The 55084-nt window shown below is 57.4% G+C and carries 61 protein-coding genes, 1 tRNA gene, 2 rRNA genes and 4 pseudogenes (2 of these 68 running past the window's edge); 36 read left to right on the forward strand and 32 right to left on the reverse strand.

Annotated elements, in window-relative coordinates; genetic code table 11:
- The 5 genes in view from KHQ09_RS16310 to KHQ09_RS16330 are tightly spaced (each overlapping or abutting the next) and all read right to left on the reverse strand, a layout consistent with a single transcriptional unit that may run on beyond the window.
- Positions 1-450, reverse strand: partial view of a S26 family signal peptidase gene (locus tag KHQ09_RS16310; protein ID WP_213599330.1) — the 5' portion only. It extends 96 nt beyond the left edge of the window; 450 of the gene's 546 nt are visible here — the first part of the coding sequence; its start codon is at positions 448-450; its stop codon lies off the left edge, out of view.
- Positions 447-965: a DUF2840 domain-containing protein gene (locus tag KHQ09_RS16315; protein WP_213599332.1), complete on the reverse strand. Its 519-nt coding sequence runs from the start codon at positions 963-965 to the stop codon at positions 447-449. Before KHQ09_RS16315 ends, KHQ09_RS16310 begins: the two co-directional genes overlap by 4 nt.
- Positions 962-1282: a nucleotide-binding protein gene (locus KHQ09_RS18455; RefSeq protein ID WP_238481668.1), complete on the reverse strand. Its 321-nt coding sequence runs from the start codon at positions 1280-1282 to the stop codon at positions 962-964. The genes KHQ09_RS16315 and KHQ09_RS18455 overlap by 4 nt, the downstream gene beginning before the upstream one ends.
- Positions 1279-2370: a replication initiator protein A gene (locus KHQ09_RS16325; RefSeq protein ID WP_213599334.1), complete on the reverse strand. Its 1092-nt coding sequence runs from the start codon at positions 2368-2370 to the stop codon at positions 1279-1281. Before KHQ09_RS16325 ends, KHQ09_RS18455 begins: the two co-directional genes overlap by 4 nt.
- Entirely contained in the window at positions 2371-2643 is a 273-nt protein-coding gene (locus KHQ09_RS16330) for a helix-turn-helix transcriptional regulator (RefSeq protein ID WP_213599336.1), read from the reverse strand.
- 467 nt (positions 2644-3110) lie between these two features.
- On the opposite strand from KHQ09_RS16330, the gene KHQ09_RS16335 reads away from it, so the two are divergent.
- The gene (locus KHQ09_RS16335; protein ID WP_213599338.1) at positions 3111-3401 is read left to right on the forward strand and encodes a DNA -binding domain-containing protein; all 291 of its coding nucleotides are present in this window, start codon (positions 3111-3113) and stop codon (positions 3399-3401) included.
- Between the two features lie 7 nt (positions 3402-3408).
- Here KHQ09_RS16335 and KHQ09_RS16340 read toward each other — a convergent pair whose 3' ends face one another.
- The 3 genes from KHQ09_RS16340 to KHQ09_RS16345 form a co-directional block, all read right to left on the reverse strand.
- Positions 3409-3987: a DUF2285 domain-containing protein gene (locus tag KHQ09_RS16340; protein WP_338019240.1), complete on the reverse strand. Its 579-nt coding sequence runs from the start codon at positions 3985-3987 to the stop codon at positions 3409-3411.
- A 1-nt stretch (position 3988) separates the two neighbouring features.
- The gene (locus tag KHQ09_RS18460) at positions 3989-4204 is read right to left on the reverse strand and encodes a transcriptional regulator domain-containing protein (protein ID WP_238481669.1); all 216 of its coding nucleotides are present in this window, start codon (positions 4202-4204) and stop codon (positions 3989-3991) included.
- A 168-nt stretch (positions 4205-4372) separates the two neighbouring features.
- Positions 4373-4900: an antirestriction protein ArdA gene (locus KHQ09_RS16345; RefSeq protein ID WP_213599342.1), complete on the reverse strand. Its 528-nt coding sequence runs from the start codon at positions 4898-4900 to the stop codon at positions 4373-4375.
- Between the two features lie 596 nt (positions 4901-5496).
- Between KHQ09_RS16345 and KHQ09_RS16350 the strand changes: the two genes are divergently transcribed.
- From KHQ09_RS16350 to KHQ09_RS16375, 6 genes and pseudogenes are all read left to right on the forward strand, one after another.
- Complete coding sequence (locus tag KHQ09_RS16350) at positions 5497-6735, forward strand: SIR2 family protein (RefSeq protein WP_213599344.1); 1239 nt, start codon at positions 5497-5499, stop codon at positions 6733-6735.
- Positions 6735-7265 (forward strand): hypothetical protein, encoded by a 531-nt coding sequence (locus tag KHQ09_RS16355; RefSeq protein ID WP_213599346.1) that lies wholly within the window; start codon positions 6735-6737, stop codon positions 7263-7265. Before KHQ09_RS16350 ends, KHQ09_RS16355 begins: the two co-directional genes overlap by 1 nt.
- Positions 7262-9319 (forward strand): ATP-binding protein, encoded by a 2058-nt coding sequence (locus KHQ09_RS16360; protein WP_213599348.1) that lies wholly within the window; start codon positions 7262-7264, stop codon positions 9317-9319. The genes KHQ09_RS16355 and KHQ09_RS16360 overlap by 4 nt, the downstream gene beginning before the upstream one ends.
- Positions 9320-9493: 174 nt before the next feature.
- Complete coding sequence (locus tag KHQ09_RS16365) at positions 9494-10240, forward strand: hypothetical protein (RefSeq protein WP_238481670.1); 747 nt, start codon at positions 9494-9496, stop codon at positions 10238-10240.
- Between the two features lie 74 nt (positions 10241-10314).
- Complete coding sequence (locus tag KHQ09_RS16370) at positions 10315-11337, forward strand: IS110 family RNA-guided transposase (RefSeq protein WP_213599350.1); 1023 nt, start codon at positions 10315-10317, stop codon at positions 11335-11337.
- Between the two features lie 336 nt (positions 11338-11673).
- Positions 11674-11814 (forward strand): annotated as a pseudogene (locus KHQ09_RS16375) (transposase); the annotation flags it as partial.
- 43 nt (positions 11815-11857) lie between these two features.
- On the opposite strand, the gene tnpC (KHQ09_RS16380) reads toward KHQ09_RS16375, so the two are convergent.
- From tnpC (KHQ09_RS16380) to tnpA (KHQ09_RS16390), 3 genes are all read right to left on the reverse strand, one after another.
- Positions 11858-13357 (reverse strand): IS66 family transposase, encoded by a 1500-nt coding sequence (gene tnpC, locus KHQ09_RS16380; protein WP_213600063.1) that lies wholly within the window; start codon positions 13355-13357, stop codon positions 11858-11860.
- A gap of 117 nt (positions 13358-13474) precedes the next feature.
- Positions 13475-13828: an IS66 family insertion sequence element accessory protein TnpB gene (tnpB, locus tag KHQ09_RS16385; RefSeq protein ID WP_213599352.1), complete on the reverse strand. Its 354-nt coding sequence runs from the start codon at positions 13826-13828 to the stop codon at positions 13475-13477.
- Positions 13825-14256, reverse strand: a complete 432-nt coding sequence (tnpA, locus tag KHQ09_RS16390) for an IS66-like element accessory protein TnpA (RefSeq protein ID WP_213599354.1) — start codon at positions 14254-14256, stop codon at positions 13825-13827. The genes tnpB (KHQ09_RS16385) and tnpA (KHQ09_RS16390) overlap by 4 nt, the downstream gene beginning before the upstream one ends.
- A gap of 85 nt (positions 14257-14341) precedes the next feature.
- On the opposite strand from tnpA (KHQ09_RS16390), the pseudogene KHQ09_RS16395 reads away from it, so the two are divergent.
- From KHQ09_RS16395 to KHQ09_RS16405, 3 genes and pseudogenes are all read left to right on the forward strand, one after another.
- Positions 14342-15321 (forward strand): annotated as a pseudogene (locus KHQ09_RS16395) (IS3-like element IS1133 family transposase); the annotation flags it as partial.
- Positions 15322-15507: 186 nt separating this feature from the next.
- On the forward strand, positions 15508-15825 hold the full coding sequence (locus KHQ09_RS16400) for a DUF736 family protein (RefSeq protein WP_151653988.1): 318 nt from the start codon (positions 15508-15510) through the stop codon (positions 15823-15825).
- Between the two features lie 113 nt (positions 15826-15938).
- A complete protein-coding gene (locus KHQ09_RS16405) occupies positions 15939-16373 on the forward strand; it encodes a thermonuclease family protein (RefSeq protein ID WP_213599356.1) in 435 nt (144 codons plus the stop codon).
- Here the strand turns inward: KHQ09_RS16405 and nadS are convergent, their stop codons facing one another.
- The 12 genes from nadS to KHQ09_RS16465 form a co-directional block, all read right to left on the reverse strand.
- Positions 16374-16658 carry a NadS family protein gene (gene nadS / locus KHQ09_RS16410; RefSeq protein WP_151653992.1) on the reverse strand — a complete coding sequence of 95 codons (285 nt, stop codon included), beginning with the start codon at positions 16656-16658 and terminating at the stop codon, positions 16374-16376.
- A complete protein-coding gene (locus KHQ09_RS16415) occupies positions 16655-17005 on the reverse strand; it encodes a type II toxin-antitoxin system RelE/ParE family toxin (RefSeq protein WP_213599359.1) in 351 nt (116 codons plus the stop codon). The genes nadS and KHQ09_RS16415 overlap by 4 nt, the downstream gene beginning before the upstream one ends.
- Positions 17006-17159: 154 nt before the next feature.
- A complete protein-coding gene (locus tag KHQ09_RS16420; protein WP_213600064.1) occupies positions 17160-17861 on the reverse strand; it encodes an IS6 family transposase in 702 nt (233 codons plus the stop codon).
- A 129-nt stretch (positions 17862-17990) separates the two neighbouring features.
- Positions 17991-19721, reverse strand: a complete 1731-nt coding sequence (locus KHQ09_RS16425; RefSeq protein WP_213599361.1) for a SulP family inorganic anion transporter — start codon at positions 19719-19721, stop codon at positions 17991-17993.
- An 84-nt stretch (positions 19722-19805) separates the two neighbouring features.
- Entirely contained in the window at positions 19806-20612 is an 807-nt protein-coding gene (locus KHQ09_RS18550; protein WP_213599363.1) for a DUF6691 family protein, read from the reverse strand.
- Positions 20612-21040 carry a YeeE/YedE family protein gene (locus tag KHQ09_RS16435; RefSeq protein ID WP_213630863.1) on the reverse strand — a complete coding sequence of 143 codons (429 nt, stop codon included), beginning with the start codon at positions 21038-21040 and terminating at the stop codon, positions 20612-20614. The genes KHQ09_RS18550 and KHQ09_RS16435 overlap by 1 nt, the downstream gene beginning before the upstream one ends.
- Entirely contained in the window at positions 21037-21258 is a 222-nt protein-coding gene (locus KHQ09_RS16440; RefSeq protein WP_213599365.1) for a YgaP family membrane protein, read from the reverse strand. Before KHQ09_RS16440 ends, KHQ09_RS16435 begins: the two co-directional genes overlap by 4 nt.
- Positions 21259-21373: 115 nt before the next feature.
- A complete protein-coding gene (locus KHQ09_RS16445) occupies positions 21374-21688 on the reverse strand; it encodes an ArsR/SmtB family transcription factor (protein ID WP_374708325.1) in 315 nt (104 codons plus the stop codon).
- Positions 21688-22572, reverse strand: coding sequence for an MBL fold metallo-hydrolase (locus KHQ09_RS16450; protein ID WP_213599367.1), 885 nt, complete (start codon positions 22570-22572; stop codon positions 21688-21690). Before KHQ09_RS16450 ends, KHQ09_RS16445 begins: the two co-directional genes overlap by 1 nt.
- Before the next feature lie 115 nt (positions 22573-22687).
- Positions 22688-23959 carry an MFS transporter gene (locus KHQ09_RS16455; RefSeq protein WP_213599369.1) on the reverse strand — a complete coding sequence of 424 codons (1272 nt, stop codon included), beginning with the start codon at positions 23957-23959 and terminating at the stop codon, positions 22688-22690.
- A 210-nt stretch (positions 23960-24169) separates the two neighbouring features.
- The gene (locus KHQ09_RS16460) at positions 24170-25192 is read right to left on the reverse strand and encodes an IS110 family RNA-guided transposase (protein WP_213599350.1); all 1023 of its coding nucleotides are present in this window, start codon (positions 25190-25192) and stop codon (positions 24170-24172) included.
- 134 nt (positions 25193-25326) lie between these two features.
- Positions 25327-25647, reverse strand: coding sequence for an ArsR/SmtB family transcription factor (locus KHQ09_RS16465; protein WP_238481671.1), 321 nt, complete (start codon positions 25645-25647; stop codon positions 25327-25329).
- A 90-nt stretch (positions 25648-25737) separates the two neighbouring features.
- On the opposite strand from KHQ09_RS16465, the gene trxC reads away from it, so the two are divergent.
- From trxC to KHQ09_RS16505, 8 genes are all read left to right on the forward strand, one after another.
- On the forward strand, positions 25738-26202 hold the full coding sequence (gene trxC / locus KHQ09_RS16470) for a thioredoxin TrxC (protein ID WP_213599371.1): 465 nt from the start codon (positions 25738-25740) through the stop codon (positions 26200-26202).
- Between the two features lie 17 nt (positions 26203-26219).
- Positions 26220-27512 (forward strand): NAD(P)/FAD-dependent oxidoreductase, encoded by a 1293-nt coding sequence (locus KHQ09_RS16475; protein WP_213599373.1) that lies wholly within the window; start codon positions 26220-26222, stop codon positions 27510-27512.
- A 12-nt stretch (positions 27513-27524) separates the two neighbouring features.
- Positions 27525-27893 carry a DUF5368 family protein gene (locus KHQ09_RS16480; protein ID WP_213599375.1) on the forward strand — a complete coding sequence of 123 codons (369 nt, stop codon included), beginning with the start codon at positions 27525-27527 and terminating at the stop codon, positions 27891-27893.
- Positions 27894-27916: 23 nt separating this feature from the next.
- Entirely contained in the window at positions 27917-28381 is a 465-nt protein-coding gene (locus KHQ09_RS16485; protein ID WP_238481672.1) for an MAPEG family protein, read from the forward strand.
- Positions 28382-28414: 33 nt separating this feature from the next.
- Entirely contained in the window at positions 28415-28759 is a 345-nt protein-coding gene (locus KHQ09_RS16490; RefSeq protein WP_213599377.1) for a cytochrome b/b6 domain-containing protein, read from the forward strand.
- Between the two features lie 193 nt (positions 28760-28952).
- Positions 28953-29654 (forward strand): thiol:disulfide interchange protein DsbG, encoded by a 702-nt coding sequence (dsbG, locus tag KHQ09_RS16495; protein WP_213599379.1) that lies wholly within the window; start codon positions 28953-28955, stop codon positions 29652-29654.
- 105 nt (positions 29655-29759) lie between these two features.
- On the forward strand, positions 29760-30089 hold the full coding sequence (locus tag KHQ09_RS16500) for a thioredoxin family protein (RefSeq protein WP_213599381.1): 330 nt from the start codon (positions 29760-29762) through the stop codon (positions 30087-30089).
- Positions 30090-30100: 11 nt separating this feature from the next.
- Positions 30101-30664 carry an SAM-dependent methyltransferase gene (locus tag KHQ09_RS16505; RefSeq protein ID WP_238481673.1) on the forward strand — a complete coding sequence of 188 codons (564 nt, stop codon included), beginning with the start codon at positions 30101-30103 and terminating at the stop codon, positions 30662-30664.
- Between the two features lie 326 nt (positions 30665-30990).
- Here KHQ09_RS16505 and KHQ09_RS16510 read toward each other — a convergent pair whose 3' ends face one another.
- A complete protein-coding gene (locus tag KHQ09_RS16510) occupies positions 30991-31692 on the reverse strand; it encodes an IS6 family transposase (protein ID WP_213600068.1) in 702 nt (233 codons plus the stop codon).
- Between the two features lie 84 nt (positions 31693-31776).
- Here KHQ09_RS16510 and KHQ09_RS16515 point away from each other — a divergent pair, with 84 nt between their 5' ends.
- From KHQ09_RS16515 to KHQ09_RS16535, 5 genes are all read left to right on the forward strand, one after another.
- Positions 31777-32079 carry a hypothetical protein gene (locus KHQ09_RS16515; RefSeq protein WP_238481674.1) on the forward strand — a complete coding sequence of 101 codons (303 nt, stop codon included), beginning with the start codon at positions 31777-31779 and terminating at the stop codon, positions 32077-32079.
- Between the two features lie 431 nt (positions 32080-32510).
- Entirely contained in the window at positions 32511-32780 is a 270-nt protein-coding gene (locus KHQ09_RS18510; RefSeq protein ID WP_272491712.1) for a DUF924 family protein, read from the forward strand.
- Positions 32672-32926, forward strand: a complete 255-nt coding sequence (locus KHQ09_RS18620) for a DUF924 family protein (protein WP_213599383.1) — start codon at positions 32672-32674, stop codon at positions 32924-32926. The genes KHQ09_RS18510 and KHQ09_RS18620 overlap by 109 nt, the downstream gene beginning before the upstream one ends.
- A gap of 97 nt (positions 32927-33023) precedes the next feature.
- Positions 33024-33254, forward strand: coding sequence for a hexameric tyrosine-coordinated heme protein (locus KHQ09_RS16530; protein ID WP_213599385.1), 231 nt, complete (start codon positions 33024-33026; stop codon positions 33252-33254).
- Between the two features lie 85 nt (positions 33255-33339).
- Positions 33340-33477, forward strand: a complete 138-nt coding sequence (locus KHQ09_RS16535) for a hypothetical protein (RefSeq protein ID WP_213599387.1) — start codon at positions 33340-33342, stop codon at positions 33475-33477.
- A gap of 55 nt (positions 33478-33532) precedes the next feature.
- Here the strand turns inward: KHQ09_RS16535 and KHQ09_RS16540 are convergent, their stop codons facing one another.
- Together KHQ09_RS16540 and KHQ09_RS16545 are read right to left on the reverse strand one after the other, a co-directional pair.
- Positions 33533-35482: a heavy metal translocating P-type ATPase gene (locus tag KHQ09_RS16540; RefSeq protein WP_213599389.1), complete on the reverse strand. Its 1950-nt coding sequence runs from the start codon at positions 35480-35482 to the stop codon at positions 33533-33535.
- Between the two features lie 170 nt (positions 35483-35652).
- A complete protein-coding gene (locus KHQ09_RS16545; RefSeq protein ID WP_238481675.1) occupies positions 35653-36264 on the reverse strand; it encodes a LysR substrate-binding domain-containing protein in 612 nt (203 codons plus the stop codon).
- A gap of 314 nt (positions 36265-36578) precedes the next feature.
- Between KHQ09_RS16545 and KHQ09_RS16550 the strand changes: the two genes are divergently transcribed.
- The 6 genes from KHQ09_RS16550 to KHQ09_RS16575 all read left to right on the forward strand — a co-directional run bounded on the left by KHQ09_RS16550 (position 36579) and on the right by KHQ09_RS16575 (position 41314).
- Entirely contained in the window at positions 36579-37175 is a 597-nt protein-coding gene (locus tag KHQ09_RS16550; protein ID WP_213599391.1) for a TetR/AcrR family transcriptional regulator, read from the forward strand.
- 18 nt (positions 37176-37193) lie between these two features.
- The gene (locus tag KHQ09_RS16555) at positions 37194-38327 is read left to right on the forward strand and encodes an efflux RND transporter periplasmic adaptor subunit (protein WP_213599393.1); all 1134 of its coding nucleotides are present in this window, start codon (positions 37194-37196) and stop codon (positions 38325-38327) included.
- Positions 38324-39457 (forward strand): ABC transporter permease, encoded by a 1134-nt coding sequence (locus tag KHQ09_RS16560; protein ID WP_213599395.1) that lies wholly within the window; start codon positions 38324-38326, stop codon positions 39455-39457. Before KHQ09_RS16555 ends, KHQ09_RS16560 begins: the two co-directional genes overlap by 4 nt.
- 1 nt (position 39458) lies before the next feature.
- The gene (locus KHQ09_RS16565; protein WP_213599397.1) at positions 39459-40151 is read left to right on the forward strand and encodes an ABC transporter ATP-binding protein; all 693 of its coding nucleotides are present in this window, start codon (positions 39459-39461) and stop codon (positions 40149-40151) included.
- A 135-nt stretch (positions 40152-40286) separates the two neighbouring features.
- Complete coding sequence (locus KHQ09_RS16570) at positions 40287-40769, forward strand: cytochrome b (protein ID WP_213599399.1); 483 nt, start codon at positions 40287-40289, stop codon at positions 40767-40769.
- A gap of 167 nt (positions 40770-40936) precedes the next feature.
- Positions 40937-41314, forward strand: coding sequence for a hypothetical protein (locus KHQ09_RS16575; protein ID WP_213599401.1), 378 nt, complete (start codon positions 40937-40939; stop codon positions 41312-41314).
- 211 nt (positions 41315-41525) lie between these two features.
- Here KHQ09_RS16575 and KHQ09_RS16580 read toward each other — a convergent pair.
- Positions 41526-42059 (reverse strand): annotated as a pseudogene (locus tag KHQ09_RS16580) (IS6 family transposase); the annotation flags it as partial.
- A gap of 135 nt (positions 42060-42194) precedes the next feature.
- Between KHQ09_RS16580 and KHQ09_RS16585 the strand changes: the two are divergent.
- From KHQ09_RS16585 to tnpC (KHQ09_RS16600), 4 genes are all read left to right on the forward strand, one after another.
- A protein-coding gene (locus tag KHQ09_RS16585; protein ID WP_213599403.1) for an IS3-like element IS1133 family transposase occupies positions 42195-43324 on the forward strand; the annotation gives its coding sequence in 2 pieces (ribosomal slippage) (positions 42195-42441 and positions 42441-43324; 1131 coding nt in all).
- A 99-nt stretch (positions 43325-43423) separates the two neighbouring features.
- Positions 43424-43810, forward strand: coding sequence for an IS66-like element accessory protein TnpA (gene tnpA / locus KHQ09_RS16590; RefSeq protein ID WP_213599405.1), 387 nt, complete (start codon positions 43424-43426; stop codon positions 43808-43810).
- Complete coding sequence (gene tnpB / locus KHQ09_RS16595) at positions 43807-44157, forward strand: IS66 family insertion sequence element accessory protein TnpB (protein WP_213599408.1); 351 nt, start codon at positions 43807-43809, stop codon at positions 44155-44157. The genes tnpA (KHQ09_RS16590) and tnpB (KHQ09_RS16595) overlap by 4 nt, the downstream gene beginning before the upstream one ends.
- Before the next feature lie 94 nt (positions 44158-44251).
- Positions 44252-45802 (forward strand): IS66 family transposase, encoded by a 1551-nt coding sequence (gene tnpC, locus KHQ09_RS16600; RefSeq protein ID WP_213599410.1) that lies wholly within the window; start codon positions 44252-44254, stop codon positions 45800-45802.
- A 594-nt stretch (positions 45803-46396) separates the two neighbouring features.
- Here the strand turns inward: tnpC (KHQ09_RS16600) and KHQ09_RS16605 are convergent.
- The gene (locus KHQ09_RS16605) at positions 46397-49978 is read right to left on the reverse strand and encodes an SIR2 family protein (protein ID WP_213599418.1); all 3582 of its coding nucleotides are present in this window, start codon (positions 49976-49978) and stop codon (positions 46397-46399) included.
- Positions 49979-50655: 677 nt separating this feature from the next.
- Here KHQ09_RS16605 and KHQ09_RS16610 point away from each other — a divergent pair.
- The 3 genes and pseudogenes from KHQ09_RS16610 to KHQ09_RS18555 form a co-directional block, all read left to right on the forward strand.
- The gene (locus KHQ09_RS16610; RefSeq protein ID WP_213599420.1) at positions 50656-50847 is read left to right on the forward strand and encodes a hypothetical protein; all 192 of its coding nucleotides are present in this window, start codon (positions 50656-50658) and stop codon (positions 50845-50847) included.
- A 75-nt stretch (positions 50848-50922) separates the two neighbouring features.
- Positions 50923-51123 carry a type II toxin-antitoxin system prevent-host-death family antitoxin gene (locus KHQ09_RS16615; RefSeq protein WP_213599422.1) on the forward strand — a complete coding sequence of 67 codons (201 nt, stop codon included), beginning with the start codon at positions 50923-50925 and terminating at the stop codon, positions 51121-51123.
- 39 nt (positions 51124-51162) lie between these two features.
- Positions 51163-52218: pseudogene (locus KHQ09_RS18555) on the forward strand (recombinase family protein); the annotation flags it as partial.
- 51 nt (positions 52219-52269) lie between these two features.
- On the opposite strand, the gene KHQ09_RS18560 reads toward KHQ09_RS18555, so the two are convergent.
- The 4 genes from KHQ09_RS18560 to KHQ09_RS16635 all read right to left on the reverse strand — a co-directional run.
- On the reverse strand, positions 52270-52752 hold the full coding sequence (locus tag KHQ09_RS18560; RefSeq protein ID WP_338019241.1) for a hypothetical protein: 483 nt from the start codon (positions 52750-52752) through the stop codon (positions 52270-52272).
- A 64-nt stretch (positions 52753-52816) separates the two neighbouring features.
- Positions 52817-52893: transfer RNA gene (locus tag KHQ09_RS16625), tRNA-Met, on the reverse strand.
- 244 nt (positions 52894-53137) lie between these two features.
- Positions 53138-53252, reverse strand: a 5S ribosomal RNA gene (rrf, locus tag KHQ09_RS16630).
- Positions 53253-53475: 223 nt separating this feature from the next.
- Positions 53476-55084, reverse strand: a 23S ribosomal RNA gene (locus KHQ09_RS16635); it runs 1199 nt beyond the window's last position.

Raw genomic sequence — 55084 nt, forward strand, 5'->3', positions numbered from 1 at the left:
TCCGAAGTAACGACCATCGAGGCTGTCCTGAACATCCCAATTCATGAGGAAGAGTTCACCGTCGCCGATGATGCGGCAGCCCTGCCAGACCGGCAGATCGCGGCCCATGCTGTCGCGCTCCAGCGCGTCCCCCATCTCGACATTATCGACGGTAATGGTCGCACCGTTACGGCAGACGCGCTGTCCCGGCAGGCCGAGGACACGCTTCAGCAGCGGCACGCCGCGTCCGATATAGCCACGCTGGACCATGAACCTCTCCAGCGGCTCAGACGGCATGAAGGCGACCAGTTCGGGAACTTCGAGCGCATCGGCAGGAGCAACTGTGTAGAAGCCGATGGGGGCGCTGGCAGTCGCATTCCAGATCAGCCGGGTTGGCAGATCGGCAACCGCCGTGGCGACAAGCGTGCCAACGGCCAGCATGGGCGCCGCGAGGATATGACGGCGGCTCATGGCGCAATCCTCCGGCGGCTGACCCATGCGGCATGGCGCTCCGGGGTGTAGGGATTGGGCTCCTGACCGGCGCTCAAACGGTTGTGGACGTGCCGCCAATAGTCCGGCGCAACATCCGCCGGATCGACGCCAAGCGCGTCCACGGCATCAATTAGGACCAGCACCCGCTGGACTTGTCGCCAGCCGTCGATACGCAGCAGGATCTCGCCGCCAGGACGAACGAAGGGCACGGTCTGGTACGGTTCGCCGCGACCAACGGCGCGCAGGATGTCGAGCCGCGAGACAATGGTGCCGTAATCGTTGGAGGCCCAGCGGACGAAGGCGAAGATGCTTTCTGGCGCAAAACCGATCAGACTGCGGCGACGGTCGATGATCTGCTCAAAGCTATTGCGGCCGAAGCGTATCCAGCGCTCGACCTTCTTCTTCTGGAAGGTCAGTTCGACCAATGTGGTGAACGGAGCTGGCGCGTCCGCACACGGATGTTCATGCGCAGCGCGCCCGGTTTTGCCGGTCATGGCTGATCTCCTTCGATGGGTGGAAATTCGCGGACCAGCAGCTCACGCAGCATAACGGCGACGGTGACACCGCGCCAGAAAGCGGCAACCTTGATGCGTCCGCGCAGCTCGAGCGTGATGTCTATGGTCAGACGGGCGGTGAACAGCCTCCGCAGTCCTTCATGGTTGCGCCGCTCCGACCAGTCGGGTGCGGAGCCTTGTGGATTGGCATCGATCAGGATGACTCGCTTGCCTGCCGCAGCCCAGGCTTCGGCAAGATGCAGCGCCAGCGTGGTCTTGCCCCCGCCGCCTTTCTGATTGAGGAGCGCGCCGATCATGGCGTACCCCGCCCAGGTCGGCGGGAAGTGGCACTGGCACCGTGCCTTTCATGCGCGCGCGTCAAAGAAGAAAAGTTAGATTCTATGTTAGATTCTAAGTTAACATTCGGATTCTGCTTTTTGTTCCAGAGGCTTAGCTGGGGTTCGTGCGCCTGATGTGCCGATAGTGCTGCGCCTGATGTACCGATACCCTTTGCGCCTGATGTACCGACGGCATCCACATGGTTATCCACAGGCACTGTGGATAGATTTTCGGGACGGATTTGCAGCAGTTCTCGACGATCTTCGCGCAGGATCTTGAGCCTGTAGCCGGGCAACGGCTGGCGAGCAGCAATGCGGCGCAGATCCAGCGCAAAGTCCGATGGCCGGGCCATGCTGCCGGATTTCTGGTGGAGGTGCGCAACCTCGAACAGCCAGCCATGCGGCTGATGTCCGGCATGTTTGCGGGCGACACGGTAGAGCCAGCGCTCGATACCGCCTGTCAGCCGGAAATAGTCCGGGTCGATGGTCAGGACCAGCGAACGGTCGAGGACGCTGTTGTAGAACCACTCGGGCAGGACAAACTCCATGCCCTCGACGCGACCGTCGCGGGTGGTCATCTCTTCCCATTCGTTGATCCAGGAGAACTGGCGGCGGCGCCAATGCTTGCCGTTACGGATCGTCGTGGTGACGACTGTGGATTGCAGCCGGGCAAATGCTGCCTTCAGCAGCATATATTGCCGGTTTCCTGTGTCGCGCCCGATGGCGCGCAGCAGATGATAGGGCGTGAAGCGGAAGAAGCGGGATGTCTTGATGCCGTTGTTTTCGGCGGCGACGATCTGGCTTGCAGCCCAGATCAGCACATCAGCATCCCAGATCGTCGCCATTCCATGTTCGGGCATCCCGAACACCTGCACCTCGACATCGGCAGTCTTGTAGAGGATGGGCTTCGTGCGCGGCGTCTTCGCCAGCGAGAAGAAAGGCCGTTCCATCAGATCGCGCTGGTCGCGCGGACTGGCATCGCCGGTTGCGACCACGAAGGGATCAAGGTGGCTGCGCTCGCTACCGCCTTCTCTCCGCAAGGCGTCAGAGTGATCGACGCGCCGCATTCAGAGCTTGCTCCGCTCTTCAGGCGTCAAGGGGCGCGCCGGAAAGACCGTGCCGGCGCCCTCGTCACTGGTGGATTTGCGCGTGCCTATGTCAGCCCAGGACTGAAGATCTTCGACCGTGTAGAGAACCCGGCCACCGATTTTGCGATAGGTCGGGCCGGTCCCGTAGGTCCGGTGCTTTTCCAATGTGCGAAGAGAAATGCCGAGGAAACGGGCAGCTTCCTGAGTGCGCAGCATGCGCGGTGGCATTTCCGTGTTGCGGCGCTCAATCATGAGATCACCTCCGGTTCGTCAGGTTGATGCGGCTGCCGGAGACGGCGGCGCGCTATGGCGAACCATGGGGAGAGATCGGCGGCTTGTAGCGTGCCGCATTTGCGCCTATGCGCAGACGGCACCCCTAAAAGAGGCTGTGTCAGCGCGAAAAGACCTGAGATTTCAGCAACTCAGAAAGAGGTATGCGGAATTTCTCAAGACATCGGCGTGTAATTCGTTTAAGAATGTCGTTGGAGCAGACGCACTGCTCCGGGGCTTAGTAACCCCTGTTGGCGGTTGGTGTCGGCCGTGACGATGCCACACTCCTTGACCCTATGGTCGGGGAGCCCTTGGCGTATGTCCAGGGCTTCTCGCCTAAAGGCCATGGGGCCGTCCAACACGGTTACTAACTCCCCGATCACCAGGAGTCAGAGAGTTTTATTGCGGGGGCGAACCGCAGAAACTCTTCTGAAAGAAGGGGAATAACCGTGAAAACACCCGTAGAGCTTGATCCCGCTGTGGATGATCTGGCTCCGTCAGGCCATATCATCACCGCCTATGACGAGCAGCACTTTGTGACCTATCTGCGTATTCTGGACGCCAAGTCCGAGGAAGCCGACTGGAAGGAAGTGGCGCGAATTGTTCTGCACCGCGATCCGGCATCAGATGAGATGCGAACCCGGCGATGCTGGCAGAGCCATCTGGAACGCGCTCAATGGCTATCGCGGGAAGGTTACAAGCAGATACTGGAACAGGCTGCGACAAACAGGAATCGTTGAGATTGCCTCATTTGCCTTTTGATCGTGCAATCGGCTTGACCGGATAATGCAAAAGCAGCCGATAGCCGCCGCGCATCATCCTGATGCCGTGGGCAACAAGACGACGTGCCTTATTCTTGCGCGGATCAGTCTCGAAATCCTCCTTATTGCCACGGAAGCCAAGTAGGACTTCGGCTACGGCGCGATAGCTTTCGCCATGCAGCCGTGCGTCCAGTGCCCGCAGCGACAGAAGGTGCCATTGCCGAAGCTGCGCTGGCATGGCGCGAATATCCGGTCCCGGAGAGCGGCCTGTCAGACATCTCCAGAGGCGGCGGGCCGCCTGGGCACGTAATTCCATGAATTCGTCCATAGGCAGGATTGCAGCATAGAAAGCTGCAGCATCGATCGCGCCCTGCGGCAGCCAGAATTGGTGCTCCATCCCACCGATACGCCAAATTGCATGCGAGCCATCCGGCGCGCAGCGCAGATCGAGGTCCTCCAAACCGGCGAGAGCGATAAGCCTTTCAGTCGCAAGGCATACATTCTCGACAGGTGACAGGATAATAGCCTGAGGATTAGAGTAAGGCGACCAGAAAGGCGGGTTCAAGTCAGGCCGCGCGTTTGGGTCGTGCGGGAAATCGCACACCCCAGCGGCAAGCAAAGGCGTCCACCTCAGAAACACTCGGCTCTGCCTTCTGTGCAAGGCACGTGACGTCGTCGCGGTAATCTTCATTGCGGCGAAGATATTCCCAAGCGAAACCAGCAGCTGAAAGATCTTTGACGTGTTTATATGCCGCCGGAATACGCCAATCTATGCTTTGCATGGCGCGTCCTCCCATAATCAGACAACGCGAGACATCGCCCGATCCGGATAGGCTGCCGCAACTTCAGCGCCTCGTGTAGCCAGACTAAGAAGATAAGTGGATCGCCTAAACCGATAAGTCTGTTCAGCATTTCTCTCCAGTGCCCCAGAAACCAATCCACCCGTTTTTTCATCTGTTGGAAAACACATGAACCTCGCCATATGCGGTCTCGATGGTGAAGAACTCGCCGGCCATCTCAGCGTCACGTGCCATCGCATCCCAGTCGATATAGTAGCGCAGAGCGTCGGGGATCGTGACGCTCTCGGTGGTCAGTTCTTCCATGTACTCAGTAAGCTTCGTGAACTGACCGTGATAGCAGTCCTGCAAAGTGAATTCGGCTTGGTCTATGTCACCACCGAACTGCTCCAGCAGGCCAGCGCCTAGTGCGCCATGCTCTTCTATGAAAGCGGCCATTCGCGCCACGGTGTCGATCTCAGCATACTCGCTGATGTTGACTCCTTCGAAGCCCTCATAGTCGTGAATGGCGTATTCCTCCGCCTTCTTTATCGGGGAGCGCGCCAGCATGGCCGCAATCTCGTTCCTGATTTCGTCTGCGTCCTGATCCGCGTCGATCCAAGCCCCATGCAGATAGCCGTTATTGTAAGCGGCAAGGCAGGCAACATAGATACGAGGATTGTTGTTGGATACGTTGGTCATGTCCATTATCCTTTGGGTTTGGGTTCATAGCAGCGAAGCGCCGCTCTTGAACCCTTGCCCGTCGGCGAGACTGGGGTAGCAAACAGCAAGAGCGGCCAGGGTGGAGGGGGATCACCCGACCTGCACAAGCCTATTTAGGTGCGGAAGGATGGGGATACCGCCCTGAACGATTCACTTACCTTGCTGGCGCGAGGGCAATGCCCTTAGTGCCTAGGCACCATACTGCAGCACTCCTGCACCGCATGAGGTGATGATGAGAACTACGTTTACGCCATAGCCCCCTAAATGAACTTGCAGGTAGGACCAGCAGCCAGATTAAGCACAAAACACTCCATAAGTAAGTTTCCCGATGAACGGCCGATATGGGACCGGTTGCAGGCTGGCAGCTCTTGACTAATAGCATTCAAAAACGGATATTCTGAACGGGCGCAAACATTGCTTGTGTCGTGAAGAGAAATCCACCGGTAGGTTCGGATCCGGTGGCGATAGCTGTTTGCAGTTGGGGGAATTGCAGTTTGAGCCCGGAGATCCTAGCACGACTTCTCGCATCTATGAATGCCGGACGCCTTCTGGTGGTCTGTGGGGCGGGCCTCTCGATGGCGCCGCCCAGCAGCCTTCCTTCGGCCAAGGCCGTGGCGGAACGCTGCTTCGACAAGTACCGGCTCGAGGTCAATCCCGGGTGCGATATCGGACTACGCGATGATCTTGAAGCGCTGGCCGAGCATTTTGCGGCCAATAGCACTCTCCAGTCCGTTTTTATCGACCATCTGGTACCCTGGCCTGCGTTCGTGCGACCGTACAATCCCGGTCACGCCGCCATCGCGGATTTTCTGCTCACGCGGGCAGCCGTGGCAGGCATTTCCAGCAACTACGACATACTCATTGAACGCCGTGCCTGGGACTACGGAGCTGCCTTCCGGGGCTCACTCGACGGCGATGAGGCTAACGTCGATGCGGTGCGCCAAGCACCACTCCTCAAATTTCATGGTTGTGCGCACCGCGATCCCGCTTCGACAGTCTGGGCTCCGTCCCAGCTCGAAGACCCGGTTATTTCCGCCCGCATCGAGCGAAGCAAGACCTGGATGGCGGCCAACTTGAGGCAAAAGGACCTGCTAGTCGTTGGCTTCTGGTCTGACTGGGAATACCTCAACGCCGTGATCGGCGGCGCGCTAGCGGATGTCCAACCGCTGTCCGTGACTGTCGTTGATCTCTCACCAACCGAAGTACTGGAAGAAAAGGCGCCTCAACTCTGGCAGATAGCACACGCGGATAATGTTCATTTTGAGCATGTTCGCGAATCGGGAGCCGATGTCCTCGATGAGCTGCGACGGGCCTTCTCAATGAATTACCTGCGCCAGGTGTTAGCTGCGGGCAGAACCGTCTTCGAAGAGGCAACAGGCGTTCAGTGTAACCCTGACTGGCTCCAGGTTGCCGAATATGACAGTGAGACCCTGTATGGGCTGCGCAGAGATGCCGAGGGTATCCCGGCCGTTCAGCCGGCCACGCGCGTCCGACCCGGCAACGTTGAGGCACTGGGATACTTCCATCTGCTGTTGCGTCAGGCCGGGGCGACGCAGCGGGAGGATGGCTACGATCTGAATGGTCGCAGCATCCGGGTGATCAATGGGGCCGAAGCCATTCTGGGCTCTCTCAGAACGAAATTTATCGAACCTCCCGCTGCTATCGCCTCGGACGTCGTCGTCGCGGTGGGGGCCACTGATCTCGGTCTTCCGAGCAATGTCGTCCGGGGTGGCCGAACCGGCGACCTCATACGCCCAGACGCTGCCGGCGATTGGTTCGACGTGCACGGAGCAAGAGCGGAGCTGAACATCTGATGGACATCTCAACTCAAGCAGAAATCGCATTGCGCAACGCACAGTACAAGACATGGTCCTGGTCTGGTCCGGACGGCCCGGTCACATGTTTTGAAAGCACCGCAGTCATGGGCTTCGTACATGTATTCGAAAGCGCAGAGGTTCTCATGGCCGGGTGGCAGACCTGTCAGAAAACAGCTTTGGCGCGTCACGCCGCTTCCCTTCGGGGGGCAGGCGCCAAGGCTTGGAACGTCTATTCCGTGTTTCTCACGTCGGATCGCGCGCCGTCGCTTGCGCGTGCCATTGAGCGGATCGAAGAGAACTTTACGCTCACCCGGAAGATCGCCCGGGCGTCCGTAACGACCCCCGAGGACGTAGAAAGGTCGCTCCTTCCGTTGATGGCGATCCGATCGCAACCTCTGCTGGGCGCATCAAATTTCGAAGATCGCCTCCGAGCGCGTTTGAAGGACCTGCCCAACGACGCCGTAACAGCGTTCCTAAACGAAACCGCCGCGGCAGACGTTGCAAGTATTCTGGGAGCCAAGTCATGAGGCTCGACTATGTGGAAATATGCGGTTTCCGAGGATTCCGCGACAAGGTGCGGATAAACTTCGGCAGTGGCTTCACAGTCATTACCGGTCGCAACGGTGTCGGCAAGAGCACGCTTTGCGATGCCGTCGAATTCGCCATCACCGGGCTCATTGAAAAATACGCCGTCGAGAAAGCGGCCAAGGAAAGCCTCAGCGACTATCTCTGGTGGCGTGGCGCAGGAATTCCGAAAGCGCACTATGTCACCGCGGCGTTCATTCGTGATAGTGGCGAGCCATTCACTATCACGAGGACGCGCGAAAGCGGTGCCGACCGGTCACCGGAGGAGATCCAGGCGGCCTTATGCAGCGGCCCTGCTCCCGACGACGCACTGCGCCAATTGACGCGCACGTCCATCATTCGTGATGAATGGATCGCCGCGCTAAGTTTGGATCTATCCGAAACAGAGCGCTTCGACCTAGTCCGTTCTGCGCTCGGCGCAGTTGAAGGATCAGAAGCGGCCGTAAAAGCCAAAGAGGTCGTATCTGCGGCTGACGCTGCTCACAATCGCAACGAAGTTGCTTATGAAACCGCGCGCACGAGGCTGGGTGAACGCTTGACCCAGCAGTCCGAAATCCAAGCCACGCTTAGCCGCTCGGGCGACGTCACGGCAGCGCTTGAAACGATGGGTGCCGCCGTTCCGAACGCTCCATCGGACATGATTGCTCGCATTGAGGCTGCTCGCGGCGCCCTTGCCGACGGTCGTGCTCGAATTGCTCGGATCACCGAAGCCGTCGAGGCCGGGCGCAAACTCCTTGCACTCCAACGGACATTCAATGCCCCGAACGCAGTGAAGGTACGCGAAAGCGCAATGGCAGAGTTAGAAATTGCGAGGCAGGCAAAGGATATCGCCAACGCGGCGGTCACCGCCGCCGAAGAGCGACTGGCGCGAGAAGAGGATGCAGATGCGGTGGCCGCCTCGCTCGCGATTCTTGTGGAGCATGGTGAGAGACTTGGCATTCATGGCGATCAATGCCCTCTCTGCGCGGCCCATCGAACCTCTCAGGAATTTGCAGCCGGTGTTGCAGCAGCACGGCGGCGCATATCGAGCCTTGCCTCCGGCGTTCAGGAGGCGCGAACGGCACTGGCTTCGGCCAGCGACGAGGCGCGCGAACACTCCGCGACCTTTGCTATGGCGGAGGCTGACGTCGCGGTTCATCAAAGCGAGGAGCTTATCTTGCGCGAGGCAGAGCAAGCGCATGGCGCCTTCTTTGAGCGCTGGAATATAGACCGGCGCTTCCTAAATGACCCTGATGGCCTCGACGGCTATCTCGAAGCCGAACGCGACAGAATGATCAACCTCGAAAGAGCGTTGCTCGTACTCGAGGCGTCCCAGTCGGTCTCTCGCATGGCGTCGATCGAAAAAAACATCGAAGGGTTGCGAGAAGAGCTCGACAAACTCGCCGATACCGTAAGTCAGTCGCAAACTGCCTTATCCCACGCCCGCGACATCGAGCGATCGGTTAAGCGCGTCAGCGCTGAGATCATCGACGAGCGGCTCGCACAGATCAGCCCTTTGCTCAATGAACTCTATCAGCGCCTGCGGCCCCACGTAGATTGGAGGACAATCGACTACAGCATCCGTGGTGATGTGCGCCGGTTCCTGAGCTTGCGGGTCGGAGACGGTCTGAACCCCCAGTTCGTGTTCAGCAGCGGCCAGCGGCGTGCCGCGGGATTGGCATTCTTGCTGTCTGTCCATTTGGCCCGCGCCTGGACGCCGCTACGCTCCCTCCTGCTTGATGATCCCGTCCAGCACATCGACGACTTCCGAGCCCTCCATCTCGTCGAAGTCCTTGCCGCACTTCGTCTCGATCGCCGTCAAATCATCTGCGCGGTGGAGGATCCCGCCTTGGCGGATCTCCTTTGCCGGCGGCTGGTCAGCACGAGCGACGAGCCCGGTCGCAGATACGATATTGATCTAGGGCCCGAGGGCGCGACGAGCGTCCTGACGGCCGCAGATATCCCGCCCATGCCTGCCGGCGTCCTGCGGAGCGGCCTCCAAGTCGTTGGAGCTTGAGGCGACGCGAATGGTGAAACGGTCCGAAACGCGGTGCGCCAACGACACCGTTCTCGCGATTTGGCCGGAGTATAAGTCCTTTCACGGGCGCTGGTTCATGCAGGAGATCGTCGGCAACGACACCGGTGAACCATTTGTTCGCCGAACCTGTGTTATCATTAAGAGCGGTCTGTCATGCCTTCAGTACTTTCCCTTGATTTACCCAAGCCGAAAAACTGGCAAGATTTCGAGTCGATTGTTCTCGATGCGCAGCGACTGCGCTGGAAGGCACCTTCCCTTCAGAAAAATGGTCGCCCGGGCCAGGCGCAGCAAGGAGTCGACGTCTTCGGTCCTGACGACATTGGCCGGCGGGTGGGTATCCAGTGCAAGCGCTACGCTATAGCTCTGACCTTAGCGACCGTCGAGGAGGAGGCTGTGAACGCTGAAGCGTTCCAGCCAACCTTGAATACGCTGTTCATAGCGACAACGAACGATCATGATTCCAAGTTGCAACAGCAGGTCCGACTGTACTCGGATACCAGGGTGGCCGCTGGCAAATTCGCCGTGTCCCTCTTATTTTGGGAGGATATCGTCGGCGGTCTTGCACTCAATCCGGCCGTTTTCAAACTGCACTACCCCGCGTTTCAATTACCCACCGCCATCGCGACAGATCGGGATCATCTCTTGGCGGCGCTAGAGCTAGGCTACTATGGGCCCTACCTATGGGAATACGTCGAACTAACGTTTGCCGAGTTTGGATGGATGGCAAACGCGGATCCTGAAAACGTCCCCATCATCATCCGGCTTCTCGAGCAGCGTTCGCAGCAACTGCTCCCACCGGCTGACGCGAACGCTATTTTGTCAAGCCTGGCTCAGGTTTCGGAAATTGTCGTCGAGCCGTCAAAGCACTCTGAAGAGGGCTGGGCAGCAGTCTGGACTTGATGTGGTGGACGGCCTCCTGATCCGCTTTTGTGCGATAGTGTGGTTGTTTTTAAAAGCCACCAAGGAGAACGGTTATGTCAGAACTTGCGACGGTAGGAATTGATTTAGCTAAAAACGTTTTTCAAATTCATGGAGTTGATAGTCAGGAGCGTGTCATTCTACGTCGAAAACTGTCACGAAGCGATGTTTTGCCATTCTTCAGTCGCATCCCACGATGTCTAATTGGAATGGAGGCTTGCGCCAGTGCTCATCATTGGGCGCGCTCGCTGCAGGAATTAGGGCATGATGTGCGATTAATGCCAGCAGTTTACGTCAAGCCTTATGTAAAGCGGCAGAAAAATGATGCGGCAGATGCCGAAGCTATATGCGAAGCTGTTAGTCGCCCTACAATGCGTTTCGTACCTATAAAGAGCGAACAACAACAGGCCGTGATCATGCTCCACCGTGCTCGGGAACACCTTATTCGACAACGTACTATGATCGTTAATGCCATTCGTGCTCATGCAGCAGAACTTGGTCTTGTTAGCCGCCAAGGCGTTGTTGGCTCAATGCAACTTGTTGAGGTAATCGAATGTGAAGAAGATGCGAGCTTACCAACAGTTGCCCGCATGGCTTTATTGCCGTTAGTGCGCCAAATGAAAGCAGTTCACAACGAAATAATAGGCTTGGAGAAATCAATTCATGCTTGGCATAAACAAAATGAATTGAGCAAACGCTTGGAAAGCGTGCCAGGCATTGGGCCGATAATAGCAAGCGCGCTGAGCGCTACGATCACTGATCCTAGAGTGTTCAAGTCGGGCCGGGAGCTTGCGGCATGGATAGGTTTGGTTCCTCGCCAGAATTCGTCGGGAGGAAAGAACCGGCTGGGGAGTATCACCAAACAAGGTGATCCATATTTACGGCGTCTTCTTGTTCTCGGAGCACATTCCGTCTTACGCTTTCGCAAGAAAAGTACTGTTCAAACGACACAATGGGCCGCCGGGCTTTTGGAGCGCAAACCTTATATGGTTGCTGCTGTCGCGTTAGCCAATAAAATGGCTCGAATTGTCTGGGCGCTTATGGTGCACGGTTCCACATTTGGTGTGCAACGCATCTAACAAGTATTTTTGTCATTGTTGCTTCAGAGGCTGAACGCAACAAACAAGAGGTGAGATGCTCATGGTATGATGACAAACGGTCAAAAGCCGGGATTGAGACACTCCGCATTCCGGGGCTGCGCATGAAAGCGCGAGGACTTGTAAGGAACTCAATCTGCGGACTTCATCAGGGCCAGCGGCATGTTATAGCCGCATCAATAGGCCGGACACATGCCTGCACTCGACCAGCTTGTCAGAAATATCAAAAAACATCTTGCCAAACGGAGGCCGTCCACACATGCCTCGGTTTCGTTCCGGTCTTTTTGAGAGCATTATTTGTTATCAAGGAGACCATATATGTCATTAAAGCATAGTGATGAATTTAAGCGTGATGCAGTTCGCATAGCACTCACTAGTGGCTTAACACGCCGTCAAGTTGCGTCAGATTTAAGTATTGGGCTTTCCACGCTTGGGAAATGGATCGCATCAATTTCCGATGAAACTAAAATTCCGTAAGCGTTTGCTGGAGAACACGTGGGTTTTAACTTGACGGCTTAAAGCTCCAGGGTAGTAGCTCGTCGAGGCGACTTTGGGGATGGCCGTTTGCGATCGCTGTCAAAGTGTCCCTGAGATAGACAAAGGGTTCAACGCCGTTGATCTTGCAGGTCTCGATCAGCGAAGCGATACGACCCCAAGCGATGCCGCCTTCGTCGTGGCCTGCAAAGAGGGCATTTTTGCGATTAAGAGCGATGGGTCGGATCAGATTTTCGATGCAGTTATTATCAATCTCGACGCGACCATCACTCAGGAAGGCTTGCAGTCCCTCCCAGTGATTGTGGATATAGGCCAGCTTCTCGCCTAGTCGAGACTTGCCGGAGATCTTGCGGCGTTGCGCTTGGAGCCAGTCCCCAAAGGCTGTTACCAATGGGGCGCTTCGGGTTTGACGTTCAGATAATCGCTGACTGGGAGCGTGGCCACGGATATCGGCTTCAACGGCATAGATTTCAGCAATGCGCCGCAAGCCTTCAGCAGCGATTTCAGAGCCGTCGCGGTCGTAAATTTCTTTGAGTTTGCGCCGTGCATGAGCCCAGCAATTCGCCACACGAATGGGATCACCGCCCTTGCGCGAGGGGCGCGTCAACCGATTATAACCCTGATATCCGTCGACTTGCAGGATGCCGTTGAAGCCGCTCAGGAAGGTTTCTGCGTTTTCGCCTGCACGGCCGGGGGCGTAAAAATAAACCACGCCTGGCGGTTCCTCACTACCCCAAGGCCGGCCATCACGGGCCAGCGCCCAGAGATATCCCGTCTTTGTCGTCCCCCGTCCCGGATCCAGCACCGGGGCGGTGGTTTCATCCATGAACAGTTTGCCGGATCGCTTCAGATGTTCGGCCAAGCGATCAACAACGGGTTTCAAGTGGAACGCGGCCTTGCCGACCCAATCGGCCAAAACGGCGCGGTGCAAATCAAGGCCTGCACGCGCTAATATCTGGCTCTGGCGATACAATGGCAGATGGTCTGCATATTTGCTCACCAGAACATGGGCTATGGTGGCCTCGGTTGGCAGGCCGCCCATGATCAAATGCGACCGCGCGGGTGCCTGAACAACCCCGTCAGTGCAGATCCGGCAGGCATATTTCGGGCGTACAGAAACAATGACCCGTAACTGTGCCGGCACAATATCCAATCGCTCGCTACGATCTTCGCCAATTTTGTGCATGATGCCACAGCCACACGGACAAATCAGGCTGTCCGGCTCGATGATTTCCTCGATACGTGGCAGCACATCAGGAAGGTTACCGATAGTGCGCTTGGGGGCAAGTTTATTCCTCGTTCTGACCTCGGCTTCTTTGTCCGCACACTTCCCCTTTGCTTCTTCGACCTCGCTCAAAGCAATGGACAGATCCTCAAATGCCAGCTGCCGCTCATCCGCGGTCAGCTTTTCAGACCGTTTGCCATACAAAGCATGGTTCAACTCGGCGATCAGATACTCTTGCCGCTTGGTGATTTGCGTAAGCGTTGCCACTTTTTCCATCAACATCAAAACCGCCGCGCGTTGCTCGGCAGGAATGGCACAAAGGTCGATGGCAGGCGTATTTGACATGTGCCAGAACTATCATAAATCTCCGGTAAAAACATGCATAAACAAGCCGTTGATTCATTCTGCCGCAACTGGCGGGCGTGTTTCCAAAGCTTTGACTTTGCGCCAGTCGAGCCCAGCAAACAGCGCCTCAAACTGGGCATGGTTCAACGCTATTACCCCGTTCTTGATGGCAGGCCAGATAAAGGTTGTAGCCTCTAACCGCTTGTAGGCCATCACCAGACCAGTACCGTCCCAATATAAAAGCTTCAATCTGTCCGCCCGACGCGAGCGAAAGACAAAGACTGTGCCCGTAAACGGATCCTTGCGCAGCACTGATGACACAATTGCAGTCAGGCCATCATGCCCTTTCCTGAAATCTACAGGCTGCGTCGAGACCAGAACCCGCACGCGGTTCGACGGAAATATCATGAGCGCGACCCGATCGCCCACACGATCTCGGCAATGCGCATAGCCCCCGTACCGCCATCAAGCCGGATTATTATATTGCCTGTCACTATCTCGACCGGTACCGCCTTCGTCGCGTCACCTTTATTCGATTGTTCTGAGATGGAGGGCACAGCAGCATCGTGACCGACATCCGACAGCACAACAGGTGCAAAACACAAATCGTCATCTTCAACCGCTGGCAAAACCAACTTGCCGTCACGCGCCCGGCTGCGCCATTCAGAAAGATGGTTCGCCCGAAGTCCATAACGCGCTGCAACTGCGTTCACTGTTGCACCGGGCTTCAAGCTTTCTGCCACAATCCGCGCCTTTATATCATCAGGCCAGCGCCGCTGACCATTCCCACGGATATCTATGCCATAGCCCTTGAGAAACTCCACCGTAGTCGCCATCGCGAAACTCCCGCCAAATCTACACAAACGGAAATCGCAGATATAGAAGGCAGACAAAAGGTGAGATCCAGAAAACGCTTACAAAATTCCTACCCAAGACACTGATCTTCTGCGTGAGAATGAACGTTTACGCAAAGAGAACCGTATCCTTCGGGAGGAGAGGGAGATATTAAAAAAGGCAGCAATATTTTTCGCAGTACAAAAGCTGTGAGATTTCAGTTTATTACGGATTACCGTGGCTCTCTCTCACGTTCACGCATATGTCGTTTGATGGGCGTAACAGATCGTGGTTTACGCGCATGGAAACGCCGTCCTCCATCACTGCGCCAGCGTCGTGATCTTATACTTCTAGCGCATATACGTGAGCAGCATCGGTTGTGTTTGGGGAGCTATGGTAGGCCGCGTATGACAGAAGAGTTGAAAGCGCTGGGCCTGCAGGTTGGGCAGCGTCGGGTTGGACGTTTGATGCGCCAGAATAACATTACAGTTGTTCGAACGCGTAAATTCAAACGGACAACGGATAGTCATCATACCTTCAACATTGCACCGAACCTATTAAAACAAGACTTTAGCGCAAGCGCACCCAACCAGAAATGGGCAGGCGTTATCACTTATGTTTGGACCAGAGAAGGATGGGTCTATCTTGCTGTTATCCTTGACCTGTATTCCCGTCGCGTGATTGGCTGGGCAACAGGTGATCGATTAAAGCAGGATCTTGCATTAAGGGCACTGAATATGGCGTTGGCTTTACGCAAACCACCACCGGGTTGTATTCAACACACAGACCGTGGGAGCCAATATTGCGCTCATGAATATCAAAAGCTACTGCTCAAACATCAATTGCTGCCGTCCATGAGCGGGAAAGGCAATTGTTTTGATAACTCCGCAGTAGAAAGCTTCTTTAAATCATTAAAGGCTGAGTTGATTTGGCGCAGACACTGGCAAACAAGGCGAGATATTGAGATTGCAATCTTCGAATATATAAATGGCTTTTATAATCCACGCCGAAGACATTCAACACTCGGCTGGAAATCGCCGGTGGCATTTGAGAAAAAAGCCGCTTAAAATGAGAGATAGACCGGAACACAACCGGTGCAAGACCAATTTTCCCCACGCCTGCGGCGTTCCTCGCGATCCAAAATCGCTTGGCTTCGCCGTCCTCCACTGTGTTCCGGTCATTACCGGTGATGCAGAGCCTGAGTTCGCTCCGTTTCATCCGCATTGGCACAAGAAATGGAGAGGAATACTCTGATGACGAACCTAGTGAACTACATCAAGTTTGACGGCGATAAGGTCGCCGGAAACATTGCAACCATCACGTTCGATATCGACCTCGTAGGCGAAGCGGTTAACAGCGAAAATCCCAAAGCTCCTGTTTACCGCCTTTATGGCAAATCCCCCCGCAATCGCCGGATTGAGATCGGCGGCATCTGGCGTAAGAAAAATCAGCGCGATTGCGATTACTACACACTTACCGTCAGCACTGGCTTTGCCAAGCTGAATGCCAACCTCGGGCGCTATCCGGGGCAGGACGATGACAGCCTGATGGCCGTGATCCCTTGGGACTGAAGCAATAAGGGCGGCGACAACGCCGCCCCTTCCCTGCCACGCCGCAAGGGCGGGCAGCACATAGCAAAATCCCCCATTTTGCTTTATGTAGCATCTCGGAAGTGAGGTGCTTTATGATTCCGAAAAACTTGATCTTATGCGCGCTTCTGGTCGCGATCGGCGGTGCTGATGCGGCTGCGCAGAGCATCAACAAATGGCCGATCTGTGGTCGTGCCAAGCGCATTACCTGCATTGTCGATGGCGATACATTTTGGATGGGTCGTGTCAAATACCGGCTTCAGGGTGTGGACACGCCTGAAACCGGCGATGGTGCCAAATGTGCGCGGGAACAAAAGCTTGCTGATGCTGCAACTCTTGAATTGCAGCGGCTCATGGAAACGAACCACCTCTATTTCCAGCGTCACCACAATGACCGCTATGGGCGGGTTATTGTGACTGTGCGAACGCAGTCAGGTGATGACATTGCCGATCTGCTTGTTCGCAGCGGTCACGGCCGCCCCTATTATGGCGGCCGTCGCGATGCATATGAATGGTGCCGTGGCGGCTGATTAAACGCGGATTGCCTTCGCGACTGTTTCAGGCGCTTGCTGGATGACCTTCAAAAACAGAACTGCGGAACGATCAGGTTGACGGCGATTTTGCTCCCAATCCCTGATTGTTCCAGCGGACAGGCCGTAGCGCTTGGCAAATTCGGCTTGCGACAGTTTCTGACTTTTGCGGATCGCGGCAACATCGATCGTTTCTGGAACGAACACCGCTGCGGGTTCAGCCCGACCTTCAGCGATAGCAAGTGCTTCCTCGGCACTCTGGATAAGCTCTTTAGCAAAACTCATGCTTTGTCCTTTCTATGCCTGTAGGCATCAGCAAGCTTTGGCAGGATTCGGGCCAGCTCGTTGCGTTCCGCCTGTGTCAGATTGCCCTTCTCGTTCTTGCCGTAGATTGCGAGGGCAAAGACTGGAATATCCCCGCCCCCGAAATAATGTATCGTGCGGAAACCTCCGCTTTTTCCTTGGCCTTCGCGGGCATGGCGCAATTTTCGCGCACCGCCTGTTCCGGCCATTAGCGCCCCAGCTTCGGGATCGGCGGCGATCATGGCAATAATTTCCTGAAGCTCGTCGTCGGAAAGGCCACATCGCTTAGCCTGCGCCAGAAAGATTGTTGTCTGGATTACGCTTTGCATCGGTCATCACTATACGGCATTGCCGTATAGATTTCAAGACGCTATACGGCAATGCCGTATAGCGTCCGCGCATGCGGATTGGGTGGGGAAGGTGCGGAAACGATGTTGTCACGTTAAGTCTCTCTGACCGGAAAGGCCCGTGGCTCGTAGATATTCAGGCGAAACAGGCCGCAATTTTCCATGCATCGAAAGCTTCGAAGCGATGGTAGCGAATTGTGTGTGCGGCTCGGCGACGAGATGGAACAGAGAAACAATTGCGGGTCGCTGAGTGCATGGAGACGAACCGTTGCAACGCTCCAGGCGACCGATGACCTTGCATGGTTCGCTCCCGTTTCCTAAACGGCAGATGGCTATTTTCGGCCCGATTATTGAGGCCCTTGTGCGACCAATGGTCAAGGCCGGGTGCCACTTCTGCCTTTGCTGCACCGTAGGAGCGGAGCTTATCGGTGATGATCCGTTTGGGAGCAAAGCCATAGCGCTTCATTAACGCCACGAGCAGTCGCTTTGCCGCCCTTTTATCACGCCGCTTCTGCAAGATTTCTTCGAGAACGGAGCCATGTTGATCCACCGCACGCCAGAGCCAGAATTTCTCTCCAGCGCATTTGACGACCACTTCGTCCAAATACCAAATATCGCCGGGGCGCGCCTGACGCCGCCGCAAGTTGCGTGTGACCTGGGGTCCGAACTTGGCGATCCAACGACGAACTGTCTCGTATGATACGTCAATTCCACGCTCAAGCAGCATTTCTTCAACTTCACGCAGACTAAGGTTGAACCGCAGATAAAGCCACACCGCATGAGCAATAATCTGTGGCGGAAAACGGTGACGCTTGAAGATGATATCTGATGTCTGCATCGCCAAAATTTACGCCCAAACCGTCAGGCAGGCAACTGTAGCCCAGTTAACGTGACAACACCAGTTCGAGGCAAAAACACAGTTCGCTGTCGTCTTCGGCGAGCGTTTCATAATCCAATGAAAGGCGCCTCAAGCACAAAATTCCTGACAGTCCCTTTTCAAGCTGGCCACAGCTTCATGCTGACTTAGAAAAATCTGGCCATTGAGATGTTTCAGGAAATCCGTACCCTTCAGCCGGTCCATGACCGGACCTTTCACCTCCGAGAGATGGAACCCAATGCCTGCATCGAAAAGGCGGCGATTGATTTCCTCGAGACTCTCAAGGGCTGATGCATCGATGGCGTTAACCGCAGAGCACATCAAGACGACCTGTTCAACGGCCGGACGTTCCGCAACCTCAGCAGCGATAGTATCCTCAAGAAAGCGCGAATTGGCAAAATAGAGGCTCTCATCAATGCGAATCGACAAGAGTCCGGGATCGGTGAGCACCGAATGCCGCTCCATATTGCGATAGTGCTCGGTGCCTGGCACCTGTCCGACAATGGCAGTATGCGGCTTGCTGGTGCGGTAAAGGTGTAGCAGCAAGGAAAGCAGTACCCCGGCGACGATACCCAGTTCCACGCCCCAGCCTAGCGTAACGATGATCGTGGCGGCCATGGCGGCGAAGTCCGATTTCGAATAGGCAAAGACCCTGCGCACCGTTCCGAAATCGACCAGCGACAGTACGGCGACGATGATAGTCGCTGCAAGTGTCGCCTGCGGCAGGCTGGCGAGTAAAGGCGTCAGGAACAATGCGGCGAGTGCGACACCGACAGCGGTGAATACGCCGGCGGCCGGCGTTTGAGCCCCGGCGTCGAAATTGACCACTGAGCGCGCAAAGCCGCCGGTGACGGGGTAGCCCGAGGACAGGCCCGCCGCGATATTGGCGGCGCCCAGCCCGATCAGTTCCTGGTCGGGATCGATGCGCTGGCGACGCTTGGCGGCAAGGGTCTGGCCCACGGAAACCGATTCCACGAATCCCACCACCGAAATCAGGAAGGCCGGCATGAGGAGTGCCGTGATGAGGTCGAGCGAAAGGGCCGGCGCGCCAAACGCGGGCAGGCCCTGGGGAATAGCGCCGACGAGCGCGACGCCGCGCGCGCCCAGGTCAAGACCGGCAGCAAGAGCGACGGTCACGGCGACGGCGAGGATTGGCGCGGTTTTCGCCATCATGTCGGCGAGGCGCGCCGGGACACGCATCGCGACCAGCAGGGGTTTGAGATATTTGCGAGCGAAATACAGGAAAGCCAGGACGCCGATACCGATGGCAAGCGTGACCGGATTAACGGCTCCAAGCTGGCCCGACAGAGATAGGAGAATATTGGGAAGCGTGTCCCCGCCGCCTGACACGCCGAGGATATGGCGGAGCTGGCCAGCGGCAATCAGCAGGCCGGATGCGGTGATAAAACCCGAAATCACCGGATGCGACAGGAAATTGGCAAGGAAACCGAGACGGAAGATCCCCATGACCACGAGCATGCCGCCCGAAAGCAGCGCCAGGACAATGGCGGCGGTGAGATAGTCGAGCGTCCCTTTGGCGGCGATCTGGCCGATGGCGGAGGCGGTCATCAGCGAGACCACGGCGACCGGCCCGACCGCCAGCGTGCGGCTGGTGCCGAAGATCGCATAGGCTACGAGCGGTAGGATCGACGCGTAAAGGCCGACTTCCGCCGGCAGACCGGCCAACATGGCATAAGCCAACGACTGCGGGATCAACATGATGGTGACGATCACCGCCGCCAGCAAGTCGCTGGTCAGAACGGTGCCATCATAGGCTTTGACCCATTGCATGAACGGGAAATATCGGGAGATTTTTGACATGAATGGCTTGGAGCGTGAGAAAACCTGGTTGGGCGCTGTCACGAAGAGGGGGAAGTGACATCGCCCGATCGGACAGTAGGGGGGCTACTGCCCGATTAATGAATAGAGCGCCGCAGAGCGGGCACCGGAGCGGCAATAACCTAGGACCGGCCCGTCAATAGCCTCCAAAGCTTCTTCAAAACGATCGACCTGTGCGGCTGACGGCGCTCCCGCAACAGGAATATGAATCGCCTTCATCCCGTGCTTTTCGGCTTCTCGGGCGACGGCTGCGAAGGCCGGCTGGCCCGGCTCCTCGTTGTCGGGCCTTGCACACACGATCGCAACATAGCCGTCCCGGGCGAGTTGTGCGACATCCTCAGGACGAACCTGACCCGTCGTCGCAAATCGGTCGTCGATCTTCTTGATGTTCATTTTTCCGGATTTCCAAAAAAGATTGAATGGCCACATATTCAGGTTGCCTTCGCGGTCGCGCGCAGCCGCAGAATGTCGCGCAAGGCGCGCGACAGCGATGCCGCCGACCATAGAGCCGACGAACAGCCACGCATCACCATGGCCGAGGCCGAGCGCGGGAATGGCGCCGCCCGGGCAGAAGCCGGTGATGCCCCAGCCAATGCCGAATACGGCCGAGCCGGCAATGAGCGGGAAATCGAGATCCCGGCGCGGGGACAGGTGGAACATGCGATCAAATACTGGCGCCTCGCGCCGGAGGACAAATGCATAACCAATCGCGGTGACGATCAGCGCGCCCCCCATGACAAAGGCGAGCGAGGGATCCCAGGTTCCCGCGAAGTCGAAGAAATTCAGCACCTTAGCGGGATTAGCCATGCCCGAAAGCGCGATGCCGGACCCGAAGACCAGTCCGATAATGAGAGCGGAAAGAACGCGAACCATTATAAACCTCCGATGACGTGGCGGACGATAAAAACGGTGACGGCAGTCGATGCCATGAAAGTCAGCGTTGCAACGATCGAGCGGGGCGAAACACGCGCCATGCCGCAAACGCCATGCCCGGAGGTGCAGCCCGAACCGAAATAGACGCCGGCCCCAACAATCATCCCCCCGACAATCAGCCACGGTGCGGGGGTGGGGCTTTCAAAGGGAATGTCATAGCCGGTCATGACGACGATCAGCGCCGGCGCGCCGACGGCTCCGGCAAGGAATGCCGCCCGCCAGCCCCAATCGTTAGAGAAGGGCGGCACAAGGCCGGAAAGGATTCCGGTCATACCGGCAATACGGCCGTGAAACGCCATTAACAACACTGCGGCGAGGCCGATGAGGCTGCCGCCAAACAGCGACAGCCACGGGGTAAATTCTGTCATTGATCCTTGGTCCTTGATGTCGAGAGATTAAAGAGTGCATAGGCCGGACAGAAGCGGACGAGGCCGGTCACCGCGAGCACGAGCCCGACAATGACGAAGATCCAGGTCCACAGCGGGTTGGTGAACAGCGCCCAGCCGGTAACGAAAGGGGCGACCAGCAGGAGGACACCGATGATGAGGCGGGCGATGCGATCCGGGGTTCTGACATTGAGTTTCATAGCTGTTTTCTTTCGCTAGCAGAGGTTGAAAACGCAAGAATAGTCGGATTTATGTATCTACGCAATTACGAAAATATTAGGTAGAATTGAGACCCCGGACAGGTGCGCCACCCGCCTATTTGCAGAACAGCTGATACATGGTGTGGACGAAGGTTTCGACGCGCGGATCGGCCAACCGGTAGAATACCTGCTTCCCCTCCTTGCGTCCGACAATCAGGCCGGCCTCGCGCAGTTCAGCGAGCTGTTGCGAAAGACCTGGCTGGCGGATACCGAGCCCATCCTCGAGTTCGCGCACCGACCGTTCGCCCTCGACGAGAGCACAAGCGACCAGCAGGCGATCAGGGTTGGCGAGCTTCTTAAGGAACGCAGTGGCTTCACCGACTTTCCCCCTCAGCTCCCTTGCTTCATCCGTGATCAGCATCATTTCCATCAGTCGTCCCAGGCAGCGCCTTCGAGTAGGTTCATCGGAATCTTGAGGTAGCGCCTACCGTTTTCCTCGGGTGCAGGCAGACGTCCCGCATTGGTGTTGATCTGGAGGGCGTGCAGGATCAGCTTGGGCATCGCAAGTGTCTTGTCACGCGCGTCGCGTGCGGCAATGAACTCTGCTTCGGTCTTATGAACCGACATGTGGATATTCCTGGCTTTCTGCTCGGCCACGGTCGACTCCCACAAAGGTTCGCGGCCGCCCGGCTGATAGTCATGGCCGGTAAAAATGCGCGTCTCGTCGGGCAGCGCGAGAATGTCCTGAATTGATTCCCACAATTGCTGCGCACTGCCACCAGGGAAGTCGGCGCGGGCCGTGCCGCTGTCGGGCATGAACAGCGTGTCGTGAACGAAGGCAGCGTCTCCGATTACGTAGGTGATCGAAGCCAGCGTATGACCCGGCGAGAACATCACCTTCGCGTCGATATTGCCCACTTTGAAGGTCTCGCCATCGGCGAAGAGCTTGTCCCACTGCGAGCCATCGGCCGGGAAGTCGGGCCAGTTGTAGAAATCCTTCCAGAGCGTCTGGACCTCGACGACCTTCTCGCCGATGGCCGTCGGCGCGCCGGTCTTGTCCTTAAGATAGGCGGCGGCGGAAAAGTGATCGGCGTGCGGGTGCGTGTCGAGGATCCATTCGACCTCGTAGCCCTTCTCGGCAATGAACTTGAGAATATTGTCGGCATGCGTCGTGGCGGTCGCCGCCGACTTCTCGTCATAGTCGAGCACCGGATCGACGATGGCGCATTTTTTCGTCTCCGGGTCGGCGACGACATATTGGATCGACCAGGTGCGTGGATCGAAGAAGCCAGTGACTTCAGGCTTGGTTGTCATGGGATTTTTCCTCTTGCTCATTTCTTGCGACCGCTGAGCGGCTGACACTCACATAATATCGCTTACATTTTTTCGCAAGCATTATTTTGTGATTGATAAGTTTTGCCTTGTGAGCCTATTCCGCCGGCGTCGCGGGCACGGTTCGGGCGCTCTGCCAAAGCAGCGGCACGAGGATCAGCGCGACGGCCGGAAAGATCATCCAATTGATCGTCTGCCAGCCGGACGCATGCAGCAGCGCGCCGGCGAAAAAGGACGCCGCGGCTACCGTCCCGAAGATCAGGAAGTCGTTGGCTCCCTGCGCCTTTCCGCGCTCGGCCTCAGTATGACAATCCGTGACCATGGCGGTCGCGCCGATGAAGCCGAAATTCCAGCCGACGCCCAGAAGGATCAGCGACACGTAGAAATGGACGAGCTGCAATCCGGCGAGAGCGAAGACGGCCGAAATCGCAATCAGCAGGAGCCCGAACGCCGTCACGCGTTCCTTGCCAAAGCGAGCCATCAGATGGCCGGTGACGAAGCTCGGCGCAAACATGGCGAGCACATGCCACTGGATGCCGAGCGCCGCGTGATCGACCGAATGACCATGGCCGACCATGGCGATGGGCGCTGCCGTCATCACGAACACCATCAATCCATAGGAGACGACGCCGGCGGCGACGGCCAACATGTAGCGTGGCATCAGCAGGATCTGGGTCAACGGCCGTCCGGTGTCCTCGCGGCTTTTCCCGGCTGCTGCTGCCTTTGGCGTACGCAGCAGCAGCAGAATGGGAACCGCCATCAATGCAAGCGCGGCCTGGCTGAGAAAGCTACCGACATAGGGTGTCCCGGGAACCGCATCGCGGGTCCAGATCACGAGTTGGGGACCGATGATCGCGGCGATCAGGCCGCCAATCATTACCCAGGAGATTGCTTTGGCCTTGAGTTCACCGGTCGCCGCATCGGTCGCCGCGAATCGGTAGCTCTGCACATAGGCGGCGTAGAAGCCGGCGATGAAAGTGCCGATGCAGAAGATTGCGAATGAAGTGGCAAAGATGCCCCATGCCGCCACGAGCCCCGCCGCCATGCCGAAACCCGTCCCGAGCAGATAGCCGTTACGCCGTCCGATCTGGCGCATGACAAAGGCTGCCGGCAGCGTGCCGACGGCAAGGCCGAGGTTGAAGAGGCTGACCGGCAGCGTCACCAAAGCCGGATCGGACGAGAGCTGCTGCCCCACAAGACCCCCGAGAGAAATAATGATCGGCGGGCTGGCCGCACCCAGCGCCTGCGCGGCAGTGAGCACATAGATGTTGCGTCGGGCAAACGCCTGATTGTCCGGGTCATGTGTGGACGGCCTCCGTTTGGCAAGATGTTTTTTGATATTTCTGACAAGCTGGTCGAGTGCAGGCATGTGTCCGGCCTATTGATGCGGCTATAACATGCCGCTGGCCCTGATGAAGTCCGCAGATTGAGTTCCTTACAAGTCCTCGCGCTTTCATGCGCAGCCCCGGAATGCGGAGTGTCTCAATCCCGGCTTTTGACCGTTTGTCATCATACCATGAGCATCTCACCTCTTGTTTGTTGCGTTCAGCCTCTGAAGCAACAATGACAAAAATACTTGTTAGATGCGTTGCACACCAAATGTGGAACCGTGCACCATAAGCGCCCAGACAATTCGAGCCATTTTATTGGCTAACGCGACAGCAGCAACCATATAAGGTTTGCGCTCCAAAAGCCCGGCGGCCCATTGTGTCGTTTGAACAGTACTTTTCTTGCGAAAGCGTAAGACGGAATGTGCTCCGAGAACAAGAAGACGCCGTAAATATGGATCACCTTGTTTGGTGATACTCCCCAGCCGGTTCTTTCCTCCCGACGAATTCTGGCGAGGAACCAAACCTATCCATGCCGCAAGCTCCCGGCCCGACTTGAACACTCTAGGATCAGTGATCGTAGCGCTCAGCGCGCTTGCTATTATCGGCCCAATGCCTGGCACGCTTTCCAAGCGTTTGCTCAATTCATTTTGTTTATGCCAAGCATGAATTGATTTCTCCAAGCCTATTATTTCGTTGTGAACTGCTTTCATTTGGCGCACTAACGGCAATAAAGCCATGCGGGCAACTGTTGGTAAGCTCGCATCTTCTTCACATTCGATTACCTCAACAAGTTGCATTGAGCCAACAACGCCTTGGCGGCTAACAAGACCAAGTTCTGCTGCATGAGCACGAATGGCATTAACGATCATAGTACGTTGTCGAATAAGGTGTTCCCGAGCACGGTGGAGCATGATCACGGCCTGTTGTTGTTCGCTCTTTATAGGTACGAAACGCATTGTAGGGCGACTAACAGCTTCGCATATAGCTTCGGCATCTGCCGCATCATTTTTCTGCCGCTTTACATAAGGCTTGACGTAAACTGCTGGCATTAATCGCACATCATGCCCTAATTCCTGCAGCGAGCGCGCCCAATGATGAGCACTGGCGCAAGCCTCCATTCCAATTAGACATCGTGGGATGCGACTGAAGAATGGCAAAACATCGCTTCGTGACAGTTTTCGGCGTAGAATGACACGCTCCTGACTATCAACTCCATGAATTTGAAAAACGTTTTTAGCTAAATCAATTCCTACCGTTGCAAGTTCTGACATAACCGTTCTCCTTGGTGGCTTTTAAAAACAACCACACTATCGCACAAAAGCGGATCAGGAGGCCGTCCACCACATCATGTCCATTCTCGCTTTGCCCTGGCGAAGAGCATCGCGAGGGGTTGAGGTCGTTAAGGTCAGGTGTCGGGTTCGCAGTAGTGAGCGTAGAGCACGCTCACGACCTCGCGGGCGATGTCGGATTCGATGCGATACCAGATCGTCTGACCATCGCGGCGGTTGGCGATGATGCCTTCACGGCGCAGCAGAGCGAGATGCTGCGAAACGGTGGAATCACGAATTCCCACAAACTCCGCGAGCTGGCCAACGGACTTCTCTCCGTCGATCAGGCGGCAAAGGATCAAGAGGCGGTGATGGTTGGACAACGCCTTCATCAGTTCGCTCGCCTGATCGACGGCGGCGCGCATTTCATCGGGGTTGATAGCGACTTTACTATTCATTCTTGCGTATCTACGTTATTTCGTATATCTAGTCAACAGAAATCCTCCTCCATCAAGCCGGAGGCGGGCCGTCAACGGAGTATCGATCATATGTCTGGTAACCACCAGATCGTCTGTCCCGGATGCGGCGCGGTTAATCGCGTGCCTGCGGACAAGCCCGCGGCGGCGGGCAGGTGCGGAAAATGCGGCAACGCATTGTTCAGCGGCAAGCCGCTCGACGCCGATGCCGAGATGTTCGCACGTCAAACCACCCGTTCCGACATTCCCGTTCTCATCGATGTCTGGGCGCCCTGGTGCGGTCCCTGCCGCATGATGGCACCGGCCTTCGAGGCCGCTTCCGCCATCCTCGAACCGCAGATGCGCCTGCTCAAGCTCAATTCGGAGGCGCACCACGGCGTTGCAGGCCGCCTCGGCATCAGAGGCATCCCGACCATGCTGCTTTATGCCGGTGGCCGCGAGATCGGGCGGGTATCCGGAGCCATGAACACCCAGCAAATCGTTGGATGGGCCAAAGACCAGCTCTCAGGGGCTCCTGCCGCGCACAAAACAACTTAACCCCAAGGGAGGGAGATATGGAAAGACGGCAATTTCTGGTGGGAGCGGCAGCTCTTGCCTCAGTCGGTTTGAGTACGGAAGCCGCGCAGGCTCAAACGTCGAACTCAAGAGCCCGTATCGTCATAGCAGGTGCAGGCGCAGCGGGATTGGCTCTTGCGTCGCGGCTGCGCCGCGCCATGCCCAACGCGACCGTCACCATCATCGACGCCAAGAAGGAACATCATTTCCAGCCAGGCTTCACCTTGGTCGGCGCCGGGATCTGGTCTCCGGCCCAGGTGACGGAGCGAAATGTCGACTACATGCCGCGCGGCGTCGAATGGGTGGAGGCCGCAGTTGCCGAATTCGATCCCGAAGCCAACGCCGTGGTGACCACGACCGGGCAGCGGATCGACTATGATTTCCTGATGGTCGCAACCGGGCTCAAGCTCAATTACGAAGCCATCGAGGGCATGGATGTTTCCCTGATCGGCCGCGATGGCATCGCCTCGATCTACGCCGGCCCCGAACAGGCCAGAGCTTCGGCAGCCGTCATCGATGGTTTCATCGACGCTGGCGGCGTCGGCCTGTTCGGCCGTCCTGCCGGCGAGATGAAATGTGCCGGCGCTCCCCTCAAAATCACCTTCATCACCGACGACAAGGCGCGCAGCCGCGGTCGCCGTGGTTCGGTCGAACTGATCTACAATGCGCACAACCCTGCGGTCTTTTCCGTTGTGCCGGTCAATGACAGGGTCGCCGAAATGTTCGCCGGCCGCGATATCGCCGTCAATTACAGCCATGTGCTGAAGGCGATCGACCCCGGCGCGAAGCAGGCGACCTACGCCACCGAAAGCGGCGATATCACGCTCGATTACGACTTCATCCATGTCGTCCCGCCGATGCGCGCACCGGATGCCGTGCTGGCAAGCCCCCTGCCTTGGCAGGACGGCGCGCTTGCCGCCGATGGCTGGATTGAGGCTGACAGGGCGACCCTGCGTCACCCGCGCTATCCGAACGTGTTTGCCGTCGGCGATATAGCCGGAGTGCCGCGCGGCAAGACGGCGGCCAGCGTCAAATGGCAGGTTCCCGTTGTCGTCGACAATCTCGTCGCCGAAACAGCCGGCCGGACACCGCAGGCGGTCTACAATGGCTACACCTCCTGCCCGATGGTCACCGGCATCGGCAAGGCGATGCTGATCGAGTTCGACTATGACGGCAATCTGATCCCCTCCTTCCCGTTCATCGATCCGCTGAAGGAATTGTGGGTGTCCTGGCTGATCGAGGAAAAGGGCCTGCTCGGGGCCTATCGCGCCATGCTGCGCGGGCGCGCATAGGGAGAAGCGACCATGAGCGATTTTGATCTCACGACGATCTATTTCATCCTCTCCGAGAGCATGGGCGGCTGGCTCTGGGGGTTCGTCGTCCTCGCCGTCCTGCTTCTCGCCGCGATCGTGGCCGGCATCATGACGCTTCAGAAGAACGGCACGCCGGCCCGGCGCCCACTGGTTGCCGCGCTTGGGGCGGGCCTGGTGACCACGATTATCTTCACCTTCCTCGTTCCAATCTGGACCTTGGCCGGAGCCGGCGCGCTCGCCGCACCCATCGACGTCCTGTTTGCGGCTCTCTTTGCCCTTGTGCCGGGCGGGGTGGTCGGATCGGCCGTGTTCATCATCATGGCTTTCGCTTCCAATCGGCGGGTGGCGGCAATCGCCTGATTAAGGCCGAGTAAGCATTTCCGATGGCCCGCCTGGCGGGCCATCGTCGGTCAAACAACAAATCATTCATGTTCAGCAAAGGTATTCTGATGGTCTTCCCACAGGTGACGGCGTTCTATGCCGCTCTGCTTGGTCTGGTTTTCACAGGCCTGTCGTTCTGGGTGGTCAAGGCTCGTGCGCACCACAAAGTCGCAATGGGAGATGACGGGCAATTCTCGCTGATCCTGCGCATCCGGAGCCATGCCAACTTCGCGGAATACGTGCCGTTGGGGCTGATCCTGATCGCATTCAACGAAATGGCCGGCCTGGATCCCTGGGGAATTCACGCACTTGGCGCAGTCCTTGTGCTTGCGCGCATCGCTCACCCTATCGGCATGGCCGCGTCTGAGGGGTCGCCGCTGCAAAAGCCATTTCGCGGCTTCGGCGTCCTTGGCACCTGGGGCGTGATCCTGATCTCTTCCCTGATTGTGCTCGCCGGACTGTTCTGAATTGCTCAGGCCTGGAACGCCGCCGCAGATGGCTTGCCGGTTTCGTTCAACCCGCTGATTCTGGCGCATGTCGCCGGCGGCGTGCTGATCCTGGCTCTAGTCGTCTGGCGACTCGTCCTGAAATCGCAAAGGGCCGCGCCTCCGCCGCCGGACAACGAACCCGCCCTGCTACGGATGGTGGCGCATTGGAGCCTCTATGGCCTGCTCGCCGCCATCCCGGACATCGACATGGCGGCCTGGTTCGGTGGTGTCGAGGCGGCCGCGACCGCTCACGGTGTGCTGAAGGTCCCGCTGATCGCCTTGATAGCCCTTCATCTGCTTGCGGTCATTTTCCATCATCTGATCCTGAGAAACCCGATACTGAAACGGATGGTCTGACATCAAGGCACCGCACGCGAGTGAGGAAGTTCCGGCCTTAAGCCTGCCTTAAGGATCGAGAGCGAGCAATCGGCCGACCATGAACTCCACGTACCAGGCTGAACCAAAAAGCATGAAGAAGCTCCTGCTCACCGCGGCCCTTGCCTCCGCGCTTTCCGCGTGTAGCGATAGCGATGAGCCCGGGGGCCGTCCTGTGAGCAACACCGACGCGCCAGTGCTCGATACCCTGAAAGCCCAGGGGCTCACCATCCACGGCCCGCTCGATGTGCCCGGCGGTCTCGATGCATTCGCTGCCAGCGTGGGTACGCAGGCGCTCGCCGTCTACGTCATGCCTGACTCCGGCTATGCTCTGATCGGGACGTTGATCGACGAAGCGGGCAATCCGGTTGCTGACGAAGAGCTGCGTCGCATCGTCAGCGAGCCGATTGAACAGGGTGCGTGGGACTCGCTAGAGGCCGCCGGCTGGGTCGGTGATGGCAGGCCCGATGCCGAGCGTATCGTCTATGTCTTCACTGACGCCAATTGTCCGTTCTGCAATCAACTATGGACCTCGGCGCGACCCTGGGTCGAGGCCGGCAGGGTGCAGTTGCGCCATGTCATGGTGGGCGTGATCCGGGCGGATTCAGCCTCGAAGGCAGCAGCGATCCTCGAAGCAGAGGACCCGGAAGCTGCCCTGGCCTTCAACGAAGTCCATCATTCCGAAGGCGGGATCGCCCCGCTCGAAACCATTTCCGACGAAAGTAATGTCCAGCTTAACGCCAATGTCGAACTGATGCGTCAGCTCAGCTTCAGCGGCACTCCGGGGCTGATTGCCAAAAGCGACGATGGATCGCTGAGATTCCAGAGCGGTGTTCCGCGCGGGGCGGCGCTCGAGGAGCTGTTCGGACCGCTTTAGCAAGCCGAAAGTCACAAGAGGCAGGAACGATGCAGCCAGAAACAGCGCAAACAAGGGAAGAAAAGCGAGCGCGATTAACGCGGCGAGCGCTTCTGGCGGGCGGCCTTGCCGCGCCGGCTGTGCTGCTGGCGACACCGCTTTGCGCTGGTGGACATCAGGGCGGACTGGTGCGCGGTCTGCCATCGTATCGAGCGCGAAATCCTTTCCCACCCGACGGTGAGGCGAAATCTTGAACATGTGCCGCTGCTGAAGATGGACGTCACGGCCATGGACGAGGCCAATCGCCAGCTTCATGCTCATCTTCGCGCCAGCGGACCGCCCACGTTCTTCGTCGTGGACGCCGCAACGGGCGCGGAATACGATCAGACCCGATCGCTGGGATCGTTTTCAAGACGCAATCTGATCCGGCGCCTGGCGCCGTTTTCGGGGATCTGAAGGAACTACGGATGACGGTAAACCGCTGGGACGAACGCTATCGCGGCGAGGACTATCTATTTGGGCGCGAGCCGAGCGCCTTCCTGAAGCGTGAAGCCGATCGCTTCGCAAAGGGTAGCAGCGTCCTTGCGGTCGCCGATGGCGAAGGACGAAACGGCGTGTTTCTCGCCGGTCTCGGTCTCAAGGTACATGCCATCGACGCCTCATCTGTCGCGCTGGAAAAAAGCGCGCGCCTGGCCCGTGAATCAGGCGTTGAGATCAAGCTTGAACAAGCCGATCTTGCCGATTGGTGCTGGCCACGCGAGACCTATGACTACGTTGTCGCGATCTTCATCCAGTTCGCGGACCCGGCAATGCGGGCGCAGCTCTTTGAGGCGATGAAGCGCGCCCTGAGACCAGGCGGGCTCTTGCTGTTGCACGGCTATCGTCCCGAGCAGGTGGAGCTTGGCACAGGTGGGCCGCCGCAGCGCGAGAATATGTATACGCGCGACCTGCTGATCTCAGCATTCGGCGACTTCGAAATCCTGCACCTGCAGGAGCATGATGCGACGATCCACGAAGGCAGCGGGTCATAGCGGGCCTTCGGCCCTTATCGACCTCGTCGCACGCCGGCCCGCCGTCAGCCCTTAAGGTTGGCTTAAGGTGACGCCCATGTCCTGCGCACACAGCAAGTGACGCAAGGACACTGTTTTGAGTACGCAGATTCGTTATCCCAATACGCTGGGGCGGCGCGGGTTTCTTATTGGTGCAGTTGCGCTGGTCCTGGGAGGCTGCTCGGCGACAACCCGGCGTTCTCAGACGACAACGCCGGCAACTCCGCCTCCCCCCTCACGTCCAATACCGCCCATGGTGTTGTCTCGTTAAGTTTCTCTGACCGGAAAGGCCCGTGGCTCGTAGATATTCAGGCGAAACAGGCCGCAATTTTCCATGCATCAAAAGCTTCGAGGCGATGGTAGCGAATTGTGTGTGCGGCTCGGCGACGAGATGGAACAGAGAAACAATTGCGGGTCGCTGAGTGCATGGAGACGAACCGTTGCAACGCTCCAGGCGACCGATGACCTTGCATGGTTCGCTCCCGTTTCCTAAACGGCAGATGGCTATTTTCGGCCCGATTATTGAGGCCCTTGTGCGACCAATGGTCAAGGCCGGGTGCCACTTCTGCCTTTGCTGCACCGTAGGAGCGGAGCTTATCGGTGATGATCCGTTTGGGAGCAAAGCCATAGCGCTTCATTAACGCCACGAGCAGTCGCTTTGCCGCCCTTTTATCACGCCGCTTCTGCAAGATTTCTTCGAGAACGGAGCCATGTTGATCCACCGCACGCCAGAGCCAGAATTTCTCTCCAGCGCATTTGACGACCACTTCGTCCAAATACCAAATATCGCCGGGGCGCGCCTGACGCCGCCGCAAGTTGCGTGTGACCTGGGGTCCGAACTTGGCGATCCAACGACGAACTGTCTCGTATGATACGTCAATTCCACGCTCAAGCAGCATTTCTTCAACTTCACGCAGACTAAGGTTGAACCGCAGATAAAGCCACACCGCATGAGCAATAATCTGTGGCGGAAAACGGTGACGCTTGAAGATGATATCTGATGTCTGCATCGCCAAAATTTACGCCCAAACCGTCAGGTAGGCAACTGTAGCCCAGTTAACGTGACAACACCCAAACTGGAGTTAATCCGGAAGATGAAGGCAGATGGCGCGCATGTCGCCATGGTCGGCGACGGTATCAACGACGCGCCGGCGCTTGCCGCCGCCGACACCTCGATTGCCATGGGCGCGGCCGGCAGCGACGTCGCCATCGAGACCGCCGACATCGCACTCCTGAAGGACGATCTCGGCAATATCCCCGAAGCGATGGCGATCTCGCGCGCGACGCTGGGCAATATGCGGCAGAACCTCGTCATCGCGCTGGTGACGGTGGCGGGGCTGCTGGCGGGCGTGTTCTCTGGCAATGTCCACATGGCCGGCGGCATGCTGGTCCACTAGCTTTCGGTGCTGATCGTCATCGCCAACGGCATGCGTCTGCTGCGCGTGCCGAAGGCCTCCGCACCCGGCGGGAGGGCTTCAAAAGCCGCCACTGCCCTTCCCGCAACTGAGGCCGCACGAGACTGAAGCCTTCCTGGCAAACCCCGCTCCGGTGAGCTGACCCAACCCTGTCTCATCGCTCGCAGCTGCCGGAAAAAATCGATATGAATACCAGGACCGCCCCGTGGAACGACGTTCTCGACTTCTGGTTTCCCGAAGGCCGCTCGTCAGGGATAGCGGCTGGAACTCATCGCGATCACTGATCGTGGCGGCTGCACGGCGGTGCGGACGACAAAATCGTCGCGCGCTTCGCCGACCTCACGAGCAGCGCAGCTTCAGGTGATCTCAACGACTGAGCCAGCGCCCCCGAAGGCAGGCTGGCGCTCATCATCGTGCTCGACCAGTTCTCGCGCTCGCTTTGGCGCGGCACGCCACGCGCATTCGCGCAAGACTCTGCCGCGCTGTCGCTGGCGATGGAGGGGTTCTCCAACGGCCACTACGCATCGCTGGGCATGCCCTGGTTCAGGATCGTCTACAGTCAGCCCCTTGGCCATTGCGAAGGCCCGGATCAACTCGGGCGCATCGATCTCTCATCAAGCTTCGCGAAGAGATCGCAGCGGACACGCCTGCTTCCCTTCAGCCGATATACCAGTCACTGGTGAAACAGGCCCGTGATGTTCGCAAGGTCATCGCCGCTTTCGGTCGTCACCCGCACCGCAATCAGGCCCTCGGCCGAGAATCGACGCAGGCGGAAGAAGCTTACATCGCGAAAGGTGATTTCCCGCACGAAAGGGCGTTTCAGGCGTGACGCCTGGAGGCGAAGCGTATCGCGGGTTGATGCTTTCGTCGGCTGCTCGGATAGATTACGGTTGTTGCGTATTCATATTCTCTGAAAGGAAAACATCATGGCTGACACTTGGCTTCCCTCACTCAAGACAGCGACCCCGCAGGAGGGGTTCGACCTTGCCACTAAAATGGCGCGGGTCGGCGTCAAGGTAACCCAGCCTTCCGCCGAGATTCGCGACAAGTTGCGCGCGGTCTACGATCAGGACACCGCGCAACTGATCGCTTCCTCACAGGTGATCGCCATCCATTTCCAGACGGTCGCGGCCGACAACAATTACTGGCGCGACTGAAGCCCTCGCCTACGACTGACACCCTGGTGTCAGTCGTAGGCATTTCAGTCAAAGTTTCAGCCCTCGCAATCGCAGCGCATTGGCGATGACACTGACCGACGACAACGACATGGCGGCGGCCGCGATGATCGGTGACAGGAGCAGGTTGTTGCTCGGTATGGTCATCGCCACCTTCGGCCGTCATTCGAACCACAGGTTCTTAACCGCAATCGACACCTGCTGAAGAGTAATCATTTTCCTCATCTATGCGCGTTTCGGACGGGATTGCCGCCATCCGATCAAACTCCTGACTGATATGAAGGCTCTACAGGATCGACGTCCGGTGCGCGACGCAGTGAGACCTCACTGCGCGCCCGGATTGGATCTGCAAGCAACCTGAGGCCGTTCAGCACCACCAGCACCGTGCCGCCTTCGTGTCCGACGACCGCGAGGGGCAACGGCAGGGCGAAAAACAGGCTCGAGGCGACCAGAAGCAGCATCATGCCGATGGCGAAAATCAGATTCTGACGGATGATCCGGCGGGTGCGGCGCGCCAACCGATGCGCGGCGGCAAGGCGGGCCATGTCCTCCGACAACAGTGCGACATCGGCTGCCTGCAAGGCGACGTCGCTGCCCGCTGCGCCCATGGCGATGCCGACATCGGCCCGCGCCAGCGCGGCGGCGTCGTTCACCCCGTCGCCGACAAAGGCCACCTTTCCATTCTTTGCCAGTTCGCCCACCAGTCGGACCTTGTCTTCAGGCAGCAGATCGGCATGGACATGTTTTGCCTCCAGCCCGAGTTCCGCGGCGATCCGCAAGCCGACAGGGCGCCGGTCGCCGGTCATCATGGCGATAGTATCTACCCCAGCCGCCCTGAGCCCAGCCAACCCCGCGGCCGAGGTCTCGCGCGGACGGTCGGCGACGGTGAGTGCACCATAGACCCGATCTCCCCGCCCCAGCCACACCACGGTCTGGCTACCGTCCGTCAGTTGCGCATATTCTGGATTGTCGAGCGATGCGCCCATGCGCGCCGCCATACGCGGATTCCCGGCCCAGAGCGCACCTACGGCATCTTCCCCGGTGATCCCCTCACTGGGCACGGTTTCGACATCGCAGACCTCGACGGCGGCGATACCTCTCTCCTCGATGTAGAGGCGGATAGCTTCGGCAATTGGATGCTCGGAATGCGCCTCAAGACCGGCGATCAATGACAGGAACCGCTCTTCGGGTTCCTGCGTCACAATTTGCGTCACCTCGGCCTTGCCGGTGGTCAGCGTACCGGTTTTGTCGAAGGCAAAGATATCGACCTCGGCCAGCGTCTCCAGCGCCGCGCCGCCCTTGAACAGAACACCGCCCCGCGCGGCCGCCGCCAGCGCCGAGAGGATCGCGGCCGGAACCGATATCACCACCGCGCAGGGGCTGGCCGCGACCAGCAGCGTTGCTGCACGATAAAGCGCATCCTGCATCGTCCAGCCAAGCGCGAGAAATATAGCGAGAGCCAGCACCGCGCCAGCGAGAACCGCGATGGTGTAGCGCTGGCCGAACCAGGCGCTGAACCGTTCGGATGGAGCGCGCGACGCCTGGGCCTCGGTCACCAGTTCGATCATCCGCGCCACGGTGCTTTCCGCGACCGGACGGGTAACGCGGACGAGCAGCACGGCGTTGAGGTTTACCGTGGCCTCGAACACCTTTGCGCCGGGGCCTTTGCCGACCGGCATCGATTCGCCGGTGATCGTCGCCTCATCGAGCGAGCCTTCGCCTTCCGCCACCTCGCCATCGGCCGGCACGCGCGCACCGGGGCGCAGCACCACCAGGTCGCCAGCTGCGAGATCGCCCACCGGTACCTCGGTAACCGTTCCATCCGAATTGCGCCTGAGCGCGGTGTCGGGACGCAACGCCATCAGCGCCTCGACCGCATGACGCGCCCGGCTCATCGCCCGCTGCTCCAACGTGGTCGACAAGCTGAACAGCGTCAACAGCACCGCTCCTTCGAGCGTAGCACCCACCGCGGCGGCGGCAAGGGCGGCCACGATCATTAGAAGATCGATGTCGAGAATCCGCTCACGCCAAAGCGACGTCAGGGCCCGGACTCCGGTCGGCACACCACCGGCCAGATAGACCAGCACGAGACCGACCGGCCCCCAAAGGCTGGGGCTCAAAAAGGCATCGACAGTCGCAAGCGCCATCCCGGCAAGCGTGATGCCGGTCAATGCTGTCATAAAGCGGTCGGAAGAAAGGTCGATTTGCACGTTGTGTTCCTGGCTGTGCCGCGACGGCGGTAGTGGCTGGAGAGCCCGGGCAGCGGCGCGCCATACGGGCTGGCGTTACATTCCCGGTCGATCAGGTTCCGTTATTCCTTTTCCATCACAGCATCGAGCTTACCTCCAGGACCGCACCATACAGAAGAGATAAGGATGAATCATACCATGCCCGTCCGGAGATCGCTCGTCTGCGGGCGACGACCCTCCAGAAGGTCGGCGTCGGTGGCGAGCGCACCAGCCATGAAATCCATGAAGGCACGGATACGGGCGGTGTTGCGCAAATCCTCATGGGGCAGCAGCCACAGATCGAGCTGGAAATCTTCCGGAAACATGGCGACCCGGACAAGGTCGGGCGCGCCGTCGGCTACAGCGCAGGGCAGCGGCGCAAGGCCGATTCCGGCCCTCGCCGCGGCAATGGCGGCCGCAATCGAATTGGTGCGGTAGATCGGTTGCACTCCGGGCAGCCAATCGGCCAACTGATGACCGACCGCTCCATGTGACTGGCCGAAGCCGATCCAGTCGTTGCTTGCAAGATCGTCATCGATCCCCCGGGTGGTACGGTCTGCCGAGGCGTAGGCTCCGAAGGCCAGCCGGCCGACGCGCCGACCGACCAATATTTCCTGCGGCGCGTTGCCGATGCGCAGTGCGACATCGGCCTCGCGTCGGGTCAGGTCCAAGGGAGTGTCCGAAACGATCACTTCCAATTCGATCCCTGGCTGCGCTGCATGAAAGGCGGCCAAATGCGGCGGCAATAACCCGATCGCCAGCATATCGATAGCTGTGATGCGGATAAGCCCGCTCAGGCGCTGGTCCTATCCGGTCACCTGACGCGACAGGGCGATAATTTCCTCGTCGATCCGGATGGCGGTCTATTGCATGGCCTCTCCGGCGCCCGTCAGCGCAGATCGTCCCAGTTCTGGTTCTGTACATCCATGAAAGATCACCCCTTCCAAGCCTGATCCCATTGCCGGCAGCATGCCGCCATCTTGCTGGCAACACCGCGCGTTCGCTTTGCCCGTCAGAAAAGCTTGACCACGATCATTGCTTCATTTAAGTATGTGATTGCTCACTTACTAGGTGCTTTATGCGAAAATCTACGGAATTACGCAAGGCCGAAATCGTCGCGGCCGTCCTCGACCTGGCCGACCAGATCGGGCCGGATCGGGTGACGACAGGTGCTGCCGCAGCGGCTGTGGGCGTCAGTCAGGCCGCCTTGTTCCGGCATTTCCCGACCAAGGCCGCGATGTGGCTTGCCATGGCGGATCATGTGACCGGGGAACTGGCAATAGCCTGGCAACGGGCCATGACTGGGACTGATGGCCCCATCGACCGGGTCACGGCGCTGGTGGTCGCGCAGCTTGGGCAGATCGCGGCAACCCCGGCGCTACCCATGCTGCTGTTCTCGCGCGAGCTGAATGTTGGCAATGAGGATTTGCGCGCTGCCTTTCGAGGCCTGCTGATGAAGTTTCAGGGGCTGATCGTGACCGAACTGGCTCGTGGTCAAGACGCTGGCCTCTTGCGCCGCGAAGTCGCTCCAGAGGATGCCGCCGTTTTGCTGACGTCGCTGGTGCAGGGCATGGCGATCCGCTGGTCGTTCGGCGCGCGCAACTTCTCCCTGATCGGGGAAGGCAAGCGGGTCCTTGAAATACAACTTCGGCTTTTGACCATGAAGGAGGATTAGGCCATGCGGCGGCGGTGGATGTTCGGTGCGGCGGCGGCGGTTCTGGTGCTGGGCGCGGGTGTGCTGTTCCTCACCGAGCGGCCGCTCACAGTCAGCGTGGTGCAACCAGAGCAGGATGTGGCCCTGCGCATCTACGGCCTTGGCTCGGTTGAGGCGAGGATCCTCAGCCGGGTCGGGTTCGAGGTTGGCGCTACCCTGACCGGGCTGGCCGCTGACGTCGGGAACCGGGTAGTCAGAGGGCAGGAACTGGCGACCATTGATCCAGCCGAGCAGGAGGCGCGCACCGCCCGCGCCCGCGCTGCGGTCGAGGCCAATGTCGCCGCGCTCGCCCGCGCCGAGGCCACGGTGGCGCGGGCCCGCAGCGTACTGGCGCAGCGCCAGGCGGCAAATCAGCGTCAGCAGGGATTGGCGCAGCGCGATGTGACCTCGATCCAGCGCGCCGAGGAAGCGCAGCGTGACGAGGATGTGGCCCGTGCCGATCTTGCGGTCGCCGAGGCGGATGTGGCGGTGATCCGTGCTCAGCGCGCGGACGCGGCCGCCGCACTGGAACAGGAAAAGGTTCTCCTCGCCCGCCATCGGCTGAGCGCACCCTATGACGCGGTGATCGTCACGCGCCATGCCGAAGCGGGAACGGTGGTACGGGCCGGCGATCCGATCTTCACCCTGATCGCTCCCGAAACGGTCTGGATACAAGCCTATGTCGATGAGGAGCGCGCCGGCCAGCTTGCGCTTGGCCAGCCCGGCACGATCCGGCTGCGCTCACAACCGCAGGCTGAGTTCCAGGGTATTATCGCCCGCATCGGGCTGGAAAGCGATCGGGTGAACGAGGAACGCCGGATCTGGCTGACCTGCACGGACTGCCCCCAGCCGATGTATCTCGGCGAACAGGCCGAAGTGCGCATCACCACCGGCAACCGCAACAGTGCACTGATGGTGCCGGAGGTCGCGATCACCGGTTTCGAGGGGCATCGCGGCCGGGTCTGGCTGGTGCGGGACGGACGGCTGGAGCAGGTCGAACTGACCTTCGGCGCGCGCGACGATCGGGGCCGGGTCGAAGTCACGGGCAGCCTGCCGGACGATGCCGCCATCGTCGCCCAGATACCGCAAGGCGCAACCGAGGGGCGGCGGGCGCGGACCAGGACCACGCCATGAACCTTGCTCTCAAGGATATACGCCACGGACTGTTCCGCTTCGTCCTCACCTGTTTCGGGTTGGGGCTCTTGATGACGGTCGTGCTGTCGATGATCGGCATCTATAACGGCCTTGTCGCCGATGCGCTGGCGGTCGTGAAGGCTCCGGCGGCGGATGTCTGGGTGGTCGAGAGCGGCACCAAGGGCCCGTTCGCCGAAGCTTCGAACATCCCGCTGACCACGCGCGATGCGGTGGCGCGCATGCCCGGCGTGGCCGAGGTCGGTGCGATCAACTTTCAGAACATCGAAGCTTCCCATGCCGGCGCGTCGCTCCGGCTCTACGTCATCGGCTATGAGCCGGGACATCCCGGCGGGCCGCAGCGCATCGCCGAAGGGCGCAGCATCGGCACAAGCCATTTCGAACTGGTGGCAGACCGCAAGACCGGTCTTCTGACCGGTGAGACGATCCGTCTCGGGCGCAACCGTTTCACCGTGGTCGGGCTGGTCGAAGGGGCAATGAACGCGGGCGGCGATCCAGCGGTCTATATCACGCTGCCCGACGCGATGGCATTGCAGACCGAGCTTGACCCCGCAGCCCAGCGCGTTCAGGCGGCGCGAGGCGCCGTTTCGGTCAAGTCCGCTTCGGTCGCGGCCGTGATTGCAAGGGTAGCGCCGGGCGCGGATGTCGAATTGCTGACCGCGACCGTGCGGCAGTGGAAACATCTGGCAGCCCTGACGCAAGCAGAGCAGGAAGACATTCTGGTCTCGTCAGTGGTGGATCTGGCGCGGCGACAGATCGGTCTGTTTCTCGGCATCCTGCTCAGCGTTTCAGCGGTAGTGATCGCGCTCATCATCTACACGATGACGATGGAGAAGCTGAAGCAGATCGCCACGCTGAAACTGATCGGCGCGCCTGACCGCACCATAATCGGGCTGATCGTGCAGCAGGCGCTGATCCTCGGGGCTTCGGGCTGGGGGATCGGGCTTATGCTGATCCTGACGGTGAAGGACTATTTCCCGCGCCGGGTGGTACTGGAGCCGTTCAACGTGATGGTGCTGGCCGGGATCATCTTCGCCGTTTGCATCGCCGCCTCAGGCCTTGGCGTACGGGCGGCGATGAAGGTCGATCCCGCTACGGCTCTGGGGAGCTGACATGGCGGGCGGTGAAATCCTCATCGACGTGAAAGGTGTGGCCAAGCATTTCGGCGAGGGCGAAACCCGTGTCGATGCGCTGCGCGACGTCGACCTTCAGGTCCGCGCCGGCGAGGTCATTGCGCTTCTCGGCCCCTCGGGTTCGGGCAAGACTACACTGCTCAACGTCATCGGCTGCATCCTGACGCCATCGGCGGGCCGGGTGACGTTGGACGGCGAGACGGTGTTTGACGGGCAATGGCTGCGGCGCGACCTGCGGAGGCTCAGGCTGGACAAGATCGGCTTCATCTTCCAGACGCACAACCTTCTGCCCTTCCTGACCGCGGAGGAGAACGTTGCCGTGGTCCTCGACCTCGCCGGCTGGCCGGTTGAGAAGGGTCGGACGCGTGCCGGCGATCTGCTTGGCTATCTCGAAGTCGACCACCGCGCCGCAGCCAAGCCAGCGCTCCTATCGGGTGGCGAGGCGCAGCGAGTAGCCATTGCACGGGCGCTGGCCAACCGTCCCCGCATCATCCTGGCCGACGAACCGACCGCCGCGCTCGACAGCAAGCGGGCCGGGCTGGTGATGGACCTGTTGCGCAAGCTTGCCGTCGAGCAGGAAGCCTGCATCGTCACCGTCACCCATGACGAGAAGATTTTTGACCGTTTCGACCGCCTGATCCACCTGCGTGACGGCCGGCTGGCGGATGCCTGACACGGGAGGATTGCCAGAAAAATGAGACCCCTGAGCATTTCCATCGCCGCCGGTTCGGTCCCGTCGACAGGTGGAACGGCGCACGACACTGACCGATTTTGAGAACCCAAGCGACCTTGAAAAGGTGTAACCAAGATGCAACCGATATCCTATTCCAAAGCCCAGATCGTCCTGCACTGGACCATTGCGGCTCTCGTTTTCTTCCAGATACTCATGCATGAAGGCATCGTTCAGGTATGGGACGGGCGGATGAAGGGCACACTGCCGAACGAGCCGACGATCAATCCCCACGCCATTGCCGGCGTGCTGATCCTGGTCCTGGTTCTGTGGCGGCTGGTGCTGCGTCGTCAACGCGGCGTTCCGGGTCTGCCGGAATGCGAACATCCGGCCCTGAAGGCCCTGGCCACGGGCACGCATTGGTTGTTCTATATACTTCTGATCGCCATGGCGCTTTCAGGGATGGCTGCCTGGCTTCTTGGTTTGGAGACGGTGGGCACCGTCCACTCCATTGCGCGATACGTGTTGATCCCCCTCATCGCACTCCATGTCGTGGCAGCTTTTGCCCAACATTTCTGGTTCAGGACGGATGTGCTTCGGCGCATGCTCGGACTGGCTTAGAGCCTTGGACGAACAACCTGCAAACGGTCTGGCTGTTTTGGGATGACCCTCCAACATTCTCCCGGTTCAAGCAGATCACCCCCGAGGCAGGAAGCTCGATCGCTACAGTGACCCATAAGAGGCCGTGCCGCAACCGACTGCCCGACACCTAACACTGGAGGATTGCTATGACCGCAAGACACCTGTCTGTTTCCATCGCCGCCGGCGTGGCAGTGGTGTTTGGCCTGGCTACCGTCGTTTCCGGCGGCCGCGCACTCTTCGGCGGCGTGGACATGGGCGCGGTGGTTCCATTCGTGCTCTGGTTCAACTTCGTGGCCGGCTTCGCCTATCTGCTGGCAGGGCTCGGGCTCTGGCGCGGCGCGGCCTGGGCACCTGCCCTGTCCATCGCTATTGCAGCGGCTACGGCCGTGGTCTTTGTTTGCTTCCTTTGGCACATCTGGGACGGCGGGGCCTACGAGAGCCGTACGATGGCCGCGATGGTCCTGCGGCTCGGCATCTGGGTTGCTATTTCGACAGTTGCGGTAAATATCCGATGGCCACGATAGAGGCTCGCGACGACTGCGCTGGCGAGTCGACAGGCATTCGCTTTGTCCCGTGTCGCGATATCGCGAAGTTGGTGGATTGGGATTAACTGAATTTGGCGCCGACCAGCTCATGCAAATGCTCAAGGTATGCGGCCAAAAAATTCTTCAGAACCCATAATGGTGTTGTCTCGTTAAGTTTCTCTGACCGGAAAGGCCCGTGGCTCGTAGATATTCAGGCGAAACAGGCCGCAATTTTCCATGCATCAAAAGCTTCGAGGCGATGGTAGCGAATTGTGTGTGCGGCTCGGCGACGAGATGGAACAGAGAAACAATTGCGGGTCGCTGAGTGCATGGAGACGAACCGTTGCAACGCTCCAGGCGACCGATGACCTTGCATGGTTCGCTCCCGTTTCCTAAACGGCAGATGGCTATTTTCGGCCCGATTATTGAGGCCCTTGTGCGACCAATGGTCAAGGCCGGGTGCCACTTCTGCCTTTGCTGCACCGTAGGAGCGGAGCTTATCGGTGATGATCCGTTTGGGAGCAAAGCCATAGCGCTTCATTAACGCCACGAGCAGTCGCTTTGCCGCCCTTTTATCACGCCGCTTCTGCAAGATTTCTTCGAGAACGGAGCCATGTTGATCCACCGCACGCCAGAGCCAGAATTTCTCTCCAGCGCATTTGACGACCACTTCGTCCAAATACCAAATATCGCCGGGGCGCGCCTGACGCCGCCGCAAGTTGCGTGTGACCTGGGGTCCGAACTGGCCGGACACATGCCTGCACTCGACCAGCTTGTCAGAAATATCAAAAAACATCTTGCCAAACGGAGGCCGTCCACACATGCCTCGGTTTCGTTCCGGTCTTTTTGAGAGCATTATTTGTTATCAAGGAGACCATATATGTCATTAAAGCATAGTGATGAATTTAAGCTTGATGCAGTTCGCATAGCACTCACTAGTGGCTTAACACGCCGTCAAGTTGCGTCAGATTTAAGTATTGGGCTTTCCACGCTTGGGAAATGGATCGCATCAATTTCCGATGAAACTAAAATTCCTACCCAAGACACTGATCTTCTGCGTGAGAATGAACGTTTACGCAAAGAGAACCGTATCCTTCGGGAGGAGAGGGAGATATTAAAAAAGGCAGCAATATTTTTCGCAGTACAAAAGCTGTGAGATTTCAGTTTATTACGGATTACCGTGGCTCTCTCTCACGTTCACGCATATGTCGTTTGATGGGCGTAACAGATCGTGGTTTACGTGCATGGAAACGCCGTCCTCCATCACTGCGCCAGCGTCGTGATCTTATACTTCTAGCGCATATACGTGAGCAGCATCGGTTGTGTTTGGGGAGCTATGGTAGGCCGCGTATGACAGAAGAGTTGAAAGCGCTGGGCCTGCAGGTTGGGCAGCGTCGGGTTGGACGTTTGATGCGCCAGAATAACATTACAGTTGTTCGAACGCGTAAATTCAAACGGACAACGGATAGTCATCATACCTTCAACATTGCACCGAACCTATTAAAACAAGACTTTAGCGCAAGCGCACCCAACCAGAAATGGGCAGGCGATATCACTTATGTTTGGACCAGAGAAGGATGGGTCTATCTTGCTGTTATCCTTGACCTGTATTCCCGTCGCGTGATTGGCTGGGCAACAGGTGATCGATTAAAGCAGGATCTTGCATTAAGGGCACTGAATATGGCGTTGGCTTTACGCAAACCACCACCGGGTTGTATTCAACACACAGACCGTGGGAGCCAATATTGCGCTCATGAATATCAAAAGCTACTGCTCAAACATCAATTGCTGCCGTCCATGAGCGGGAAAGGCAATTGTTTTGATAACTCCGCAGTAGAAAGCTTCTTTAAATCATTAAAGGCTGAGTTGATTTGGCGCAGACACTGGCAAACAAGGCGAGATATTGAGATTGCAATCTTCGAATATATAAATGGCTTTTATAATCCACGCCGAAGACATTCAACACTCGGCTGGAAATCGCCGGTGGCATTTGAGAAAAAAGCCGCTTAAAATGAGAGATAGACCGTAAGCGGTGTTTTGGCCCCACATTCTGTTTGATTTTCTGATCTGTCATTAAGAGGCTTTGAATGGACAGACCGGAGTTTCTCGATGGAGCCTCGAATAGAGTTTCTCACAACAGATCAGAGTAAGCGTGGTAAACATCGCCAGTGGTCGACCGATTTAAAGGCGCGGATTGTTTCGGAAAGCTTGCGGCCTGGCGTGAGCGTCCAGCAAGTCGCAGAGCGTTATGGCGTTCGCGCAAATTACCTGTCTTCGTGGCGCACACTGGCGCGCAAGGGCAAGCTTGTGTTGCCTCCACCTGAGGATGAAGTGGAGTTTGCAGCAATCGTTGTCGAGAAGCAAACCATCGAACCGGTAACACCAACCACTTCTCGCGTTGAGATATTCAGCGGTTCGGTCATTATCAGATTGGAAGAAGGTGTGTCCGCGTCCCGGATTGCAGCTGTTGCAAGCGCGCTTGCGGCTCAATCATGATCTTTCCTTCAAATCGGGTGCGGATCATGGTGGCAACAAAGCCTGTCGACTTTCGTAAGGGCCATGACGGGCTTGCTGCATTGGTCAAAAATGAATTGCGCAAGGATCCATTCACGGGAACAGTATTTGTCTTCCGTTCGCGCAAGGCAGATCGATTAAAGCTGATTTACTGGGATGGCACAGGCATGGTGCTGGCTTATAAGCGTTTGGAAGCACATAACTTTAGCTGGCCAAAGATCCGTGATGGGCTGATGTCATTGAACCACGTACAGTTTGAAGCCTTGTTTGCAGGACTGGATTGGCGGCGCGTCCGCGCTGTGGAGATACGAGCGCCGATCACTGTTTGACAGACAATAGAATGCTCTAAAAATAGCTGCGGCACGATGACTCTGACAGCATATTCAACAAGCAAATCAAGGCAGAATTTGGTAAGATCGGTCCATGTTAAACGCAGCTGATCTTCCGAATGATATTGCTGAACTCAAAGCGCTGTTAATCGCAGCAACTGCGCTTGGGGCTCGTAAAGATGAGCGCATTGAACGGCTGGAGAAACTGGTTGCAGCCTTCAAACAGGCAGCTTTTGGGCGCAAGTCAGAAAAGGTCAATCCAGAGCAGTTTGATCTGGCACTGGAGGATCTGGAAACTGCCATTGCGCAGATCCATGCAGAGGACGAAGCTGATACAGCTTCGATCAAACGAACATCCAAGACGCGTTCCGTCAATCGTGGTTCTCTGCCAAAACATCTGCCACGTATTGATGAAGTAATTGAGCCGGAAAGCCTGATCTGTACCTGCGGTGGCTGTCTGCATTGCATTGGCGAGGATGTTTCTGAGCGACTGGATGTGATCCCTGCACAGTTCCGTGTCATTGTCACGCATCGTCCCAAATATGCATGCCGTGCTTGTACGGATGGTGTCACACAAGCTCCAGCACCAGCCCGATTAATTCCGTCAGGCCTACCAACAGAGGCAACTGTTGCTCATATATTGGTATCCAAATATGCCGACCATCTTCCGTTGTATCGGCAAGCCCAGATTATGGCCCGTCAGGGCATAGATATTGATCGCTCTACGCTGGCCGATTGGGTCGGACGGGCAGCGTATGAATTACGACCTGTCTTTGATGCGCTGATTGCTGATCTCAAGCGATCGAACAAACTCTTCATGGATGAAACGCGGGCACCGGTGCTTGATCCGGGATCAGGAAAGACCAAGACAGGCTACTTCTGGGCTTTGGCACGTGATGATCGGCCATGGGCCACGTATGGGGGCGGCAATGCACCGCCTGGTGTTGCGTTCACCTATGCGCCGGGACGTGCAGGACAATATGCGGAACAGATATTGCAAGGCTTCACAGGCATCCTGCAGGTCGATGGCTATGCAGGCTATAATCGGCTGATCGCACCAGAGCGTGTTGGACCCAATATACAATTGGCTTACTGCTGGGCGCATGCGCGTCGCAAGCTCATTGAGATCGTACGGACTGGTTCATCACCAATTGCAGAAGAGGGCATAAAACGGATCGGTGATCTCTACAGGATCGAAGCGGAAATCCGCGGTCTTAACCCGGAAGCGCGCTTGGCAGCCCGTCAGGAGCAATCAAAGCCAATCATAATAGATATGGAAACATGGCTTGTTTATCACCGTACACGGGTATCGGCGAAAGCTCCGTTGGGCGAAGCGTTGAAATATATAGCTAAATACTGGAACGGCCTCTGCCTGTTCTTATCCGACGGCCGTATCGAGCTGGACAACAACGCTGTCGAGCGAACGATCCGTCCAATCGCATTGAATAGAAAAAACGCACTCTTTGCAGGCCATGAAGCAGGTGCTCATAACTGGGCTACAATCGCCTCACTCATTGAAACGTGCAAACTTAACGCCATCGATCCGCAAAAATGGCTGACAAGCACGTTAACTGCGATCGTTAATGGCCATAAACAAAACCAAATTGACCAACTTTTACCATGGAATTATCCAAGCAAGGTGTGATCGAAACATCGCTTACGATAGACCGGAACACAACCGGTGCAAGACCAGTCAGAATTTTGTGCACGCGCGTCGCAACGCGCATTAAGACACTCGCGGCTATGCCGATCTCGGAAAGCAACATGTTGGAAGTAGGCCGCCGATTGGGTGCCATCTATCATCATGTCGATGATGCCGTGCCCGCAGACCTAAGCGAGGAAATCAGGCGACAGCTTCGCGCAGTGTTGCCCGCAGAGAGCCATGCCATCATTGATGCACGAATTGCGAGGGCGAATGCGGCTCAGTACCCCTACGGGTACCACTGGGCTCCGTCGATATACACATGTGTTGAGCGAGAGATTAGGTACACGAGTTTTGCCTAATCTGACCGATCGGAGCTGCAAGAGTTTCGATTTTTAGATGTCCCTTCTGGCAGCGCAGGGCCGCGCCGGTCGGTCCATTGCGCAAGCGCGATCTGAAGGCGCGTAACGGTCCGGCGACTACCGACCCCATTGTCACCATTCTGGGTGCTTCTGTTCCCGCTCGAAATCTGCCATTCGTTTGCTTTTCCCAGACGGCATAGCCGGGGCCAGAAGGAGGCTGCATTAGTGGGTGATACTACGCGCTCGCCTGACGTGCTAGCCCATCTAGCCTGATGTAAGCGTCATCAAGCTTCACGCTTTGATCTGCCGCTGTACCGTCGTCTAGCAATTTTCGAAGGTCTCGTGGCACGGGATAGGCGTCTGGGTCGATAAGGACATTAGTCAACTGGATGAACGCCAACGGATAGTGTGCCACCAAAGCATCATGCTTTTCGTCCAACCGCAAAGTATGGGAGATCTCGTACAGTCGATAAGGGATTAAATAGTCTGAAACCCTTGCTACGGCGTTTGGCAGTGCATCGCCGCAATCGAGGACCATGTGGACTAGGTTTTGTGATGTTCGTTCATCACGCAGGCTAGCATCTAGTGGCCAAATTGCAGAAAATAACGGGCCAACAACGTCATTCCATAGATTCGACGGGGATGCTGGCTGATCGTCTGTTCCATCGTCTGCATCTGACATGACACGCCAAAGCATCCAACTTACGTGATTCCGAAGGCTTGGTGGTCCTAACGTCAGCAATCGCCTCAGTTCCGCATCTGAAAGCTCGAATTCCGCACCTTCGCCACTATGGTGCCAAATGGCGACGCTGACCAGACTTGCCAGTATGTTTTCTAGTTCATTGTCTCCTAGCTTTCGTTTTTCGATGGCCTCAAGCATGGTTGGTTTAAGACGGTTGAAAACGTTTGCGGCTCCGATGCGACTTCTTGCGTATCCCTGCCACAACACCTTTGCTTCATCGTGATCCCATTCAAGCTTCGGTATCAGATTCCGATGCGCCCAATCTGGGTCTATGAAGTTCAGATAATTGAGCCGTTCGGCTAACAGAACCCTCGCTAGCAAACCGGCACGTCCGTTGGCTGCTATCATCTTGTCCAATCGTTCACGAAAATTCTCTGGCAAGCCAGAGTCCTTCGCCGGCTGCGATTCACCTAGCGTATCAAGCAATGACCAAGCAAGTATCCCACCGGGTCGATTAAGGGCCTCAAACATCAGATTGGAATCGTCGGCAGAATCATCAGATTCAGCGTCCGCTTCTGGATAGGCCAACGTTGCCATTTTATCCCAAAGCGCAAAGAAATGCGTTCCGATGGGTTCGCGCTTGCGCTCAAGCCATTGGGTGGCTGGGAGTAAGATTTCCACCAAAGTTGCATCTGGCATGGCTAGAACTGAATTGACCAGCCTATCTTGAAAATCGGCAGCTTCGACGTTCATCGCCGCATTGATAAGACTGCGCCACGCCTCGGAATTCCAATTGTTTGCTTGTGCTTCTGACAACAAACCCCGCAAGGCGCGACCCGGGTCCGCTGCACAGAATACCCGCCAGATGTCGCCTTGGTGGAAGTTGCCTTCGCGTTGAAGACGCATGGCCTCGTCAACCAAACGTTCTTCTGAAACGTTGGCTAATTTTTCGGCTTCACCATCAGGTCCGGAACGCACTTCCATCCAATGGCTAAAGTCGTCTCTTTCGCCGGGACCGCCTGCCCATTCGGGATGCCGCCCCCGAATTTGCTCCAACGTGCCCACACTGTCTTGTGTTAGCTCACAGCCTGAACCTTGAAGTCGACCAAGACGTCGGAAGACCGAAGAATCTTGGATGGACTGCCACTTTTCCTCGTCGTCAGCAATTTCAATTGCATAGAAAGACTGCGGGATTCCCGAACGGAATCGATCTTCTATGCATTCTCGCGCTTCACCCCTAATGTCGGACCATTTGCCGACCAGCGTTCTCATCATCTCGACTGGCGAGTGACTGCCCCAGAAGATCTCATCACTTAGTTCGATCACCGCATCCGCAGCAAAGTTGGCATCAAAGATCGGGTTGTGTAAGGCATATAACCAAAGGCGCTGCACCAGTTCGAATTGCGACCGACGCCAACGTAAAGCAATTCCACGTGCCGCTTCGGAATCAAGTGTCGCAAGTTTATCCCAGAGGTCCGCTACTAAGCGTGTGATCGGATAGAAACCCGAACGGTGGGAATTTTGAGGGTGTTCGGCTACGGAGGCCACGTCGCTGCTAGCTCGGTCCCAACCGGACAAGAATTCGACGTCGCTGGCCGCTTCAAGTGAGTCAAGCAAGGCACGATCTAGCGTATTGAGTAATTGCCTGACTTGATCGAAGTCGGAAGGCCAAATTTTCATCACGTCCGATGGGGAAGGATATGTAGCCCCTTCGAAATCCACCCTTATGAGATCTGAAATCCGAATTTCTGCATCTTCGGCTTCGTCACCACCCTCCTCATGCAATTCATATCTGAAAGGCGTGCCAAGCCGCAGGCGCGGCCTAAAAATTTGTGCGATTGTTGATCGAACCTCAAAATCGGCGATACCGCGTTTTATTAACGGAACCGCGTAAAACCACTCCTGTCCAAGTTCGTTTTCGCCCAGGTTAGGTTGGCGAAGCATGAGACGCCACACTTGGTCGATAGCACTCGGGATGGTTTGCTTTTGATCACTGAGCGCTCGCCGCAATAACCACCGTCCTCGTTCATCGGCAATGCCGTGAGGCGCGCAAGCGCGAGCCATATCTGGATCATTGATCTTCGCTGCTGCCCAGCTACCAAAATGGGCACCACCATGTCGGAAGACTCGGCGTTCGACCAAGGGTTTGACCCATTTGGCGTCAGGTCCGATCGATCCAAGTATCTCCGAGGCATCCCCGTGGCCTAAGAGTGCAACACACTCAGTCATTTCATCGTCAGTTGCACTATCCGGTTCTTCTCCCAGCAAAACAGTCAAGCGTTGGGTGCGCCACGCGGTGGGGTCTAGGGAATAAGTCCACCACTCGAGGAGGGTATTGTACAATGCGGAATGATCGTGGCCGGCTGTCGGGTATAAGATAGGCTTCACACCTTTTGCCTTCCAAAGCGCCTCCTGCAATTCCTCATCGCCATCCTTCGCTGGGGCGAAGGCATATACTTGTCTTAGGTCGGAGAATCGTTCCCTATCCGCCTCAAGTGCTTCAAGAAGATACCGCATGGGCGGATCCTCTGCCTGATAACCAATCAGTACCAGCGTGTGTGATCGGGCCAAATCATACATGTACCTAGATGCCCAACCGGTACGCAGATATGCGTCCCCGAACTCTGCACTGGTCAAAACAATGTCGGTTTCAGAGAGATTCAGGGCTGCATCTGGATCGGAAAGGCGTCCATGCAGATGCAAGACCCCGGAAAATCCCGCTCCTCGTGGGGGAGGAAGCCCAACACCTGCATGCGAAGCAATTGCACCACCACGTCCCTCACTCCACGATCTTTCGAATAGCGTGTCGAAGTTGGTTGTTAGCAGCCGCGTCTTTCCGGCTTCGTCGCGGGATAGCTCCATCAGTGCCAAGTGGTTTTCCAAGGAACCCGCGGTTGATACGTCAAGTGCTGCACGCACCGCTGATCGAATACGGTCTCGCATGCGGCGATTATGGATGGGATTTGTTCCAGATAGTCGACGTTCGAGGCACCGCAACACTCGGTCATACTGACCTGACAGAGCGCCGTTTTCGCGCATGCCTTCATGCTCTGCCGCATGCAGCGACCAGTCTTCGCCGAGCTCCGCATATATTTTCTCGACCAGTTCCCTGAAGGATGGCAGCCCCGCAGCCATCGATACCCCGGCCCCGCACACAAAGATTGTTTCACCCCGTTCTTGGGCTTCCACAAGTTCGTTCGGGATAGCGGGACCGTTGTTTCTGAACTTCAAATCATCAACCGACAGATTATTAGGAGCGAAATGACCATAGAGCCTCTGTTTTGAACCTTATACTTATCCGAAACACCCGCCAACGCTTCCTGCTTCCGCCTTGTACGAATGTCTGCAACCTAGGAACCACCACACTTAATTGAATGACTGACATGCTGAGCTTCCTAGCCGAAGCTTGTTGGCCCAGTGGAAGGTAGTTTCGCGGCGTCGCGGCCCAAAACCTGCCAGTCCATTTTCCACCCAAAGTTAGACATCCTACATGAAGAGGTCAACGGCAGCTTTCGGGAAATCTTACAGCAGAATGAACGGCCGAAATGGCGCGCATAGCGGTCGTTTAATGCCCTATAAGCTAGGTCTACGCAGGGTCAAAAACGACCAAACGTCCGGAAGCGATTCGAACTCGACCGAGTACGAATTGAGCATATGGGCCTCACTCACCCTCTCTCCGACTCTGAGTGACCCATCCCTTTTCTACGCCAAAGCATCCTATTCACCGCACGGAGTGCCGCGAGCCCTTCCTCAATTTGGCATTCCACGCTTCCATGTCCCCTGCCCTTTCCGGACATGGGATATTGGAGACGATGGCGGTCAAGCAGAACAGGATCAATATCGAGGGTACACCATCGACCGGACCCGAAACGGACCGGCAAGTTCCTGCGCGTAAAGACGCTGCCGTGATGTCACTGGCTCGCTTGATTGGTCGCCAGATCGCCCGCGAGCAATTTGAACGCAAGCTGGCAGCGGAGCTGCAAAGTACAACGGCACCTGCGTAGCTGACCTGCAAATCCCCTTGCATATATACGTATAACACGTATTATATCAGCAGACCTATTCTCTTGGAGTCTGCGATGCCAACCACAACCTCCCTCGAATTTCAGCGCAAGTTCGGACAATATCTGAACGAGTCGCACCGTGAGCCGATAGAGATCACGCGACATGGCCGGCGCGAGTTTGTGCTGATGTCGGCCGCCCAATATGACGAGTTGCTGTCAGCGGCGCAACGCAGCGGCAAGACTGTAGAAGCCGCCTCAGAACCTGAACGCAACTAAGATACCTCCCCCGACACGGTACCTGAAAGGATTGCCGATATGACCCGCGTTGCGCTTTATGCCCGATATTCTTCCGACAATCAGCGCGAGGCGTCGATTGAGGACCAGTTGCTCATCTGCCGCGAACAGGCGAAGCGCGAACAGTGGAAGATCGTAGGAACCTACAAGGATGCTGGCATCTCAGGCGCGAGCATGATCCTGCGCCCCGGCATTCAGGCGCTCCTGCAGGATGCCCAGACAGGCCAGTTCGACATCGTGCTGGCAGAGGCACTGGATCGCATCAGTCGCGACCAGGCTGACGTCGCCACCTTCTACAAGCACCTCAAGTTCGCAGGCGTTCAGATTGTCACGCTGTCGGAGGGCGAGATCAGCGAGTTGCACGTCGGCCTCAAGGGCACGATGAACGCGCTGTTCCTGAAAGACCTTGCCGCCAAAACCCATCGCGGCATTCGGGGCCGCGTTGAGGACGGCAAGTCGGGCGGCGGACTGTGCTTTGGCTATAATGTCGTCAAGCAGCTCGATGCACGCGGTGATCCCATTCGTGGTGATCGCGAGATCAACGAAGCCGAGGCGAATGTTGTCCGGCGCATCTTCCGCGAGTTCGCCGCCGGCGTGGGTCCGCGCACCATCGCCCGCACATTAAACGAGGAAGGTGTCCCCGGTCCGGCTGGTAAGCTCTGGAGCGACACCACCATCCGCGGCCATGTGAAGCGCGGCACGGGGCTAGTGAATAATGAACTTTATATCGGTCGTCTGATCTGGAACCGGCTTCGCTACATCAAAGATCCATCCACCGGAAAGCGCGTCTCACGCCTGAACCCGGAATCGGAATGGATCATCAAGGATGTGCCGGAGCTGCGCATTGTCGATGACGAACTCTGGCATTCAGTTCGTGTCCGGCAGGGCGAGATCGCCGAGAAGTTTGCCAACGTCACCGAAGCCGTGCGCAAGCACCACAAAAAGAATCGCCTAAACGGCACACGTCGGCCGAAGTCCCTCCTGTCCGGCCTGGTGTTCTGTGGGTGCTGCGGAGGCCCCTACTCGCTTCGCGGCGCTGATCGGTATGCCTGCTCGAACCACATCAGCAAGGGCGCCTGTTCAAACAGCCGCACGATCCCGCGTGAGGAGCTGGAAGCCCGCGTGCTCTCAGGCCTGAAGGACCGCATGATGGCGCCCGAGATTGTTGAGGAGGCGATGCGCGCTTATGCAGAAGAGACCAACCGACTGAACCGGGAACGCCGCTCCAGCGGAGATGCCTGGAAAGCGGAACTGGTAAAGATCGAGAAGCAGATCCGCGGCATCATAGAAGCGATCAAGGCCGGCATGTTCCATGAGAGCATGAAGGCTGAGATGGACACGCTCGAAGCGCGCAAGTCCGAACTGAACACCCTGCTGGCCGACGCGCCAGAGGACACACCAGACATTCTGCCGAGCGCCTCGGCGATCTATGCAAAGAAGGTTTCTGTCCTGACCAAGGCGCTCAACTGCAAGGAAGAGCGGCAGGAAGCAGCGGAGACATTGCGCTGCCTGATCGAGAAGATTTCGCTCACTCCCGGCCCAGAACGCGGCGAAGTTTACGCAACGCTGCACGGCGAACTGGGCACAATCCTCAATTGGACGGAGCGTCAAGCCATTGGAAAGGCTGCAAAAACAAAAAATCCCGCAGCTAATGCTACGGGATTGTCGTTATCAGTGGTTGCGGGGGCAGGATTTGAACCTGCGGCCTTCAGGTTATGAGCCTGACGAGCTACCGGGCTGCTCCACCCCGCGTCAAAGTTAGTACAAGCCTTTGAGGCCCGGGAGCGAAGTCAGCCTCTTTTTCAGGTTATGGGCCTGATGAGGTGAGGCCGTATAGCAATCGATTGATTATCGATTGTAGGCCGAACGGGCGCTCCACCCTAGATATATGATCGCTTAAGATTTGCTTTGAAGATTGTCTTATCGGTAAGCGATTGATTTGCGCGTTTAGCGCTGAATGTTTGAGAAGATGTTTTGATTTCTGTGCCTTTTGCAGACCTGGCAGCGACCTACTCTCCCGTGTCTTAAGACAAAGTACCATCGGCGCTGGAGCGTTTCACGGCCGAGTTCGGAATGGGATCGGGTGCAGCCGCTCCGCCATAACCACCAGGTCAGCAAAGGGCACAGAAACAAATAAGAAGCTGGGTTTTTCGTGCATAAGATCTTAGCGCCTCGGTCACGAACACACAGTGTTCGCAAGTGCGACCGCACGTCGGCCACTTTTGGCCGCCCTCGCGGAGGATCAGCAGCTTTAGCTGCGTACGATCCGTGAGCGCTAGTCTAATTCTATCAAACTCATCCATTGGATGAGCTTGATGGATATTGATAATGAGAACAATCAAGTCGATCGAGCTATTAGTACCGGTCAGCTGCATGCATTACTGCACTTCCACATCCGGCCTATCAACGTGGTGGTCTTCCACGGCTCTGATAGGGAATACTCGTTTTAAGGTTAGTTTCCCGCTTAGATGCCTTCAGCGGTTATCTAGTCCGTATATAGCTACTCTGCTATGCCGTTGGCACGACAACAGATCCACCAGAGATACGTCCATCCCGGTCCTCTCGTACTAGGGACAGATCCTTTCAATATTCCTACACCCACGGCAGATAGGGACCGAACTGTCTCACGACGTTCTGAACCCAACTCACGTACCGCTTTAAATGGCGAACAGCCATACCCTTGGGACCTGCTCCAGCCCCAGGATGCGATGAGTCGACATCGAGGTGCCAAACAACCCCGTCGATATGGACTCTTGGGGGTCATCAGCCTGTTATCCCCGGCGTACCTTTTATCCGTTGAGCGATGGCCCTTCCACACGGGACCACCGGATCACTATGACCGACTTTCGTCTCTGCTCGACTTGTCTGTCTTGCAGTCAGGCGGGCTTATGCCATTGCACTCGACGAACGATTTCCGACCGTTCTGAGCCCACCATCGCGCGCCTCCGTTACTCTTTAGGAGGCGACCGCCCCAGTCAAACTACCCACCATACACGGTCCTGGACCCGGATATACGGGTCGCAGTTAGACATCTATGACGATAAGGGTGGTATTTCAAGGATGACTCCACGAAGGCTGGCGCCTCCGCTTCAAAGTCTACCACCTATCCTACACATGTCGCCACAAATGCCAGTGTAAAGCTATAGTAAAGGTGCACGGGGTCTTTCCGTCTAACCGCAGGAACCCCGCATCTTCACGGGGAATTCAATTTCACTGAGTCTGCGTTGGAGACAGCGGGGAAGTCGTTACGCCATTCGTGCAGGTCGGAACTTACCCGACAAGGAATTTCGCTACCTTAGGACCGTTATAGTTACGGCCGCCGTTTACTGGGGCTTCAATTCAAGGCTTGCACCTCTCCTCTTAACCTTCCAGCACCGGGCAGGCGTCAGACCCTATACGTCGTCTTGCGACTTCGCAGAGCCCTGTGTTTTTGGTAAACAGTCGCTACCCCCTGGTCTGTGCCACCCTCATCTGCTTGCGCAAACAAGGGTCACGCTTCTTCCGAAGTTACGCGTGCAATTTGCCGAGTTCCTTCAACGCAGTTCTCTCAAGCGCCTTGGTATACTCTACCAGTCCACCAGTGTCGGTTTAGGGTACGGTCTATATGTGGGAGCTATTTCCTGGAACCGCTTCGCTGCAAGATCAATCCAATAAGACCTTACAACACACGCGATCCGTCACTACCCACAGGCCCACGAATATTAACGTGGTTCCCATCGACTACGCCTTTCGGCCTCGCCTTAGGGGCCGGCTAACCCTGCTCAGATTAACTTTAAGCAGGAACCCTTGGACTTTCGGCGAGAGTGTCTCTCACACTCTTTATCGTTACTCATGTCAGCATTCTCACTTCTGATACCTCCAGGATCTCTCACGAGTATCCCTTCACAGGCTTACAGAACGCTCCGCTACCACGCACATACGTGCATCCACAGCTTCGGTGTAT

Origin of the sequence: Pseudochrobactrum algeriensis (assembly GCF_018436245.1) — a bacterium.
Taxonomy (GTDB): domain Bacteria; phylum Pseudomonadota; class Alphaproteobacteria; order Rhizobiales; family Rhizobiaceae; genus Pseudochrobactrum; species Pseudochrobactrum saccharolyticum.

Bases quoted from the DNA above. Each gene is read 5' to 3' on its own strand.
- KHQ09_RS16570 (WP_213599399.1), top strand. From the start codon at position 40,287: ATGCAACCGATATCCTATTCCAAAGCCCAGATCGTCCTGCACTGGACC.
- KHQ09_RS18460 (WP_238481669.1), bottom strand. From the start codon at position 4,204: ATGCAAAGCATAGATTGGCGTATTCCGGCGGCATATAAACACGTCAAA.
- KHQ09_RS16550 (WP_213599391.1), top strand. From the start codon at position 36,579: ATGCGAAAATCTACGGAATTACGCAAGGCCGAAATCGTCGCGGCCGTC.
- KHQ09_RS16610 (WP_213599420.1), top strand. From the start codon at position 50,656: ATGGCGGTCAAGCAGAACAGGATCAATATCGAGGGTACACCATCGACC.
- KHQ09_RS16400 (WP_151653988.1), top strand. From the start codon at position 15,508: ATGACGAACCTAGTGAACTACATCAAGTTTGACGGCGATAAGGTCGCC.
- KHQ09_RS16465 (WP_238481671.1), bottom strand. From the start codon at position 25,647: ATGAATAGTAAAGTCGCTATCAACCCCGATGAAATGCGCGCCGCCGTC.
- KHQ09_RS16315 (WP_213599332.1), bottom strand. From the start codon at position 965: ATGACCGGCAAAACCGGGCGCGCTGCGCATGAACATCCGTGTGCGGAC.
- KHQ09_RS16535 (WP_213599387.1), top strand. From the start codon at position 33,340: ATGACACTGACCGACGACAACGACATGGCGGCGGCCGCGATGATCGGT.
- KHQ09_RS16605 (WP_213599418.1), bottom strand. From the start codon at position 49,978: ATGGCTGCGGGGCTGCCATCCTTCAGGGAACTGGTCGAGAAAATATAT.
- KHQ09_RS16450 (WP_213599367.1), bottom strand. From the start codon at position 22,572: ATGACAACCAAGCCTGAAGTCACTGGCTTCTTCGATCCACGCACCTGG.
- KHQ09_RS16445 (WP_374708325.1), bottom strand. From the start codon at position 21,688: ATGGAAATGATGCTGATCACGGATGAAGCAAGGGAGCTGAGGGGGAAA.
- KHQ09_RS16565 (WP_213599397.1), top strand. From the start codon at position 39,459: ATGGCGGGCGGTGAAATCCTCATCGACGTGAAAGGTGTGGCCAAGCAT.
- KHQ09_RS16475 (WP_213599373.1), top strand. From the start codon at position 26,220: ATGGAAAGACGGCAATTTCTGGTGGGAGCGGCAGCTCTTGCCTCAGTC.
- KHQ09_RS16425 (WP_213599361.1), bottom strand. From the start codon at position 19,721: ATGTCAAAAATCTCCCGATATTTCCCGTTCATGCAATGGGTCAAAGCC.
- KHQ09_RS16510 (WP_213600068.1), bottom strand. From the start codon at position 31,692: ATGCAGACATCAGATATCATCTTCAAGCGTCACCGTTTTCCGCCACAG.
- nadS (WP_151653992.1), bottom strand. From the start codon at position 16,658: ATGAGTTTTGCTAAAGAGCTTATCCAGAGTGCCGAGGAAGCACTTGCT.
- KHQ09_RS16530 (WP_213599385.1), top strand. From the start codon at position 33,024: ATGGCTGACACTTGGCTTCCCTCACTCAAGACAGCGACCCCGCAGGAG.
- KHQ09_RS16505 (WP_238481673.1), top strand. From the start codon at position 30,101: ATGACGGTAAACCGCTGGGACGAACGCTATCGCGGCGAGGACTATCTA.
- KHQ09_RS16330 (WP_213599336.1), bottom strand. From the start codon at position 2,643: ATGATTGAGCGCCGCAACACGGAAATGCCACCGCGCATGCTGCGCACT.
- tnpA (WP_213599405.1), top strand. From the start codon at position 43,424: ATGGAGCCTCGAATAGAGTTTCTCACAACAGATCAGAGTAAGCGTGGT.
- KHQ09_RS16480 (WP_213599375.1), top strand. From the start codon at position 27,525: ATGAGCGATTTTGATCTCACGACGATCTATTTCATCCTCTCCGAGAGC.
- tnpC (WP_213600063.1), bottom strand. From the start codon at position 13,357: ATGTTGATGGAAAAAGTGGCAACGCTTACGCAAATCACCAAGCGGCAA.
- KHQ09_RS16615 (WP_213599422.1), top strand. From the start codon at position 50,923: ATGCCAACCACAACCTCCCTCGAATTTCAGCGCAAGTTCGGACAATAT.
- KHQ09_RS18550 (WP_213599363.1), bottom strand. From the start codon at position 20,612: ATGGTTCGCGTTCTTTCCGCTCTCATTATCGGACTGGTCTTCGGGTCC.
- KHQ09_RS16365 (WP_238481670.1), top strand. From the start codon at position 9,494: ATGCCTTCAGTACTTTCCCTTGATTTACCCAAGCCGAAAAACTGGCAA.
- tnpC (WP_213599410.1), top strand. From the start codon at position 44,252: ATGTTAAACGCAGCTGATCTTCCGAATGATATTGCTGAACTCAAAGCG.
- KHQ09_RS16355 (WP_213599346.1), top strand. From the start codon at position 6,735: ATGGACATCTCAACTCAAGCAGAAATCGCATTGCGCAACGCACAGTAC.
- KHQ09_RS16440 (WP_213599365.1), bottom strand. From the start codon at position 21,258: ATGAAACTCAATGTCAGAACCCCGGATCGCATCGCCCGCCTCATCATC.
- KHQ09_RS16575 (WP_213599401.1), top strand. From the start codon at position 40,937: ATGACCGCAAGACACCTGTCTGTTTCCATCGCCGCCGGCGTGGCAGTG.
- KHQ09_RS16405 (WP_213599356.1), top strand. From the start codon at position 15,939: ATGATTCCGAAAAACTTGATCTTATGCGCGCTTCTGGTCGCGATCGGC.
- KHQ09_RS16460 (WP_213599350.1), bottom strand. From the start codon at position 25,192: ATGTCAGAACTTGCAACGGTAGGAATTGATTTAGCTAAAAACGTTTTT.
- tnpB (WP_213599352.1), bottom strand. From the start codon at position 13,828: ATGATATTTCCGTCGAACCGCGTGCGGGTTCTGGTCTCGACGCAGCCT.
- KHQ09_RS16370 (WP_213599350.1), top strand. From the start codon at position 10,315: ATGTCAGAACTTGCGACGGTAGGAATTGATTTAGCTAAAAACGTTTTT.
- KHQ09_RS16420 (WP_213600064.1), bottom strand. From the start codon at position 17,861: ATGCAGACATCAGATATCATCTTCAAGCGTCACCGTTTTCCGCCACAG.
- KHQ09_RS16455 (WP_213599369.1), bottom strand. From the start codon at position 23,959: ATGCCTGCACTCGACCAGCTTGTCAGAAATATCAAAAAACATCTTGCC.
- KHQ09_RS16560 (WP_213599395.1), top strand. From the start codon at position 38,324: ATGAACCTTGCTCTCAAGGATATACGCCACGGACTGTTCCGCTTCGTC.
- KHQ09_RS18455 (WP_238481668.1), bottom strand. From the start codon at position 1,282: ATGATCGGCGCGCTCCTCAATCAGAAAGGCGGCGGGGGCAAGACCACG.
- KHQ09_RS16345 (WP_213599342.1), bottom strand. From the start codon at position 4,900: ATGACCAACGTATCCAACAACAATCCTCGTATCTATGTTGCCTGCCTT.
- KHQ09_RS16515 (WP_238481674.1), top strand. From the start codon at position 31,777: ATGAAGGCAGATGGCGCGCATGTCGCCATGGTCGGCGACGGTATCAAC.
- KHQ09_RS16360 (WP_213599348.1), top strand. From the start codon at position 7,262: ATGAGGCTCGACTATGTGGAAATATGCGGTTTCCGAGGATTCCGCGAC.
- tnpB (WP_213599408.1), top strand. From the start codon at position 43,807: ATGATCTTTCCTTCAAATCGGGTGCGGATCATGGTGGCAACAAAGCCT.
- tnpA (WP_213599354.1), bottom strand. From the start codon at position 14,256: ATGGCGACTACGGTGGAGTTTCTCAAGGGCTATGGCATAGATATCCGT.
- KHQ09_RS16545 (WP_238481675.1), bottom strand. From the start codon at position 36,264: ATGCTGGCGATCGGGTTATTGCCGCCGCATTTGGCCGCCTTTCATGCA.
- KHQ09_RS16415 (WP_213599359.1), bottom strand. From the start codon at position 17,005: ATGCAAAGCGTAATCCAGACAACAATCTTTCTGGCGCAGGCTAAGCGA.
- KHQ09_RS16485 (WP_238481672.1), top strand. From the start codon at position 27,917: ATGGCCCGCCTGGCGGGCCATCGTCGGTCAAACAACAAATCATTCATG.
- KHQ09_RS16435 (WP_213630863.1), bottom strand. From the start codon at position 21,040: ATGACAGAATTTACCCCGTGGCTGTCGCTGTTTGGCGGCAGCCTCATC.
- KHQ09_RS16350 (WP_213599344.1), top strand. From the start codon at position 5,497: ATGGCGCCGCCCAGCAGCCTTCCTTCGGCCAAGGCCGTGGCGGAACGC.
- KHQ09_RS16555 (WP_213599393.1), top strand. From the start codon at position 37,194: ATGTTCGGTGCGGCGGCGGCGGTTCTGGTGCTGGGCGCGGGTGTGCTG.
- trxC (WP_213599371.1), top strand. From the start codon at position 25,738: ATGTCTGGTAACCACCAGATCGTCTGTCCCGGATGCGGCGCGGTTAAT.
- KHQ09_RS16325 (WP_213599334.1), bottom strand. From the start codon at position 2,370: ATGCGGCGCGTCGATCACTCTGACGCCTTGCGGAGAGAAGGCGGTAGC.